The sequence below is a fragment of the Sphingopyxis soli genome (assembly GCF_018682675.1).
Lineage (GTDB): Bacteria > Pseudomonadota > Alphaproteobacteria > Sphingomonadales > Sphingomonadaceae > Sphingopyxis > Sphingopyxis soli.
On sequence record NZ_JAFMTR010000063.1, the window covers coordinates 56,052 to 113,722 of the forward strand.

The 57,671-nt window shown below is 63.8% G+C and carries 47 protein-coding genes (1 of these 47 only partly in view); 22 read left to right on the forward strand and 25 right to left on the reverse strand.

The window, feature by feature from the left end; translation table 11 throughout:
- Nucleotides 1–4: 4 nt before the first annotated feature.
- Together J1N50_RS10235 and J1N50_RS10240 are read right to left on the reverse strand one after the other, a co-directional pair.
- Entirely contained in the window at nt 5–1,057 is a 1,053-nt protein-coding gene (locus J1N50_RS10235) for a DUF2493 domain-containing protein (protein ID WP_058804218.1), read from the reverse strand.
- Between the two features lie 77 nt (nt 1,058–1,134).
- Nucleotides 1,135–1,602, reverse strand: a complete 468-nt coding sequence (locus J1N50_RS10240) for a DUF736 domain-containing protein (RefSeq protein WP_058804217.1) — start codon at nt 1,600–1,602, stop codon at nt 1,135–1,137.
- Nucleotides 1,603–2,633: 1,031 nt separating this feature from the next.
- On the opposite strand from J1N50_RS10240, the gene J1N50_RS10245 reads away from it, so the two are divergent.
- From J1N50_RS10245 to J1N50_RS10290, 10 genes are all read left to right on the forward strand, one after another.
- The gene (locus J1N50_RS10245) at nt 2,634–2,825 is read left to right on the forward strand and encodes a DUF6771 family protein (protein ID WP_058804216.1); all 192 of its coding nucleotides are present in this window, start codon (nt 2,634–2,636) and stop codon (nt 2,823–2,825) included.
- 1 nt (nt 2,826) lies between these two features.
- A complete protein-coding gene (locus tag J1N50_RS10250) occupies nt 2,827–3,156 on the forward strand; it encodes a hypothetical protein (RefSeq protein WP_058804215.1) in 330 nt (109 codons plus the stop codon).
- A gap of 10 nt (nt 3,157–3,166) precedes the next feature.
- On the forward strand, nt 3,167–3,682 hold the full coding sequence (locus J1N50_RS10255; protein WP_215353391.1) for an SOS response-associated peptidase family protein: 516 nt from the start codon (nt 3,167–3,169) through the stop codon (nt 3,680–3,682).
- A gap of 13 nt (nt 3,683–3,695) precedes the next feature.
- On the forward strand, nt 3,696–4,370 hold the full coding sequence (locus tag J1N50_RS10260; RefSeq protein ID WP_062769464.1) for an SOS response-associated peptidase: 675 nt from the start codon (nt 3,696–3,698) through the stop codon (nt 4,368–4,370).
- Complete coding sequence (locus J1N50_RS10265) at nt 4,367–5,077, forward strand: thermonuclease family protein (protein ID WP_255265978.1); 711 nt, start codon at nt 4,367–4,369, stop codon at nt 5,075–5,077. The genes J1N50_RS10260 and J1N50_RS10265 overlap by 4 nt, the downstream gene beginning before the upstream one ends.
- A 271-nt stretch (nt 5,078–5,348) precedes the next feature.
- Nucleotides 5,349–6,194 (forward strand): enoyl-CoA hydratase/isomerase family protein, encoded by an 846-nt coding sequence (locus J1N50_RS10270; protein ID WP_215353392.1) that lies wholly within the window; start codon nt 5,349–5,351, stop codon nt 6,192–6,194.
- Complete coding sequence (locus J1N50_RS10275; RefSeq protein WP_215353393.1) at nt 6,191–7,468, forward strand: spinster family MFS transporter; 1,278 nt, start codon at nt 6,191–6,193, stop codon at nt 7,466–7,468. Before J1N50_RS10270 ends, J1N50_RS10275 begins: the two co-directional genes overlap by 4 nt.
- Nucleotides 7,469–7,545: 77 nt before the next feature.
- Complete coding sequence (locus J1N50_RS10280; protein WP_215353394.1) at nt 7,546–8,589, forward strand: phosphotransferase family protein; 1,044 nt, start codon at nt 7,546–7,548, stop codon at nt 8,587–8,589.
- A complete protein-coding gene (locus J1N50_RS10285; RefSeq protein ID WP_246553343.1) occupies nt 8,589–9,902 on the forward strand; it encodes an acyl-CoA dehydrogenase family protein in 1,314 nt (437 codons plus the stop codon). Before J1N50_RS10280 ends, J1N50_RS10285 begins: the two co-directional genes overlap by 1 nt.
- Nucleotides 9,903–9,954: 52 nt before the next feature.
- On the forward strand, nt 9,955–10,863 hold the full coding sequence (locus tag J1N50_RS10290) for a LysR substrate-binding domain-containing protein (RefSeq protein WP_215353396.1): 909 nt from the start codon (nt 9,955–9,957) through the stop codon (nt 10,861–10,863).
- 6 nt (nt 10,864–10,869) lie between these two features.
- On the opposite strand, the gene J1N50_RS10295 is transcribed toward J1N50_RS10290, so the two are convergent.
- Together J1N50_RS10295 and J1N50_RS10300 are read right to left on the reverse strand one after the other, a co-directional pair.
- Nucleotides 10,870–11,793 carry an SMP-30/gluconolactonase/LRE family protein gene (locus tag J1N50_RS10295; RefSeq protein ID WP_215353397.1) on the reverse strand — a complete coding sequence of 308 codons (924 nt, stop codon included), beginning with the start codon at nt 11,791–11,793 and terminating at the stop codon, nt 10,870–10,872.
- 1 nt (nt 11,794) lies between these two features.
- Nucleotides 11,795–13,405 carry an AMP-binding protein gene (locus J1N50_RS10300; RefSeq protein WP_215353398.1) on the reverse strand — a complete coding sequence of 537 codons (1,611 nt, stop codon included), beginning with the start codon at nt 13,403–13,405 and terminating at the stop codon, nt 11,795–11,797.
- 226 nt (nt 13,406–13,631) lie between these two features.
- Here J1N50_RS10300 and J1N50_RS10305 point away from each other — a divergent pair, with 226 nt between their 5' ends.
- Complete coding sequence (locus tag J1N50_RS10305) at nt 13,632–15,968, forward strand: TonB-dependent receptor (protein WP_215353399.1); 2,337 nt, start codon at nt 13,632–13,634, stop codon at nt 15,966–15,968.
- Between the two features lie 53 nt (nt 15,969–16,021).
- On the forward strand, nt 16,022–16,399 hold the full coding sequence (locus J1N50_RS17960) for a PaaI family thioesterase (RefSeq protein ID WP_215353400.1): 378 nt from the start codon (nt 16,022–16,024) through the stop codon (nt 16,397–16,399).
- An 83-nt stretch (nt 16,400–16,482) separates the two neighbouring features.
- Here the strand turns inward: J1N50_RS17960 and J1N50_RS10315 are convergent, their stop codons facing one another.
- From J1N50_RS10315 to J1N50_RS10335, 5 genes are all read right to left on the reverse strand, one after another.
- Nucleotides 16,483–18,864: a TonB-dependent receptor gene (locus J1N50_RS10315; RefSeq protein ID WP_215353401.1), complete on the reverse strand. Its 2,382-nt coding sequence runs from the start codon at nt 18,862–18,864 to the stop codon at nt 16,483–16,485.
- 25 nt (nt 18,865–18,889) lie between these two features.
- The gene (locus J1N50_RS10320; protein WP_215353402.1) at nt 18,890–19,960 is read right to left on the reverse strand and encodes a DUF2855 family protein; all 1,071 of its coding nucleotides are present in this window, start codon (nt 19,958–19,960) and stop codon (nt 18,890–18,892) included.
- Nucleotides 19,961–20,103: 143 nt separating this feature from the next.
- On the reverse strand, nt 20,104–21,612 hold the full coding sequence (locus tag J1N50_RS10325; RefSeq protein WP_215353403.1) for an alkaline phosphatase D family protein: 1,509 nt from the start codon (nt 21,610–21,612) through the stop codon (nt 20,104–20,106).
- Entirely contained in the window at nt 21,612–23,894 is a 2,283-nt protein-coding gene (locus J1N50_RS10330; RefSeq protein WP_215353404.1) for a TonB-dependent receptor plug domain-containing protein, read from the reverse strand. Before J1N50_RS10330 ends, J1N50_RS10325 begins: the two co-directional genes overlap by 1 nt.
- Before the next feature lie 67 nt (nt 23,895–23,961).
- Nucleotides 23,962–24,258 carry a hypothetical protein gene (locus tag J1N50_RS10335; RefSeq protein WP_215353405.1) on the reverse strand — a complete coding sequence of 99 codons (297 nt, stop codon included), beginning with the start codon at nt 24,256–24,258 and terminating at the stop codon, nt 23,962–23,964.
- Between J1N50_RS10335 and J1N50_RS10340 the strand changes: the two genes are divergently transcribed.
- The 5 genes from J1N50_RS10340 to J1N50_RS10360 all read left to right on the forward strand — a co-directional run bounded on the left by J1N50_RS10340 (nt 24,258) and on the right by J1N50_RS10360 (nt 30,060).
- Entirely contained in the window at nt 24,258–25,952 is a 1,695-nt protein-coding gene (locus tag J1N50_RS10340; protein ID WP_215353406.1) for a hypothetical protein, read from the forward strand. The two genes, J1N50_RS10335 and J1N50_RS10340, sit on opposite strands and share 1 nt — an antisense overlap.
- 111 nt (nt 25,953–26,063) lie before the next feature.
- Entirely contained in the window at nt 26,064–27,572 is a 1,509-nt protein-coding gene (locus J1N50_RS10345; protein WP_215353407.1) for a hypothetical protein, read from the forward strand.
- Nucleotides 27,573–27,619: 47 nt separating this feature from the next.
- Nucleotides 27,620–27,976 carry a HigA family addiction module antitoxin gene (locus J1N50_RS10350; RefSeq protein WP_215353408.1) on the forward strand — a complete coding sequence of 119 codons (357 nt, stop codon included), beginning with the start codon at nt 27,620–27,622 and terminating at the stop codon, nt 27,974–27,976.
- A gap of 620 nt (nt 27,977–28,596) precedes the next feature.
- A complete protein-coding gene (locus tag J1N50_RS10355; protein WP_215353409.1) occupies nt 28,597–29,553 on the forward strand; it encodes a toll/interleukin-1 receptor domain-containing protein in 957 nt (318 codons plus the stop codon).
- A 12-nt stretch (nt 29,554–29,565) separates the two neighbouring features.
- Nucleotides 29,566–30,060, forward strand: a complete 495-nt coding sequence (locus J1N50_RS10360) for a hypothetical protein (protein ID WP_215353410.1) — start codon at nt 29,566–29,568, stop codon at nt 30,058–30,060.
- Nucleotides 30,061–30,105: 45 nt separating this feature from the next.
- Here the strand turns inward: J1N50_RS10360 and J1N50_RS10365 are convergent, their stop codons facing one another.
- From J1N50_RS10365 to J1N50_RS10375, 3 genes are read right to left on the reverse strand one after another with little or no spacing between them, the layout of a single operon-like run.
- On the reverse strand, nt 30,106–30,753 hold the full coding sequence (locus J1N50_RS10365; RefSeq protein WP_215353411.1) for a Thoeris type III anti-phage system protein ThcA: 648 nt from the start codon (nt 30,751–30,753) through the stop codon (nt 30,106–30,108).
- A 2-nt stretch (nt 30,754–30,755) separates the two neighbouring features.
- Nucleotides 30,756–31,916: a Thoeris type III anti-phage system protein ThcB4 gene (locus J1N50_RS10370; RefSeq protein ID WP_215353412.1), complete on the reverse strand. Its 1,161-nt coding sequence runs from the start codon at nt 31,914–31,916 to the stop codon at nt 30,756–30,758.
- 43 nt (nt 31,917–31,959) lie between these two features.
- Complete coding sequence (locus J1N50_RS10375; protein ID WP_215353413.1) at nt 31,960–33,057, reverse strand: DUF2235 domain-containing protein; 1,098 nt, start codon at nt 33,055–33,057, stop codon at nt 31,960–31,962.
- 233 nt (nt 33,058–33,290) lie between these two features.
- On the opposite strand from J1N50_RS10375, the gene J1N50_RS10380 reads away from it, so the two are divergent.
- The 3 genes from J1N50_RS10380 to J1N50_RS10390 all read left to right on the forward strand — a co-directional run bounded on the left by J1N50_RS10380 (nt 33,291) and on the right by J1N50_RS10390 (nt 37,550).
- On the forward strand, nt 33,291–35,174 hold the full coding sequence (locus J1N50_RS10380; RefSeq protein WP_215353414.1) for a S8 family serine peptidase: 1,884 nt from the start codon (nt 33,291–33,293) through the stop codon (nt 35,172–35,174).
- A gap of 41 nt (nt 35,175–35,215) precedes the next feature.
- Nucleotides 35,216–36,403 carry a ComEC/Rec2 family competence protein gene (locus tag J1N50_RS10385; RefSeq protein WP_215353415.1) on the forward strand — a complete coding sequence of 396 codons (1,188 nt, stop codon included), beginning with the start codon at nt 35,216–35,218 and terminating at the stop codon, nt 36,401–36,403.
- A gap of 256 nt (nt 36,404–36,659) precedes the next feature.
- Entirely contained in the window at nt 36,660–37,550 is an 891-nt protein-coding gene (locus tag J1N50_RS10390) for a hypothetical protein (protein ID WP_215353416.1), read from the forward strand.
- A gap of 26 nt (nt 37,551–37,576) precedes the next feature.
- Here J1N50_RS10390 and J1N50_RS10395 read toward each other — a convergent pair whose 3' ends face one another.
- The 3 genes from J1N50_RS10395 to J1N50_RS10405 all read right to left on the reverse strand — a co-directional run bounded on the left by J1N50_RS10395 (nt 37,577) and on the right by J1N50_RS10405 (nt 41,330).
- Nucleotides 37,577–38,089, reverse strand: coding sequence for a toll/interleukin-1 receptor domain-containing protein (locus tag J1N50_RS10395; RefSeq protein WP_215353417.1), 513 nt, complete (start codon nt 38,087–38,089; stop codon nt 37,577–37,579).
- A 2-nt stretch (nt 38,090–38,091) separates the two neighbouring features.
- The gene (locus J1N50_RS10400; protein WP_215353418.1) at nt 38,092–38,580 is read right to left on the reverse strand and encodes a TIR domain-containing protein; all 489 of its coding nucleotides are present in this window, start codon (nt 38,578–38,580) and stop codon (nt 38,092–38,094) included.
- Nucleotides 38,581–39,338: 758 nt separating this feature from the next.
- Nucleotides 39,339–41,330: a hypothetical protein gene (locus J1N50_RS10405; protein WP_058804211.1), complete on the reverse strand. Its 1,992-nt coding sequence runs from the start codon at nt 41,328–41,330 to the stop codon at nt 39,339–39,341.
- Between the two features lie 166 nt (nt 41,331–41,496).
- Between J1N50_RS10405 and J1N50_RS10410 the strand changes: the two genes are divergently transcribed.
- Complete coding sequence (locus J1N50_RS10410) at nt 41,497–42,612, forward strand: Fic family protein (RefSeq protein ID WP_054588728.1); 1,116 nt, start codon at nt 41,497–41,499, stop codon at nt 42,610–42,612.
- Between the two features lie 943 nt (nt 42,613–43,555).
- On the forward strand, nt 43,556–44,176 hold the full coding sequence (locus tag J1N50_RS10415) for an SDR family oxidoreductase (protein ID WP_215353419.1): 621 nt from the start codon (nt 43,556–43,558) through the stop codon (nt 44,174–44,176).
- A gap of 64 nt (nt 44,177–44,240) precedes the next feature.
- Here J1N50_RS10415 and acuI read toward each other — a convergent pair whose 3' ends face one another.
- The 10 genes from acuI to J1N50_RS10465 all read right to left on the reverse strand — a co-directional run.
- Entirely contained in the window at nt 44,241–45,227 is a 987-nt protein-coding gene (gene acuI / locus J1N50_RS10420) for an acrylyl-CoA reductase (NADPH) (protein WP_054590310.1), read from the reverse strand.
- Nucleotides 45,228–45,652: 425 nt separating this feature from the next.
- Nucleotides 45,653–47,722, reverse strand: coding sequence for a beta-galactosidase (locus tag J1N50_RS10425; RefSeq protein WP_158500100.1), 2,070 nt, complete (start codon nt 47,720–47,722; stop codon nt 45,653–45,655).
- A 53-nt stretch (nt 47,723–47,775) separates the two neighbouring features.
- Entirely contained in the window at nt 47,776–50,001 is a 2,226-nt protein-coding gene (locus J1N50_RS10430; RefSeq protein WP_215353421.1) for a glycoside hydrolase family 3 N-terminal domain-containing protein, read from the reverse strand.
- Between the two features lie 14 nt (nt 50,002–50,015).
- Nucleotides 50,016–51,386 (reverse strand): alpha/beta hydrolase, encoded by a 1,371-nt coding sequence (locus J1N50_RS10435; RefSeq protein ID WP_054588731.1) that lies wholly within the window; start codon nt 51,384–51,386, stop codon nt 50,016–50,018.
- Nucleotides 51,379–52,917: an alpha,alpha-trehalase TreA gene (gene treA, locus J1N50_RS10440; protein ID WP_054588732.1), complete on the reverse strand. Its 1,539-nt coding sequence runs from the start codon at nt 52,915–52,917 to the stop codon at nt 51,379–51,381. The genes J1N50_RS10435 and treA overlap by 8 nt, the downstream gene beginning before the upstream one ends.
- A complete protein-coding gene (locus J1N50_RS10445) occupies nt 52,914–54,131 on the reverse strand; it encodes an MFS transporter (RefSeq protein ID WP_234715578.1) in 1,218 nt (405 codons plus the stop codon). The genes treA and J1N50_RS10445 overlap by 4 nt, the downstream gene beginning before the upstream one ends.
- Nucleotides 54,131–55,162: an alpha/beta hydrolase gene (locus tag J1N50_RS10450; RefSeq protein WP_054588734.1), complete on the reverse strand. Its 1,032-nt coding sequence runs from the start codon at nt 55,160–55,162 to the stop codon at nt 54,131–54,133. Before J1N50_RS10450 ends, J1N50_RS10445 begins: the two co-directional genes overlap by 1 nt.
- Nucleotides 55,159–56,127, reverse strand: a complete 969-nt coding sequence (locus J1N50_RS10455; RefSeq protein ID WP_054588735.1) for an alpha/beta hydrolase — start codon at nt 56,125–56,127, stop codon at nt 55,159–55,161. Before J1N50_RS10455 ends, J1N50_RS10450 begins: the two co-directional genes overlap by 4 nt.
- Nucleotides 56,124–57,341: a glycoside hydrolase family 1 protein gene (locus J1N50_RS10460; RefSeq protein ID WP_201022964.1), complete on the reverse strand. Its 1,218-nt coding sequence runs from the start codon at nt 57,339–57,341 to the stop codon at nt 56,124–56,126. Before J1N50_RS10460 ends, J1N50_RS10455 begins: the two co-directional genes overlap by 4 nt.
- Nucleotides 57,338–57,671 carry the final stretch of a glycoside hydrolase family 1 protein gene (locus J1N50_RS10465; protein ID WP_234715579.1) on the reverse strand. The gene runs 995 nt beyond the window's last position, so only the last 334 of its 1,329 coding nucleotides appear in the window; the start codon falls outside the window, past its right edge; its stop codon occupies nt 57,338–57,340. The genes J1N50_RS10460 and J1N50_RS10465 overlap by 4 nt, the downstream gene beginning before the upstream one ends.

Here is a 57,671-nt window from a genome sequence, read left to right on the forward strand (position 1 = left end):
GATGTCAGGCGGCGGCGAACATCGGATCGCCGCGCGCCGCTTTCATCGCGCCATGCGCGGTGGGGCGGCGGACGGCGCTCTCCTTCTCAGGCGCCTGGTCCGTCTTGCGGAAGGCGTGGATCGGGACATTGGCCTGTCGCAGCGTCTGGTAGAGATTGGCCTGCAATCCCGACCCCTCGCAAACCACCGCTTCGACGGGACGAAGTTCGGCGAGCTTTCGGTTGCGGGTGAAGGCGGTCTTACGCCCGGTCCCGTAGAGGCCGAAGGCCACGACGGGTACGCGGGTTTCGGATCGCCCCGCCCACGCTGCAGCGATCGCGTCGGCGCCCTTGCGCTGCCCGGTCGTCACCAGCGTCATATGGGGCACGCGGGCGCGGATCTCGTCGAGCCGCCGCCAAAGCATCTCCCAGTCGTGCCATTGCGCGGGGCCGGAGAAGACTACGACCGGCCCCTGCGGCAGGTAGCGCTCGCGCGCATCGAGTGCCCGTTCGCGCAGGAAGTCCTGCGCCGCGATCTGGCTCGCAGTCGAGGCCGAGGATGCACGCGATCCGCGCGCGGGCGACCAGGGCCAGCCCGACTGGGTGCGATACATTTCGGCGGCATAGTCACGCATGCATTCGATCGCCGCGCGCTGTTCGGCAGTCGATTGGCACAGGAGCTGCTTTTCCTCGAGCTCGCTGTTGAACACCTCGCTCATGTCCATGCGCCGGACCATCTCGCCAACCTCGGCCGCGAGAGCATCCTCGCGGCGCTCGAGTTTCCCGGCGACGAAGTGGAAGCTGTTCACGAACCCCCACGCGATCTCGGCGGAAAGCGGCGCGAGCCTCGTGTCGTTGAAAAGGTCGAAGATCGTCGCGATGATCCCGCCGCATTCGGCCTGCGCCGCGAAGGGTTCGGGCATGTCATGCTCGCCCGGCTCGTCACCGGGTTCGATGATCGAAAGCGGGATGGGATCGCCGAACGATGCCTGGAATTCGGGCGTGGCGATCTGTTCGGCGTAGAGGGCACGAAGGTCTGCAAAGCTGTCAACACTTTGCGCGGAAGAATGAGCGACCATGTTCGGTCTCCTTGGATCGGGCAAGAAAAGAGCCGGGAAGCGCAGCTGCGCCTCCCGGCCCGGTTGCGGCGCCTTCGTCAGCCGAAGGGCACCTCGTCGTCGAGGTCGGCGCCGGCGCCCATCAGCGCGCCGTTCGAGCCCGCCGTGCTCTCGCCGAAGCCGCGGTCCTGCGGCTGCTCGTCATAGCTGCGCGTGCTCGCGCCGAAACCGCCGCCGAACTCGGCACGGACGGTCTCGCGGCGCCACGCGATGGTGTAGCCGCCGTCTTCGGACGGAAACAGAGCCACCGGCAGCGGTTCGGGGAGGCTCGGGTCGTCGATATTGCCCGCGAGGAAAACCTCGCCGGTCTTCTTCGACGCCGCTTCCCACAGCGCCCCGACCTGCACCCAGCGCCGGGCGACGTTGAGCGCCAGCACCTCGTAAACGGGTGCCCGCGGGTTCATGCTCTCGACCTTGCGCAGACCGATGCGCGGGAGGTCGATCGTGCGGGTCGCGATCGAGCCAGTCAGACGATCATTCACATTCCTGATTTCACCGATATTCATGACACTTACTTTCGAATGTCGCGCGCGAACCATTTCCCGGCGACACTCTTCCCGATCCTTCTCTCCTCTGTGGCGCCGCGCCCTCGGCCCACGCCGCTGCCCGCATGCGCGCGCTCACCTCGCCGCCCGCGCCGTGGCGTGCGGAGGCCGAAAGCCGATCACTGCGTCACTGAGAGGACTGGCTGGGTCAGCGGAAAGAAGGGGAGCGATATAGGGGAGGTGGCCTCCCGAACTGACGGGCAGCAATGTCATGAGATAGCAGTGGCGACGTCAGCTCTGCGTGCACCACGCCGCATGGATGCGCGGCGCCCTCACCCCGTCACCCGCCTCGCGTGACCAATGCGGCTCGCGGGCTCTCCGCGCTGCCACGTCGGGTTAATGCGTGGCTTCTGACCGTTGGATATGGCGGTCAGGTAGTTTGTAGGCGCGCACTCGCCGAAGCGAATATTCCGAGCGCAGCCCCGGGTGGCCTTAGCCCCTGAAAATGACGGCACCCCGCGCCCGGAAAACCGGGGTCTGGACGCGGAGCGCCGCCCAGATACGGCCGGGCGGGTCGCGTGCCCGGCCGACTGTTATCGGAATGATGAGACCGGTCCCTTTATCGGCACCAGAGGCCCCTCCACCGACGCGGCCGCCGTTAGGGAAACCTCGCCATTCTCAAAAACAAAACTTTCCTGCAGCCGGGATAGTTTGTCTTTTCCGTACAAGGTTTGCCAATCTGGAGTAATCTTTCCTCTCTATAATTCGGCGTCACTGACCCGGCGCAAAGCACGATCGACCAGCGTGCGCCCCGCACAGCCAAGCTTAACACAGGGTATCCCTGGGCTCCAAAGATACCCGCTTTGGCGTTTCGGGCCGATTGCTATTGGGCGGCTTCTTGGAAAATGCCGAAATGGGCGGACGCCCGGACGGCCGAGCCCGTCCGTTCGGCTTGCGCCGGGGCCGCTTGCGTGGCGGCGGCATCGCGAAGACGGGCCCACGCGCGCGTACCGCAGCTTGCTCATTTGTTCTTTTTATGTTCTCATTGATCCATGATGAGAATCGACCCTGACCGAGTCGCACGCGCACTCCTGGACGCCCCAGGATGGGCGCGCGTCGGCCTCACCGCGCCAACGGAAATCATACGCGAAGCGGCCGCGCAGGAACTGGCGCTGACGATCGCGCGCATCCACGGTGAGACCACGGCCGCCGCCGACGCCGATCAGCTGGTGCTGGCGCTGTGACGTGCAGCATACGAAATCGGGCATTCCGCGGGCCACGCACATTTTCGAGGCGGCCATCTGGCATTATGCGGTGCAGCCCGTTTGCCGCTGCGGTCATCACGCCAAGTTCGATGCGGGACTGCTTTGGTACCGCTTTCACCGCAAAGGCTGGGACGATAATCTTCGCAAGGCGTGCCGCCATTTCTGGTGCCGGCAATGCGCCTGGAGTTCCGGCCGCCGCGTCGAACCGCTCCGCCTCGAAGTGGTCAATTGGGACAAGGACGCGATCTGCATCAAGGAGCGGGTCGACGAACGCGAATGGAAGCGCGCGATCCGCCGCTACCGGAGCTAGGAGCTAGACGATGGAGAGAGATTTCGACGACGTCCTGCAGGGTGTCGGCAAAGGCGGGCACCGGATCATGATCTGGGATGGCCAGGAAGAACGCCAGATCGAGGCGCATTGGGGCCTCCGGTCGCGCGACCCCGAGATCGGACAGATCCCGCTGCTCAAGTCCGAAACCGCGCGGATCGAAAGCCCCTGCCTCATCCTCGCCAACGAGTTCGGCATCAAGCGCGACGGCAAGACGCTCTATGCGGCAAGCCTCGTCACCGACATCCCCTTCTTCTGCATTGCCGGGGTCTGGCAGCGAGGGACGCGCGACTATCTCGATGCCTTCGCGGCGTTGACCGTCCCCGCCTATCCGGACCTTGCGCCGCACAAGGACCGCCATGTGGCGGTCGTCGATCCCGACGATTGGTTCGACTGGATGCAACAGGAGCGCCCGCCGCTGGACATCTTGCGCCCCTTCCCCGAAGGTAGCTTCACGATCACGCCGCCGATCCAGCCCAGTTTCGAGGGGCTGCTCGGCGCCGCCTGAACGGGAGCCGCCGATGTGCAACCAGATCACGCTCAAGGCCTCGGTCGACGAGGTCGCCTCGCATTTCAAGGCGCAGCGCAAGAAGCAGACCAATGCGAGCACCGGTGATGTCTGGAAGGGCGGCACGGGCTTCGTCGTTCGCGAGGTCGCCGGCGAACGCCAGCTCGACGCAATGGTGTGGGGCTTTCCGCGGCATTCCACCAACAAGAAGACCGGCAAGCCCAACAAGCCGACCCACGTCAACAACGCCCGCGACGACAAGCTGATGTCGCCTTACGGCATGTGGCGCGAATGGTTCGTCCAGCCCGGGCATCGCTGCCTCATCCCGATCACCGCCTTCGCCGAAGCCGTTGGGCCCGAAGGGCAAATGACACGCACATGGATCAGCATTGCCGACCAGCCGCTGGCCGCCTGCGCGGGCTTCTGGCGTCCGACCGACGAATGGGGCGACAGCTACACCATGGTGATGGTCGATGCCGTCCCCGAGATGCTCGAGGTCCACGACCGCATGCCCGTTATCCTACATCCCGAAGACCATGAGGCATGGCTGCACGCACCGGCCGAGGAGGCGATGAAGCTCGTCACCCAATATCCCGCCGATCGTCTCGTCATCGATCACACGCCCGAGCTCTGGTACGCGGGTCGTACCAGGAAAAATGCGGCACGCACGGCCGCAACCCTGCTGTGACATCGAAAAACCCGAACCGCGCGACACGCCGGCCCACGCGCACCGCGATCGCCGCTATCATCTTCTCGCTCGCCCTGCCCCCTACCCCGTCGGTCGCACAGGACGTGAGCGGCCCCGCGCGGGTCTCCGACGGCGATACGCTCAACCTCACAGGTATCGTCGTCCGGCTTTACGGGATCGACGCGCCCGAACTGAAGCAGACCTGCACGCGCGGCGACGGTCCCTGGGCCTGCGGCCAGGAAGCGGCCGACAAGCTCGCCGCGATCGTGGAAGGCCAGTCCGTGCGCTGCGAACAGCGCGACATCGACGACTATGGCCGCACCGTCGCGATGTGCCAGGTCGGAATAATCGACCTCTCCGCCGCCGTCGTCGATGCGGGCCTCGCTGTGGCCCTGCCAAAATTCACGGCCGCCTATGTTCCCAATGAAGCAAGAGCGCGTGAGCGCAGACTCGGTCTCTGGAGCGGCGAGTTCCAGATGCCCGCCGACTATCGGGCCGCCAACCCCGCCCCGCGCCAGCCGACCGCGCGCGTGTCAGACGGCCCCCGACCGGCGACGCCGCCTCCAGCATCCAACGCATATTTCCGCAACTGCAAGGAAGCCTGGGCTGCTGGTGCCGCGCCGATATATCGAGGGCAGCCCGGCTATCGCCCCGAGATGGATGGCGATGGCGACGGAATCGCCTGCGAACCTTATCGCCCTCGATAGAAACTCGTGGCCGATTGCGGACAGGCGGCTTTGGATCGTAGCCCCGCCAAAACGGACATATGGTCGCCGACTATCGCGGCGTAAACCACATGCTCTACAGCGATAGCAGAGGCTGGCCGGTTAGAAGTGGTCGGCCTTGCGCCGTCCCTCATAAAAGACAGGCATCGAATTAGGTTCGGCGTTTCGAAGAACGCCCCGCTCTTGCGCCAAACACAACGAGCGTTGCGAATTGCCGACTCGCCCTGCGGACAGGGGTCGATAGGCTGCCGGCATGACCGACAAGACACGCGCGCAACCCGTCCGCCAGAATGAAGGGTTACAGATACACCGCTCGGGCACGCTCGATATACTGACGCTCAACCGTCCCGACAGGCTCAACGCCATCGATCCGCGCATGGCCGATGCGCTGACCTCCTATTTCAGGCAAAAGCGCGACGACGATGATTGCCGCGTGATTGTGCTGCGCGGAGCCGGACGCGCTTTCTGCGCGGGCGTGGATCTGAAGGCAACGAAGGACGCGCCCCCCGACCTTCAATTCGGCAATGCCGGCGTCCGGACCGAACTTGCGATCCAGCGCGCCAATCGCGAATTCATCGTAGAAATGCGCCGCTGTCCTCAGCCGGTCATCGCGCTGCTCCACGGCGCGGTGTGCGGTGCGGGCTTCGCCCTTGCGCTCGCTGCCGACATCCGGATCGCGACCCGCGACGCGCGCATGAACTGCGCCTTCGTTAATGTCGGCCTCGGGGGCTGCGATATCGGCGTCAGTTATCTGCTGCCGCGCCTAGCCGGCGCGTCGATCGCTTCCGAACTGATCCTGACGGGTGACTTCATCGATGCGGAGCGGGCCCATTCGCTGGGCCTCGTGTCGCGGCTGGTCGACGACGCAAGCGCGCTGGAAGACGAAGGGCGCACGATGGCCGACCGGTTGCTCAAGGTTGCACCGACCGCGCTTCGTCTGTCGAAGGAAGCGCTCCGCCATGCGATCGACGCCCCGTCGATCGAGTCCGCCATCGCGATGGAGGATCGCAACCAGGTTCTCTGCGCCCGGACCGAGGATTTTCACGAGGCGATGGCTGCCTTCTTCGAGCGGCGACCCGCCGAATGGCGCGACGCATGATCCGCCCCCGCCGCGCGAGCGATCCGCGTGTCGCGCTCGGCCTTCTTCTCACGGTCTATTGCTTCAACTTCATCGATCGCACGATCATTTCCGTCCTCCAGGAGCCCCTGAAACAGGAGCTGGGGCTGAGCGATACCCAGCTCGGGCTCGTATCCGGCACGGCCTTCGCACTCTTTTACTCGGTACTCGGCGTGCCGATCGCCCGCCTCGCCGAACGCGTCGACCGGCCACGCATCATCGCGGCGGCGCTGGCGATCTGGTCGCTGATGACGATGGTGTGCGGCCTCGCGACGAGCTTCATCCAGCTGTTCCTGTACCGCGTCGGAGTCGGCATCGGCGAAGCCGGCGGCACGCCGCCCGCGCACGCGCTGCTTTCCGATCTCTTTCCGCCCGAGCGGCGCGCGACCGCCATCTCGATCTATTCACTCGGCGTTCCCCTCGGAATATTGTTCGGCGCCGTTGCCGGGGGTGCGCTCGGCGAAGCGCTGGGCTGGCGCGCGACATTCATGCTCGTGGGTGCGCCCGGCCTGATCCTCGCGCTTGTCGTGCTGCTCGTAATCAGGGATCCGCGCACGGCGGGCGCGACGCGGACCGCACCCGCCGCGCCGCCTTCGCTCGGCCGAACGCTGGCGCATCTGGCGGCGCGCCGCGCTTTCGTCCATCTGACGATCGGCATCACCGTCGCCTCGACCGCCGGATACGGCATTCTCGCTTTCACCGCTCCCTTCTTCATGCGGCAGTTCGAGATGGGACTCGCCGCCGCCGGATATACGACCGGTCTGATCTCGGGCCTGGCGGCCGGGGTAGGAACACTTCTCGGCGGCCTCGCCGTCGACCGGGCGATGCGGCGCGATACGCGCTTCGGCGCATGGATTCCGGCGACGGGGCTCGCGCTGGCGGCGCCGCTCTCGATCGTCGCCTATTTGCAGGAGGAACAGACGGTGGCGATAGCATTGCTGCTGGCTTCCGGAATCGCCCAGTTTCTCTATCTCGGCCCGACATATGCCCTTGTTCAATCGCTCGCAAAACCGACGATGCGCGCCACCGCCAGCGCGCTCGTGCTGTTGACCGTCAACCTCGTCGGGCTCGGCATGGGACCCCCGCTCACCGGCTGGCTCAGCGACCATTTCGCGGCGGCGGCCGATAACGCGGATAACGCGGCCTATGGGCTGCGTATCGCACTGGTCCTGACCGCGTCGCTCTTCGTCTGGGGGGCGCTGCACTACCGGCTCGCGGCGCGCTATCTCGCGGCCGATCTGGAACGGGCGGGCTGACCGTTGCCGGTTGCGCAACGCGCGTTGGGAAGTTCGCGATACCTGGTCGTCCGGCAATCCGCCTACCGATTATCGCGATGAGCCAAAGAACGGAAAAGAAGACGGATTCGTTGCCGCAACCGCTGGGCGGGACGATGACCGCGCTGCTCGAAAATGGCGTCCCGGGACTATGCGGGCCGGTGTCGATCAGCCCGCTGGCGGGCGGAAGGTCGAACCCCACGTTCCTGCTCGATGCCGCGAACGGCCGCTATGTGCTGCGCAGCCGTCCGGTGGGAGTCACGTTCCCCTGGGCGCACAGGATCGACCGCGAAGTGCGGATACTGACCGCGCTTGAGGGATCGGATATTCCGGTGCCGCCGGTTCTGCTGCATGTCGACGATCCTTCGCATTTCGGTGCCCCCTTCTATCTGATGCCATTGATCGACGGCGCCGCCGAGGAGGATCCAGCGCTGCCGGCACTTTCGCCCGGGCAGCGCGCATCCGCCTATGAGCAGGCTATCGACATATTGGCACGCCTGCACCGGCTCTCGCCCGGCGCGATTGGCCTTGCCGGGTTCGGATCGTCGGGAGACTATAATCACCGCCAGCTAATGCGATGGTCGGAGCAGGTCGCCGCCGACGGAATAGTCCCGCCAGCGCTGCTCGAACTCGGCAGCCTGCTTTCGCGGATCCTGCCTTCGCAGTCGCGAACGAGCATCGTCCACGGCGACTATCGCTTCGGTAACCTGCTGCTCGCGGACGGCCGGGTAACCGCCGTGCTGGACTGGGAGCTTTCGACACTCGGTGACCCCTTCGCCGACCTCGCCTATTTCCTGCTCGCTTTCGAATTGCCGCACGATAATCCGATTCTGCCGGGTCTAGCGGGACGTTCGCGATCCGGTTCCGGTATTCCCGCGCCAACCGCGCTTGTAGAGCGCTATTGCCGCGCCACGGGCTTCGCGCTGCCCGCCGCCTGGCAAGCCTATCGCGCATTCGCGCTCTATCGCACCGCTGCGATCGCGCACGGCGTGCTGCACCGCAATGCGACCGGTGCCATCGCTCCCGCCATGCTCCGCCAACTCGACGTCATCGCCGAAGCCGGACTCGCCTGCCTCGGCCTCGCCCCGCCCGCAAAAGGATAATGCCTGTGAATTTTGAGTATTCCGACCGCTGCAAGGCGCTTATCGAGCATCTCCAGTCGTTCATGGAGCGCCATGTCTACCCGGCCGAGCGCACCATTTACGATCAGGTCTTTGCACAGCCGGACGATTTTCGCCAATGGCAGCCATTGGAAATCCTCGAAGATCTGAAGGAGAAAGCCCGTGCGGCCGGGCTTTGGAATCTCTTCCTCCCCGAAAGCGAATTCGGCGCGAACCTCGGCAATCTGGACTATGCGCCGCTCGCCGAGATCATGGGCCGATCCTATTGGGCCCCCGAGATATTCAACTGCGACGCACCGAACACCGGCAACATGGAAGTTCTTGTCCGCTACGGCACGGCTGAACAGCAGAAGCAATGGCTGCAGCCGCTGCTCGACGGGACGATCCGGTCGGCCTTCGCGATGACCGAACCCGCCGTCGCCTCATCGGACGCAACCAATATCGGCACGCGTATTCGCCGCGACGGAGACGAATATGTGATTACCGGGCGCAAATGGTGGACCTCGGGCGCCGGCGACCCGCGGTGCAAGATAATGATCGTGATGGGGCAGAATGACCCCGAGAATCCGAACCGCCACGCCCGCCAGTCGATGATCCTCGTGCCGACCGATACACCCGGGGTCCATATCCGGCGCTACCTGCCGATCTTCGGGGTAAGCGACGCCCCGCACGGCCATATGGAAACGATCTTCGACAATGTTCGCGTCCCCGCCGAAAACATGCTGCTCGGCGAAGGCCGCGGGTTCGAAATCGCGCAGGGCCGGCTGGGCCCGGGGCGCATCCATCATTGCATGCGGTTGATCGGGGTCGCCGACCGCGCGCTGGAACGCGCATGCCGCCGCTTGTCGGAGCGCACGACATTCGGCACCCTTATCGCCGACCAGTCGCTCTGGCGCTTCCGCATCGCCGAGGCGCGCTGTCGCATCGAACAGGCGCGACTGATGACGCTGAAGGCGGCGTGGATGATGGACGTCGCGGGCAACAAGGCGGCGAAAGCGGAAATCGCGATGATCAAGATCATCGTCCCGCGCATGGCAGCGGAGATCGTCGACATGGCAATCCAGGCCTTCGGCGGCGGCGGCTTCGCCGATATCCCGCTGACGATGGCTTATGTCTATGCGCGCACGACGCAGGTTGCCGACGGCCCCGACGAGGTCCATTCGAACCAGCTGGCAAGATTCGAGCTTGCCCGCCACGCCGCCGCCGATCCCGCAGCGACCGCCGGCGAAGGCGAGGTGATGGTGGCGCAAGGCCGCGATTATGAACGGCTCGAAAATTGGGCGTTCGGCTGGTGACGCGCCGCCTTCACGGCGCCACCGCCCTCGTGTAGACGGCAGGGAGGGAGGCTTGAGCAGAACCATCCGACGACAGGCACCTCCACTCGAGGCGATCGAAGCCTTCATCCTCGCGACGCGCTCGTCAAGCTTCCGCGACGCGGCTGACCGGCTTGCGCTCAGTCCATCAGCCTTTTCGCGTCGGATTCAGGCGCTCGAAGCCTTTGTCGGCGTGGCGCTGTTTGTGCGCGACAAGGGTTCGGTCACGCTGTCGAAGACCGGCGAACGCTATTTGCGGACGGTCGAGCCCGCGATCGATTCGATCCGCCGCGCGACCGTCGACCTGCAGGCGGAGCGCGGCGGCATGGCGCTCCGCATCGTCGTCCCGCAATCCTTCGCGATCGGCTGGCTCATCCCCAACCTGCCCGATTTCCAGCGCGCGCATCCGGAGGTCAATGTCGAACTGCGCATCGGGCGCGACATCGACGATCTCAGACGGGGGCACGCCGATGCCGCGATCTATGTCGGGCCCGGCGACATCGGATCGATGCCCGCAATCCGCATCGCCCCAATCAACGGCATATTGGTTTCGGCCCCGGAGCTGGCTTCCGGACGGTCGCCGCCGACCCGCCTCGCCGAGCTGCCCGATGTCGACAGGCTCGCCGTTTACCGTCCCGAAGGCCTTTGGGAGCGATGGCTGCGCAATATGAAGTATGACGGCGCGCCGCTGTCGCCGCCGACCTATTTCGAGGCGCAGTTCCTGATGTTCGAAGCGGCGGCGGCCGGACTCGGCGTCGCGATCGTTGCGCCGATCCTCGCGCACCGGCTGCTCGACCAGGGCCGACTCGTTCGGATCGGCGGCTATCAGGCGCCGCTGGGCATCGACTATTATCTGGTCTTCGCCGACGAAGCGGTGCAACGCCGCCCCGACGCCATCAAGTTCCGGAACTGGATCAAGAGCGGACTCGATCGCTTTGTCTGAGCGCCGTCAAACGTTGTTCAGCCGCAGTCCGGGCCGCGGCCACCGTGTGGAAACCACCCGGCCGGTGCCCGAAAGGGTAATATAGGCGGTCCGCATGTCGGGACCGCCGAAGCAGATGTTGGTGGTGAAGACGTCCGGCGTCGGCACGAACTCAACGAATTCCCCGGCGGGCGAGACAACCGAAATGCCCGGCTCGCCGATCGTGGCGACACAAATATTGCCATCTGCCTCGACCGCAAGACTGTCGAAATAGCGAAAGCCCGCGGGACGATGGAGGAAGCGCCCGCCATGACCGAAGAGATTGGGGTACGGCACAATCTCTCCGGGCCCCGATATGTCGAAGGCCCAGAGCTGGCAGGTATAGGTTTCGGCGACATAGAGCGTGCAGCCATCGGGCGAGAGGCCGATTCCGTTCGGGTTTTCGAGCGGAAAGATTACCTCACGGATGAAACTGCCGTCGGCGGCGGCATAGAACACGCCCACCCGATCGCGCTCGCGGTGTCCCGATTTGCCATGATCGGTGAACCAGAAGCCACCATGGCGGTCGAAAACCAGGTCGTTCGGCCCGCGCAGCGGCACGCCCCCCGCCGCGGTGTAAAGCGTCCGGACCTCGCCCGTTTCGGGATCGACGCGCTGGATCGACCCGCCAGCATAATCCGGTGCCGGTCCGACCGGGATGTTGATCGCATAAAGCTCCACGTCGCCGAACGCGAACCCGCCATTGTTGCAGATATAGATGGCGCCGTCGGGCCCGACCGCGGCCCCATTGGGACCGCCCGGCAGCGCGGCGACGATCCGCCGGTCGCCGTCAGGAGCGATGCGCGTCAGGCATTGGCCGCGGATTTCGACTACAAGCAGGCTTCCGTCGGGGAGCACGACAGGCCCTTCGGGGAAGGCGAGACCGTTGGCGACGCATTGAAAGTCATCCATGTCAGTTGTCCTTTTTTGTCGCTGCGTCGCGAAGATCCTTGCGCGACAGCTTGCCCGCCGCCGTGCGCGGGAGCGCTTCGTGGATCTCCAGCCGGGCGGGCAGTTCATGCCGGCCGAGCTTGTCGGCGAGAAACTCGCGCAGTTCGCCAATGTCCAGCGTCTGGCCGGTTCGCAGCGAGACCGCGGCGACCGCCACCTCGCCGCGATAGGCATCGCGCTCACCGTACACCAGCGCCTCGGCCACCGCGGGGTGCTCGTAGATCGCCTCCTCGACGACACGCGGATACACGTTGAAACCCGACGCGATGATCAGATCCTTGCGGCGATCGACGAGATGGACCTGTCCCCCGGCGTCGATAAACCCCATGTCACCCGTCAGCAGGCGCCCCGCTGCGAAGGCCTCTGCGCTTTCTTCGGGGCGGTTCCAATAGCCGGTGATCACATTGGGGCCACAAATCGCTATCTCCCCGACCTCCCCGATCCCCATCGGTTTCCGGTCGGCGTCGAGCGTCAAAATCTCGATCGACGCGCCCGGCAGCGGATGACCGATCGCGCCCGCCTCGCCCGCCGCGCCCTGCCGTCCGAGCGTTCCTGCGCCGCAGGTTTCGGTCATCCCCCAGCCGACGACCGGCGGTTGTCCGACGAGCTCGGCCATGCGCGCGGCAACCTCGCCGGGCAGCGGAGCGCCGCCCGAGACGCAATAGCTGATCGACGCAAGGTCGCCCGCGGCGATGCCCGGTAATTCGAGCAACGCGACGAACATGGTCGGAACCCCGAAAAAGAAGCTCGCTCCGCCATGACGAATGTCGTCGAGCGTCTGCGCCGCGTCGAAGCGGTCGCGCAGCAGGATCGTTTCACCGTTCGCGATCGCGCGCAACAGGACGCCGGCAAGGGCATAGATGTGAAAGAGCGGTAGAACGCCGAGATGACGCTCCTCGCCGCGGCGCCAATTCGAGGTCGCGGCGATCGCCGCATCGAACATCGCGACGGCACTCACGAGATTTCCGTGGGTGATCAGGGCGCCCTTCGGCACGCCCGTCGTCCCTCCAGTATATTGGATAAGCGCAAGGTCGCCGGGCGCGACAACCGCGGCCGGACAGGCGGCCGCCTCCGCGACCATCGCATCGATCGACAGGAACGCTTTCCCGGCAGGTGCAAGCGGATTGCCGCCAGTCCAGTAAGCATCGCTTCCGAGCAGAAGGAGATCGATGAGACCGTCATCAAGCAGCGTCGCCGCCTGGCTGCGAAACGGCTCCTCGTCGAGCGTCGCCAGGATTCTGGCCCCCGTATCGGCCAGCTTGAACCGCAACTCGCGCGCCGCATCGAGCGGGGTCAGGTTGACCACCACCGCGCCGAGGCGCATCGCCGCGAAGAACAGCACAGGATAGTGGGGCGTGTTACGGAAATAGAGCGCGATGACATCGCCCTTCGCGACCCCGCGCGCCGCCAATCCCGCCGCGACGCTGGCGGCCGCCGAGGCGATTTCCCCGAAGCGAATGGCACGGCCGCAAAACTCGATCAGCGCCCGCTCCGCAAAACGATCGCACGCGCCGGAAAACATCGCGCCTACGCTCTGGGCGCCTTCGCAAGCCACAGCGTCCATCAGCTTCATTGCAGTTCCTCCTCACTCTGCCAAACCGGCGACAGGCCCCTCCTATATCGCCGCTCCGCGACTTGACCGTTGCCGAGGCTGCAACGGGATTTGCGTGTCGCGCGCCGCGCCCGCATTGCGATCGGCGCAACGCGGGTCGCGAACCCGTCAATGGCCGCGCCTGCCATTCTCCCCCATCCTTGCGACAGGGCGGATCTCGACGAATCCGCCGCCAAGGGAGACGGATATGAAAAACAGGCTTCTCGCCGGCGCCAGCCTGCTTTTGATGGCCGCACCGGTGCCGGTGCTGGCCCAGAACCCGACCGCGACAACCGAACCCGCAACGCAGGCCGACGATCAACTGAGCGAGATCGTCGTTACGGCGCAAAAGCGTGACCAGAATCTTCAGGATGTCGGCGTCTCGATCGCTGCCTTTACGGGCGATCAGCTAAAGGATCTGGGCGTGACGTCCGCCCAGCAGATTTCGGAATCGGTCTCGGGCGTCCAAGTCTACAGCTATCTCGGCCGCCAGCCGACCTTCGTCATCCGCGGTGTCGGGGTTCAGGATTTTGCGCCGAATGTCGCACCCGCCGCCGCCGTCTATCTCGACGAAGTCTATCTCGGCTCCAACATCCTCACCGGCTTTCAGATTTTCGACACCGACCGCGTCGAGATTTTAAAGGGGCCGCAAGGCACCTTGTTCGGCCGGAATACCACCGGCGGCGCGGTAAGCTATTCTACCCGGCGGCCGACCGATGCCGCGGAGGGCTATGCGGAACTCTCCTATGGGAACTACCGGACGATCACGCTCGACGCGGCGGTCGGCGGCCCCCTGTCGTCCACGCTCAAGGCCCGGATCGCCGGCCGCTACGCCAATCAGGCGAGCGGCTATTATATCAACGACTGGACACCCGCCGACACGGCGTTGCCGCTCAGCCCGCTGTTCTTCAACCCGAAACGCAGGCCGGGCGAGCAGGAAAGCTGGGCGCTCCGCGGGCTGCTCGAATTTGACGACGGCGACGGCGTCGACCTGCTGCTCAATGTCCATGGCGGCGAAACAACCGGCGACGTTCTGCCGCTGACCTCGATTGGCTTCTCTTCGATCCCGGGGGCTGCCCAGCCTTGCGCGGCGACGCCGCTCACCGGCATCCGCGATCCGCGATTCTGCGGCGATGCCTTCGGCTATACCGATCTCGACGGCGATCCCTATCGTGTCCGGGTCGATTTTGTTGGGCGCAACCGCGAGCATAATTACGGCGGTTCGCTGCGCGGCGAGTTCGACCTGGGTGGCGCGATGCTGACCTCGATCACCTCCTATGACGAGGCAGGCAAGCGGGCATTCACCGATACCGACGGCGCGCCGCATCACGAGCTCAACCAGCTCCGCGACACGCAGCTCGAGCAATATTCTCAGGAGTTACGACTGGCTTCCGATGATAGCGGACGAGTCTATTGGATCGCTGGCCTTTATGGCGCGCGCGAAAAGATCGACCTGCGCTTCTTCGGCACGCTGTCGCCGCTGCTCGGCCTCACCAATTTCACCGACCCGGCGCTTGCCAGGCGCGTCGCCGACCAGCTCGAACTCAACTTCGCGCAGGACACATGGAGCGCAGCTGCTTACGCTCACGCCGAATGGAAGGCGACCGACCAGCTCACCCTGATCAGCGGCGTGCGCTACTCCTATGAAAGCAAGGATTTCCGGAGCCGGTCGGAGTGGATTTACAATGACGGGCTGACGCCGGTGCGCGCGCGGGTCAATTTCGGCTCAACCTCCGCCGATGCCGCGGTGGTCGATGACGAAGCTGTCTACAAGAGTTTTTCGGGCAAGATCGGAGTCAATTACAAGCCCTCGGACGCGGTGCTGATCTATGGCAGCGTCAGCCGCGGCTTCAAGAGCGGCGGCTTCGACGGCGACTTCGCCTTCACGCGCCAGCAGCTTCAGCCTTTCGAGGAGGAGACGCTGACGGCTTACGAGGCTGGGATCAAGTCGACCTTGCTCGACCGCCGCCTGTTCCTGAACGGGTCCTTCTATCACTATGATTTCCGCAAACCGCAGGTCCGCGTCGCGCAGGTCGACACCGTTACCGGACTGCCGTTTAACCAGCTACGAAATCTCGCAAAGGCCCGCGTCAACGGACTGGAAATCGACGCCACATTCCGTCCCGTCCGCGGTTTTGACCTGCGCGGAGGCCTCGCATGGATCGACACGCGGATCGACGATCCGGCGCAGCCGGTCTTCGACGGCAACGACCTGCCGCTGGCGTCCAAATTTTCGGCGAACCTCCTTGCCCGCTATCAGTTCGGCGTCGGCGACGGGTGGGATATGGCGATCCAGGTCGACGGCAAATATAATGGCGCCTTCTTCCTCAATGCCGAGAATACGCCCTATCTGAAGGAGCGGTCCTACACGCTGGTCAATGCGCGCATCAGCCTGACGAGCGAACGCGGGTGGGACATCGCGCTCTGGGCACGCAACATCACGAAGGAGAGCTTCGCCGTGCAGAGTTTCGCCCTCTTTGGCGCCTACTCCGTCGCCTATAACGCGCCGCGTACCTATGGCGCGACGCTTCGGCTCGACTGGTGAGCGCCCCCACCGACCCGCCTGCGGGGTTCGCGCGGCACTTTCGCCGCAGCCCCGTGACCGACGCGTGGGAGCCGCTATATTCAAAACGCGACGCCCGTCGCTTTGTAATCGGCTTGCGTGTCGCTGAGGCACATTGCAATGCGCGCGCTATGCTGCACGGCGGTGTGCTGTCGACGCTTTGCGACAATGCCATGGGCATCGCCTGCGCACTCGCGGTCGGCGAAGGGACCAGTCTGGTCACCATCCATCTGTCGGTCGATTTCCTCGGCGCGGCGCGTGCGGGGCAATGGGTCGAGATTGCGGCCGAGTCGACGCAACCGGGCCGGACCATCGCCTTCGCATCGGCCGAAGTAACCGCGGACGGGGCGCTTGCGGGCCGCGCCACCGCCCTGTTCAGGGTGATCACCCGGGACGCGGCATCATCCAGCTAAGAAAAAAGGGAGCCGCCGTTGTGGCGCTCCCCCATTTTCAAACCGGCTTCCCGACTGGGCGAGCCGGCCCCTTCCCTTTGCGGCTATCGTATCTTCGTCCGCAATGTCAGGCCATAGGTGCGCGGTTCGCCCTGCGCTCCAACCAGCGTTGCGCCCTGGAAGGTCGCGGGAATCATCGATCCGATGTAGCGCTGGTCGGCAAGGTTGCGCGCCCATAGCTCGAACGTCCAGCGCTCGTCCGCCGCCCCCAAACCCAAACGGGCGTTGAACAAGGCATAGCCCTTCTGCCCCGACGTCGGCCGGAGCAGGCGTTCGGTCAGCACATCGGACTGATAACGTCCGTCGACCTGCGCGAACGCCCGCAGTTTGCCCGCCGCAACCAGATCATCCCACCCGATCGAGCCGGTGACGACCCATTTCGGCGCGTTGGCGAGTTGCTGCCCGGCGATCGCGACGACATTGGCGGGAGGGCCCGGCGGGATCGCGCCATAGCGTGAGCTCGCATAGGTCACGCCCGCCGCCAGTTGCCAGGCCGGCGCCGGCCGCACGCTGGCTTCGAGTTCGAAACCCTTGGCGGTAACGCGCGGGATGTTGGTCGTGATCAGCGCGGCCCCCGTATTGTAGCTGAGCTGATAGTCGGTGAAGCGGGTGTAGAAGAGCGCGCCGTTGACCGTGACCGCGCCGCCCGGCGAGCGGAGTTTCAACCCGGCTTCGTAGTTCGTGGCAAGTTCCGGATCGAAGGCGAGGTCGTCGGCGTCCGGCGCCTTGACCGTGATCGGACGAAAGCCGGCGCGGTCGAGCACGAAGCCGCCCGCCTTGTAGCCGCGGCTGTACGTCGCATAGCCATGGAGCGCGTCGCTGAAATCATAGCTGATCGTCGCGATCCCGGACCATTCCTTCTCGACCTTTCGCGCTGTGTATGATCCGTCGTAGCGCGCGTCGAACAGTTGCAGGCACTGGATGCCCGAGATCGGCGTTGCGCCGGGGGCCGACAGGCCCGCGGCGATCAGCGCCTGGCAGCCGGGATTCAGCGTGTCGACGATATCGACGTCGACGCGTTTGGTCTCGCGCGTGAAGCGAAGGCCGCCAATCAGATCGAGCCGGTCGGTGACGTGCCAGACATTGTGCGTGAATACCGAAATGCTGCGCGACGTCTGGCGGAAATCGTCACGCCCCACGCCCGATCCCTCGGGATAGCTCGCCCCGACCGGCAGACCGGTGTAGAAGGAAATCGGATTAGCCAGCCCTGTCGTCCGCCCGAAGAGCCGGTCGAGGAAGGGTTCGAGGTCGCGGCCGACACGATAGCCATAGCGGCCGAAAGCCTTTTCATGACTGTAGAAGCCGCCGACCATCCAGTCGACCGGCCCCGCTGTCCCGTCGAGGCGAAGTTCCTGCGTGAACGTGTCGAATGCCTGCGCCGCGGCCTTGAAAGGGATGTAGACGAGGTCGGCCTCGGCATAGTCGACCTCGCGCGCCTGATCGTTACGCCAGCGCCGATAGCCGGTGATCGCGGTCAGCTTCGCACCGCCGAGCTCCCAGTTGAGTTCGCCCGACAGGCCCCATTGATCGGTTTCTTCGAGCGAAGCGCGATCTTCTGTCGTCGTTATGGTCAGGTCCCTGCGGCCGATATGGCTGTCGAAACCCATCGCCGCGAAAATGCCGACATAGAGAGGGTCGTTAACGGTGGGCGAATAGGTATCGGGACCCGTCTCGCGCCGATGTCCATAGTCGGCGATGAGCCGGATATCGAGGTCGTCCGCGGGCGTGAGCAGAAGCTGGCCACGCAGCGTCACGCGATTGCGGTTGCGATAGCGCTGGCCGCTGTCGAAATCGCGCAGGAAGCCGTCACGGCGCTGCCAGGCGGCATCGATCCGGAAAGCCGCGGTGTCGGCGATCAGCGTCCCGCCCCCTCCGGCATTCAGCCGGACCATGTCGTAATTGCCATAGGATGCGGCCGCATCAAAGCTCGGCTCGAATTTCGGCGCGAAGGTGATGACGTTGATGAGGCCCGCCGACGTATTTTTTCCGAACAGCGTCCCCTGCGGACCGCGCAGCACCTCGATCCGCTCGATGCCCGGGATGTCGGTCAGGCTGAGATTGGAACGGCTGCGATAGACGCCGTCGACGAAGGTGGCGACCGAGGATTCGAGTCCGGGGTTGATCGCCTCGCTGCCGACGCCGCGAAGACGGATAACGACACCGGCAGAATCGGATGTGGTGCTGGTCAGGTTCAGGCTGGGGGCGAGCGTCATCAGTTCGCGCGTATCGTTGATTCCCGACTTCTGGAGCTGTTCGGACGAAAAGGCCGAAACCGCGATCGGTACGTCCTGCAGATTCTGCGACCTCTTGGTCGCGTTGACGACGATGTCGCCCGATCCGTCGACATTCCCCTCTCCCTGCGCCCATGCCGACGGAGCGAACGCAAGCGTGACGAGCGACAGCCCGCAGCGAAAATTCATTCTCATAAACCCTCCCGATTTTCTTTTGTGGTCAAAAGGATGCAACGACCGCCCTGGTGGGATCGCCATTGCCGAAGCGAATCCGCGCCCAGACGTCGCGAATGGCCTCCGCGCCGCGCACCGCGTCGATCGCGAGCCATTCGCGTGACGCGTCGATGAAATCGCGGGTCGCGCTGGCGAGCGCGGCATCGAAGCCGGCCGGCCCCAGTTCGGCCGCCACGGCGATGATCGCGTCGGGCGCGAAGAAAAAATGCTCGTCGGGGCGGGGCACGGCGGGTTCATCGCGCCCGTGCGTCAGGCCGACGCGGCAGAGATGGACCGGCGGCGACCGCTCGCGCAGGCTGGCGAGCACGGCATCATTCCCGGAAAAATCGATGATCGCGGCCCCCGTGATCGCGGGCAGCGCGCCGTAGGTCGCCACGTCGTCGAAGAAACCAAGATCCGCAACCGCCGCGCGATGGCGTTCGGACGTGAGGCCGATGACCCGCAACCCCGGTCTGTTTCGGCGCAACAGCCAGCCGAGCCCCAGCGCCGTCTTGCTCGACGCGCTGGTGACGATCACCGTGTCGCTCCCCCAAGCTCCGGTCCGCCCGATCAGCCGGTCGAGCAAGAAGGAGGTGATGAACAGCGGACGGATGACCGCCTGCCGTTCTTCGGTACCGGGCGCATGGATCGGGTCGGCATCAACCCGGAAATAGCTGTTATAGGCTGGCGGCAGCGGGCGCCGAGACGGCGCGTTCTCGACGATCAGCCGGGTGTTGACCCGCCCCGGCTCCAGTACCGCCGACGACGCCATCGGCCACAGGCCGTACAGGCGCTCGCCAACCTCGACCGCGGCATGGCGGCTCTCGACGACGGTCGAAAAGCCCCAGGCCGGCACCATGCCCCACGGGTCCGGCCTGGGGAAGAGCGACCAATAGCCCAATCGGTCGCCGAGGAGCGCATAGGTCAGATTATTGGCGCTGAGACTGAAACAATCGATCGCGAGCCGCACAGCCCTGTCTTGCAGCACCGCGGCAGGAGCATCGCGAACCATGACGAGGTCACCGGGAAGCGGCCCGCTGCGATCGACAACGAGGTTGACGGCTTCGGCACTGTGCAATGTCTTTCCCCTGCCCGTTGCCCGTCGTCGCACGACATGGCTTGGCGGGCAGGTTCGCCGCAGACGGGCTGGCAATCAAACGGCCAGAATCGAACGACAATTGCACCGGATGCAATGACCGGCCCGTCGTTCTCCGGCCGGTGTCAGGCGAAGCCGGGTCGACCCGCCTCGATCGATCGCCGCTCAAGCGAGACGCATTGCGCCGCCGGATCGGTGAGCGACGATACGGCGCGCAGATCGACATCGAGCCGCTGCGGAACAAGGTCGAGCAGCGCATATCCGGCATGCGCATTGTCATGGAAGCGGACGTGCGAATTCCTCGCCGCCGCACCATCGAACAGCGCGGCCGGACCACTTCGCGAGGCGAGACAACTTGTCACCACCTCGCTCGCCACGACCTTCGATTGTGGATCGTCGAAGTCGGCGAGGATATTGTTCAGCCAGAAGGAATGGACGTCGCCGCCCAGCACCACGGCGTTGCGAACCGCCGGACGCGACAGGCTCGCAAGCGCGCGCATCCGGGCCGCCTCGTAGCCGTCCCACATGTCGGACCAGCGGGCGTCGGGTCCCTGCGGCAGCGCAAGGCGCGCGAAAAGCGTCTGCTGAGCGATCAGACTCCACCCGGCCGTCTCGCGCATCAGTCCGGCGTCGAGCCAAGCCTCCTGCTGCGCGCCCAGCACCGTCGCAGCGGCGTCATCGACGGCGGCGCAATCCCGCACGACCTGTCCGCCGCGCTTTGTATCCGAACAGGGCTGGATACTGCGATGCTGCCGGGTATCGAGCATATGGACCGTCGCAAGCCGGCCCCAGCGGAACCGACGATAGAGCTGGAGTCCGCCGTTACTGAGCAGGGCCGACGGACGCAGCGGCATATGTTCGAAATAGGCCTGCCAAGCCGCAGCCCGGCGGCGCAGAAAGGCGGTGCGTTCGGCGGTCACACCGCCATGCTCGCCGACATAATCATTTTCGACCTCATGATCGTCGAAGGCGACGATGAAGGGCATCGCGGCGTGCGCTGCGGCGAGATCCGCATCGGTGCGATAGAGAGCGTGGCGAGCGCGATAATCGCCCAGCGTCTGCGGATCGGGCACACCGAACGAACGAACGTCGGGACCGCTTCCGAAGGATTTCTCATAGATATAATCGCCAACCTGCAGCACCGCTTCGACGCCTTGCTCGATCATGTCGCGATAGGCGCTGAACCAGCCATGTTCCCAATGCTGGCACGAAGTGAGCGCAAGGCGAAGCTGCTGCGGATCAGCCGCCATCGTCGCGGTCCGGCCGATGCGGCTGACAGCATCGCCGAGATGGAAGCGATAGAAGAAAGGTCGACCCGGCGGCAACCCCCGCACCTCCAGATGCGCCGCGCCGCCGCGCGCCGCCGGCGCATCGACCCGGCCCGAACGGACGATGCTACGAAAGCCCTCGTCGCTGGCGATTTCATAGCCGAGGCGGGTATCGCCGATTAGCCCCAACGCCCGCGTCCACAGAACGAAACCGTCGGTCGCCGGCTCGCCCGACGCGACGCCAAGGGCAAAGGGGTCGGCAGACAGGTGCGGAACATGATCCGCCGGCGCCGCGCGTGCTGCCGCGAGGAACCGGGTTGCGGCGAGCGATGCCGCCCCGGCGAGAAGCTGGCGCCGCCCGAACATCAGAAGCGCGCCGTCAGCCGGGCATACCAGGTGCGCCCGTTGAGTCCGATCGGCGTTTCCTCGCCGGTCGGAAAGCTCCCGCCGGTCGCGGCGATCGCCAGCACCTGATCGTCGATCGTGTCGGGCCGTGCGTCGAACAGATTCTGGACCCCCAGGCCCACGCGCACGCCATCGAATATCTTGTAGCCCATCGACACATCGACTGTCTCCTTGCCGCCGAAGGTCTGCACTGCGGTCAGCGGCTGCGAGGTGTAGGTACCAAAGGCGGCTACATTGACCCCGACGTCGAAAGCACCGTGCGTCAGACTGCCCTGAAAGGTGAATTTCGACTTCGGCTGCGCCTCGGTCACGAACAGGATCGACTTCATGTTGAGCAGCGGCAGCGCGGGCAGGACCGGGTTGGGCCGCAGCGTGTCGAGCCGGCTCTTGAACCAGCCATAGCCCGCGGTCAGCGACAGTTGCGTGTCGGGGGCCAAGTCCCCCTGCCACCGTGCTGTCAGCTCGACGCCGCGCGTCGTGGTGTCGATCGCGTTGGTGAAGAAGCGGACCTGCTGGAAATTGGTGATACCCGCCGCGGTCAGAATATTCACAACCGCCGCGCCGCCGAGCTGTTCACTGAGCGCGATACGGTCCTTGATCCGGATCCGGAAATAATCAGCGGTAAAGGAAAAACCGTCGATCGGACCGACGACAAGGCCTGCAGTGAAATTGCGCGACCGTTCGGGCTTCAGGTCGCTCGCGCCAAGCGCGCGCGCGACGGGGTCCCCGACCGGCAGCGTCCCGACGGTGACGAGCCGCCCGGCACTGAGCGCGCCCTGCACCGCGCTGAAATACTGCTGCTGCAGCGATGGCGCCTTGAAACCCGTTCCATAAGTCGCGCGGATCGCCGCGCCTTCCATCAGTTCGAGGCGGGAGGTTGCGCGCCAGGTCGTCTTGCCGCCGAAATCGCCATAATCATCGTAGCGGATCGCGCCGCCGAGCAGCAACTGTTCCACCGGCCGCAGTTCGAGATCGAGGAAAGCGGCCCAGGCGTTGCGGCTCTCGTTCGTCGGGTTACGGGGGTTGAACCCCGCAAAACCATCGGCGCCGGTACCGAAATAGGCATTGGGATCGCCGCTTCTGATCTTGTATGATTCATGCCGATACTGTCCCCCTGCCGCGATATTCCCGCCTGCGAGCACGCCGTCGAGCGGCAGCGAGAGCGTGAAGTCGGTGACATATTGGCGATAGGTCACCCCGCCCGAATTAAAGCGGGTCGGGCTGGCGAGGCCCAGCGAGACGTTGGCAGTATCGAAGACGCTGAAATCGGCCTCGTTCGAACCGAAGCTCTGACTGAGATCGGCCTTCAGAGCGCCGATGTCGCCGCGAACACCGACGGTGCCCCCGACGTCCCATATCCGCGGTTCGATGATGGGGAGGAAGCCGTCCGGATAGATCGGTGAAAAGCCCGGGACCCGGAAGCCCGCGCCATTGTTCGAAATCTTGCGCGTCAATGTCCCGAAACCATAGATTTCGGCCGCGTTGCCAAGGGGCAGCGCGGTATCCAATGCGAGGCTCGCAACCGACGCCTTGGGGTCGCCGATGCGATAGGTGACACGGTTGAACCGCTGATCGACGAAGGCACGATTGGTGGGACGTTGCGCACGCGCCGATACGCTGACAGTGAGATGCCCGCCGTCGCCGAGCGCGAGGCCGGCGCTCGCGCTCGCAAGGCCCGTTTCGCCATCTCCTTCCTCGGTGACGCTGCCGAACAACTCGGCGCTCGCGCCGCTGGCGTTGGACTTGAGGATGATATTGACGACCCCGGCGATCGCATCGGACCCATATTGCGCAGCAGCGCCATCGCGCAGGATCTCGATCCGCTCAATCGCGCTTTCGGGGATGGTGTCGAGGTCAACTGCCGCCGACCCGCGTCCGATGCTGTTATTGACGTTCAGAACCGCGTTGGCATGGCGCCGCTTGCCGTTGACGAGCACCAGCGTCTGGTCGGGCGACAGGCCGCGCAACGTGACCGGCTTCGTATTGGCCGCGGTAGCGGTCGTTGCCGCGCGCGCAAAATTGACCGATGGCTGCAGAAAGTTCAACGCACGGCCCAGATCGGGGAAGCCCGTGTCGGCGATCGTGTCACCGCTGACAACATCGACCGGCGCCGACGATTCGAGCGCCGCACGGCCCGACGCGCGCGTTCCGGTAACGATGATCTCGTTGTCGGGGTCCGGACGCGTTTCGGTCTGCGCCTGCGCCGTGCCGCTCGCCAGAATCGCCACCCCCACCGCTGACATCGCATATCTCATCAAAGCTGCCCTCCTGAATTTCGGGCCCAATCTATGAGCGCAGCGGAGCGCAGCGTTATTGCTCAAGCGGAGAGCGGCGTTGCGAGATGCGCAACGCGGCGGCACTTAAACTGTCACGGTGGACGAGTAGCGTTGAGAGTTTCCAGCGCCAGTTTTGAGCCGTTTGGAACAGTGTTTGACGGGCTGTGGTCCTGCTGCCCTCAGGGTAGTAGGGCAAGAAGCCAACGTTCGTGTCGACAAATAATAATGAGGTGATGGCCGATTTCGGACTGACAAGTTTTAGTTCGAAATCGGCGAAAGCTGACGTCGCGATTGCAGCGGCGGTGCGGATCGTGTGAATAAACAGGAACAATGTCTGCTACGCTCGTCATCAAGGAGATTCGGCGCTTTCTCGAGAGCGAGAAGGCCGAGGTGCTCTGCATCAAAGGCCGCTGGGGCGTCGGGAAGACCTATGCCTGGCTTCAGATTCTCGGCGAGACGCAAACCGGCGGCAAACTCCACGCCAAGAAATATTCCTATGTCTCACTCTTCGGACTGAACTCGCTCGACGAGGTCCGGCACGCGATTTTCGAAGGCCGGGTTTCACCGGATAAGGCGATAAGCGGTCCGGATAGCGAAAGCCTCGCCGACCTGTTCGAAGCGGGGAAATCCCTTGTCCGCAAATCGCGAGGCTGGCTCGGCGCCGCGCTCGGCCCCGTCGGTTTTGGCGAGATCGGCAACATGCTCGCGCGTTCGGCCTTTTTTCTCGTGCGCGATCAACTCATCTGCATTGACGATCTCGAACGTGCCGGCGCCGGATTGTCTCCGCGCGACCTGCTGGGACTGATCTCCTTCCTAAAGGAACAGCGCAATTGCCAGATCGTGCTGCTCCTCAACGATGGGGCAATGGGAGATTTGGATCTCGATCAGTTCCAGCGCCTGCTCGAAAAGGTGGTCGACACCGCCGTCATATTCGCGCCCTCGCCGGCCGAGGCCGCGGCAATTGCGATCCCGGGCGATGGCGCGATCAGCGACGAACTCCGCCGGGGCGTGATTACGCTCGGAATCACCAATATCCGGGTGATCAAGAAGATCGAGCGGATCGCGTTGCAACTCGTCGACCTGCTTCCCGGCGCGCCCGAGCGCATAATCTCGCAGGGCATCGTCGCCTGTCTCCTCGGCGGCTGGTCCGTCTATGAGCCGGGCCAGGCACCATCGCTGGAGTTTCTGCTGGGTTATAATTCGCTCCATGCTGCCATGATGGAGCGCGAGAACGGCCCCGACGAGGCGTTCATACGCTGGCGCGACCAACTCTCGAACCTGCCCTACAATGCGAGCGACGATTTCGATGTGGCCATCTTCGATGCCGCCGCGGCGGGCTATTTCGATGCCGAGCGGCTGCGGACGGAAGCGGCGAAGCTACACGAGGAGTTGCAGCGCAACAGCCGCATCAACCCTCTGTCGAAGGCATGGGAACGCTATAGGGAGTCGCTCGTCGAGGATGACGCTTTCGTTATCGACGCCATCGAAAAGGCGGCGCACGAAAGTCTCGCGATTACAGACTCGATCAACATCAATGGCACGATCGCCTTCCTCCGCGAGCAGGGACGCGGACAGCAGGCCGACGCGATTGCCAAGGCCTATGTCGATGCGCAGCCCGAGAATCCCGATTTCTTCAACATTCTCAATCATCATTTCCCGGCCGACCAACCCGCCGATCCGGCGCTCGCCGCGGCGCTCGCGCAGCGGCTCGCGACGTTCCGGGACGAACGCGATCCGAAGGCCGTCATTCTTGACATCGCGCACGGCCGCGCCTGGCAGGATGATGATCTCGCCCTGCTCGCCGGCATTGACGTGGATGCCTATCAGGCGATGTTCGAGGGAACCGAAGGATCCGACCTCTCTCTCCTTGTCCGAACGGCGCTTCAGATGGCGCGTGGCCACGAACATGACCGTCCTGAGATCCGGGCCACGGTAGAACAGGCGCTCGGCCGTATCGCCGCCAAGTCTCCGCTCCGGGCGAGGCGGCTGCGCCAATGGGGGTTCGCGCCGCCAGCGGAAAATTGAGGCAATCCCGACCTTCGTTCAGGCCTGGTTCCATTTGAGCATGGTAAGCCATGACTGGCAGCGAAGCGATTCCGCTTGACAAACGTAATCCTATACATTACAAGCATACAAATGACGTCACCCACCGCCTTTCCCGACTCTGCAACAGAGGACGCCGCCTTGGCGAAGGCGAAGGAAATCGCGGCGTCGCGGCCCAGAGGCGATTCCTCTCGCGAGCCGGTGGCGCACGACCCATCGCATACGGCGGGGTTCGCCAAAGACGTCGCGCGACAATCCGAACCGGCGGAAAGCGCCAAGACAGCGCGCAGCATTCTTCGCGAGATGCTGGGACGGCGCGAGCCGTTGACAGAATCGCAGATGGCGGCGGCGGAAGCTGCCAACTTCGGGTCGCGTCTCCTCATGCCGATGTTCAAGGACCCGCTGGAACGGGCGCGCTCCAGCGCATTCGCCTATACCAAAGCGACCGAACGGATTCACCATATCTGCGATGGTCATAACAGGATGCTGGGGACGTCCGAGGCGCTTCGCCATGTTTGCGACGGACAGCACTCGGCATCGTCGGCGCTGCTTGAGAGGGCGCGCGAGGTTGCCGAAGCCTGCTCGGCTGCAACAAGCATCAAGGGAATGACCCTTTGGTCGACGTCGCTGCAAGCGCCGCCAGAAATGGTCTCATTGTTGGCGCGGTGCAATGCGTCGAACCCGCGTTTACCACTACTGCGTCAAGCCGAGACCCACGGTGTCAGCGGATATCGCTACCTTTGCAAACCGCCGCTTCCAAGCGACGAGACCGCCGCACCGGTCGGTTCGGATGTAGACAATTCCTCCCCCGCAAGTGACGGCAGCAAACCGGCGGAGCTACGCAAGTCGGTTTTTGCCGAACGCGAACAATCCTGGAATGACTTTCGCGAGACCGCGCTGAACGCGGTCGATCCGGCGGCGATCGGCGTGCAGGCGAGGATGGGCGCCCCGCGGGTTTGGTCCATCTATTATCTGAGCAACTTCCTCAATCGCCAGGTCGCCGTCAATCAGACGACCCGCTCGGCGCTGCGCAAGCCGGCGCCGCCGCTTAAGTCGTTCGGCATGATCCAGCGGATGGGTCTAGATCTCCGCCTGACCGAGCGGCTGTTTGACAATGTCCTCGCGCGCATCAGCAAGATGGGCGATCGCTCGGCCGAAACGATCGAAGCATTCGTTCGCGACATTTTCGAACAGGTCGCGCTCGTCATTGGACAGCATCGTCTTGTACGCGCCGTTGCCCGACCGGACGGGCGAAACACATTCGAACGTATCCGAATCTTCGACATCCATACCGGCGTCTCGCCACCTCTAGCCCTGGATCGCCAAGCGCTTTGCCGCGCATCGATCAATCAGGTCCCTGGAGTGAATGAATATGGATATCCCCGACCCGCGCCTTGCGCGCATCTTTACCACCGCCGCGTGTCCCGAACTGCCTTTGCCGGTCGTCCGGAACGCGCACCGCCTTATGCGCCTGCTGACGGCCGCCGCCAGTTGGTCCGACATCGGCGTCTTCACCAAGGTCGCCCTTTTGAAGGACGGCCGGTTCGCCGCGCCGGTTCATGGCCGGTGGGCGATCAGTTTCGAATGGGACGACGAGCTTGACCGCATCGTCAACCCCAGCCTCGAGCGTTTCTAGACCAGGAGTTTTCATGTCGAGCGAAGCCGAAGTTGAGTCCGTCGGCACTGTCTTGCGCAAGCACATTCTCGAAATGGGCGGCGTCAAGCAGGATGAACTCGCTTCGGCGCTCGGCGTTTCGCGCCTGAGCGTCAATGAACTCCTCAATGACAAGCGCGCCGTCACCGCGCCGATGGCGCTCCGCTTGGGTCATGTACTTGGGACGACGCCCGACCTCTGGCTGAACCTGCAGCGCGACGTCGATCTTGCTGCGGCGCGCAAGCGCTTCGGTGCTGAGATCGCAGCACTTGCCATTCTCCGGCAGCCACAAACACAAGAGCAAGTCATCGCGCCCTTCGAGGAGTTGTTTGCGGAAGCCGACGAAACGTAGGCCAAGCGACTCCTCTCGATCAGCATTCCAATTTGGTGCTCAAACAAAACGCTGCACTCTTCACTCTGCAGCCTGCCGCCCTAAGGTACGCCCATGGCCGATTTTGGACTGGCGGGTGGCAGCGGTCGCGTAAAGCGGACGGCTGCGCTCGTAGACGCTTGGCCAGCGACAGGTGACAACGATCCGCCCGGAGCCACATCAACATCGACGCTCTGACTATTCACTATAGCGAGTAAACACCCAGTCCCGGTCGGACACCTTAACTTCGTGATAGGCGGAGCAGGCTTGGTACTGGGCCTCATCGGTAGGCTAGCAGCTGAGAAATCGTCCGAACCCCCAGCCTCAGGATTTGGTAAAGCGTTTGCTGTCCCTGACCATGATTAGCACCGTCGTCGCGGGGCCGGCCACTGTGGCGGACGCTAATTCGGCCGAGGGCGTGCGATTCCACCCCAGCTTCACAAGCGTCGATCCGTCGACGATAATTCCGAACGCGGTTTTGTCGTGTCCCTGACTGCCAGTTTCCAGCGCAGGCACTTCTCGTGAACTGGAATGGGGGTTTTTATATCCTGCTTGTTGGAACAGATACGGAACGCTAAAGGCCGGGGAAAGGAGTTTTGCACGTGGCGACGCTGTTCTTTTCCTATTCCCATCGCGACGAGGCGTTGCGCGACGAGTTGCAGACGCAACTGGCGATGCTCCAACGTCAGGGCATCATCGAGACATGGCATGATCGGAAGATCGAGCCGGGAACCGCGTTCGACAAGGTCATCGGCGCGCATGTCGAAGAGGATGATATCCTTCTCCTTCTCGTGAGCCCTGATTTTCTCGCCTCGGATTATTGCTACGAAGTCGAGATGATGCGCGCCATGGAGCGCCACGAAGCAGGCGAAGCCGTGGTGCTTCCCGTCATTCTACGGGCCTGCGATTGGAAACATGCGCCGTTCGGCAAGCTCCTTGCCGTTCCCACCGATGGCAAGCCGGTGACGCTCTGGCCTGACCGTGACCAGGCATTTCTCGAGGTTGCCAACGCCATTCGCACCGCGGCGGCGTCGCTTGCGCCGCAAATGGCTACACGTGAAAGCCCGGCGATGCGGTCGGTTTTGCCGTCGGGGAGAAGCGCCGTCGTGCCCGAGGCGCCGCGGTCGAGTAATCTGGCACTCGCCAAGACATTTTCCGACCGCGACAAGGATGAGTTCCTGCACCGTGCCTTCGATTATATGGTGCGGTTTTTCGAAACATCGCTCGACGAACTAGGACGGCGCAATCAGGGAATCGAGGGAAGTGTCCGCCGTATCGATGCCGATCGGTTTTTTGCGACGATTTATCGCGATGGCGCGGCGGCGGCGCGCTGCACGATTTTCATGGGCGGCATGCTGGGCCGGGCAATTCATTTCCTCGAAGGCCAGACGAGCGATACCAACAGCTTTAGCGAATGCCTCCATGTCGAGGCCGACGATCAAAGCTGCTTTCTTCGCGCGATGAGTATGAACGTCGGCCGTGACCCCGCCGCGAAGCTCACTTTCGAGGGGGCGTCGGAGATGTTTTGGGCGGCCTTCATCCGGCCGCTGCAGCGCTAGGGAGATCGAGCGATGCTGCGAGGAATTGTCGGCGTCGTTTATCCCGCCGCGCTAAAACCGGGACAATTTTATGTTCGGTCCGATTATGCTGGCGGGCGCTGGCTCGCGCTCTGCGTCGGAGCGGCGGCAGGCGATGGCCGGGCGCCGGATCGCTGGGAACCCGTTTTCGACCGTCCCGATCAGAGCGGGCCGTTTCTTCAGCTTCCAAGTGACAGCGAACCCGTCGCATTGCTGCCCCCTGTGGCCGTGCGCGTGGATCCCGTCGCCGCAGCGGCCAGCCCCTATATCGGGCAGTCTTTCAAGGGGCAACTCCTCGTGGCGGGCCATTCTTGCTTCGTCATCGCTCCGTTCGAGCGCGGGATTGGCCGAGCCACGATCGACCTCGCCAGCGGCATGCAGGCCGCCACATCGCTGCCCGATGGATGGCTCGGCTTTTCGGACTGGTCGTTGGTGGTTGGCGACGGCGACGAGGAAAAAATCCTGATGCGATATGGCGGTTCGGACTGACCCGTGCCCGGTCGTCAGCCGTAGAAAGCGGGGACGGCTCGCGGTTCATTCCGGCGGCCGCCAATAGCGCGCTTCGATAGCGCGCGGTTGCGCATCCGGGGTGTCGAAACGCCGCTCCCTGGCCGAAATGCCCAGGTGGCGGTGAAAGAGCGCGACATAGTCGGGATCGTCGGCGAGATCGGGTGCGAACGCATCGAGCCGCTTGCCGACTTCGATCGTGGCGCCGCCGGTCGAGACCACCGGGATAATCGCGGCCTCTGGCTGAAGCTCCCGGAACAGGTCATATTCGTCGATGATCCCGCTCATGCCGCCGATGAAGACGGCGGCGGCGAAGCGATGCTCGCTGAACATCCGTCGACGCATATGCAGCAAGCTTTGCGCGCGATCGCCGGCGATATCGTCGGTGAGCGTGACATTGCCGAACCGTGCGTTGTCTTGCGGAAACTGGTCTTTGAAATGGCGTGACTGATAGAGCCCGACCCAACGTCCGTAATCGAGGTCCAAGTCTTCGGCGATGACCCAGATCATCGGCGTGATCGCAGGATGGCCGCCCCAGATCAGCGGACGGCGTCCGAGCGTGACATAGACTAGCGCCGAGACCGCGGCGGTAATCGCCACCGTGTCGGCGGTCGCGGCATATTCGGGACCGCGCCGCGGATCGGGGACGCCGGCGGACAGGAAAATTGCGTCCATTTTCAAGCCTCCCATCCTGCCAGTTCCCAACCGGCGTCGGACACCTTGATCGCGCGCACGGCCGCAATCTGTTCGTCGAGCCACTTCAGATGCGCCGTCCAGGCCTGCCGGATTCCAATATGGTCGTAAACGAGCACCGGTATGCCCTGCTGCTCGGCGCGCCGCGCCTTTTCTACCACATCGTTCAAAATTTCAGCGGTCGGGATTCCGACGATCGGATAGGCCCAGACCTTGCGTTGATCGAGCAGGCGCACCGCGATTGCCCGATGCGCGCCGATTCCCTCCACCTCGGCCCCAATCTTCACAATGTCGGCCCTGAGCTTGCCAGTGATCGACATGAAGCGCGCGGCAATGCTCCGGCTGCGCAAATCCTCGACCCGCAGCAAGATCGCATCGGCGGCGGTATCGACGATCGGACCGTCGGAACCCGTCAGTTCGTCAGCATCGAGGTAGACCGTCTCGGCAAGGTCCGTCATGCGGTTCGGCTCGAGCCCTGGCCATATGACACGGAGGACATGGATTTCCTTGGCACGGGCACGGCCAATTTCCTGCCGGGTCCAGCGGCTCTCGAAATAGGTCGGTGTGTCGAGCATGACCATGACATCCGAGTCGACAAGGCGGTGCCACAACACTTCCTGGAAGGGATCGCCGGGTCGAATGTCGTGCGTGTCGAGAAAGACGTCGAACCCGCGTGCCGACAACAGGTCATGGAGTTGCAGCGCTGCGGCGCGCGCCTCGGTACGGCGGTAGCTCACGAAGACACGCCGCTGCTGACGAAGCAGGCCGATGCATTCGAGGAGCGCTGCTGCGAGCTCGCGCATCGGTTCGTCGTCACCCCGCCGGCGAAGCCCGTTCGCCGACTGGAGGAAATCGGGAATGCAGGTGCCAAATTCCTGGGTTGGCCCCACGGTCGGGATCACGGGCGCGCTTTGCGCAACGAGCATCCGCGCCGCTTCGACATCGCTTGCGGGGACGCCCCCGAAATAGGCAGCAACGAAGGCGGCGCGGGGGTTGCGCCCGGCCACGCTAGCGCCGTCGTGAAGGATCAGCTCGCGACCGATTTCTATCCCGAAATCGCCGACGAGCGTGGCAATCGCGCGGACAAGCGCAGCTCGCTCGGCCTCGGTGGGCGAACCGAGAATGGCGAGTTCGTAATGGCTCATTGCGGTCTCTCCTCGCGTCAAAAGGGAACGCATGCCAACCGCATCATTGCGGCGCCTCTGGACGACGGAAGTCCTTTAGATGGCGTTCGGCATAGCCGTCGATATCCCACGCGACGGGATGGATCAGCGCGTTTTTCGGTGGGCGCCGGCGACGGAAAAGATTGAGGCGGCGTGTCGTTCGCTGGGTCTTGTTGTCCCAGCGCTTCTTGGGAAGAAATTCTGCCGGCCACCAATAGAAGGGCATGCGGTGAATTTCAGCCTTCGGCGAGGCGGGCGTGAAATGGCTCCCCTCGCTCTCGCCGAGTATGTCGGCAAGGCGGTCTTTATCGATGCCAAGCCCTTTCGCCGCGGCTTCGTCGGCCATCCAGCGGAGCGAATATTTGCTGAGGCCGGATGCCGATTCGGCATGACCCCCGCCGACGTCGCAATGATCGCCCGGAAACCACATTTCCGCACAATCCTGCCGGGCGTGCGGGCGGAAGCGGTTTGTCCTGAAAAAGGCCCGCTTCTCGTCGAGCGCAATCGCATGCCGGATATGCGCGATATCCGGATTGGCGCCCGTATAGGGTAGCGCCACGGGTGTTCCGATCCAGCCGACCGAACTCACCGTATCCCAAACGCCAACAAAATGGGGCTTGCATTCGGCCATCGAGAGATTGGCCTTGAAACGCCTAGCGAGCGTCATGACCGTGTCGAACGCTGCGCCTTCGGCCCCATTGGCGCGCCAGAACATCTTGATCGCATAGGGTAGAAGCGCCTCGTTGCCGGGCATCGGAACGCCGTAAGTGGAGAGCAGGGCAGCGAGGATACGGACGGTATAGGCGCCGCGGCTGAATCCGAACAGGAAGAGCTGGTCGCCTGGCCGCCAATGGTTCATGATGAACACATAGGCGTCGCGCAGGTCGTCTTTGATCCCATAGCCGAACGCCATGCCCCCAACCCGCGCCAGAAAATTGCCGACGGGAAGCGGGAAACCGGGCGACGCGCGCGTTCCAAGGCCCGGCTGATAATAGACATGCTGCGTCTCGAAGTCCTTTTCGAGTGCGTAGACCAGGCGTGCGACATTGGTTTGGTGTTTTGCCGGCTGGTTCGACGTGCCGTCGCAGCAGACAATGACGTTACGCGGCCGCTTGCCCTCCACAGGCCCTCTCCCTGATTTTCGAGACCGGCACGATAGCTCATGGCCGCGCGCTGCAAAGCGCAATCTTCCCCGATATGCTATTTATCGGTAGCGTGCGCCCGCCCCGGCAATCCTTACCAAAGCCGATGCGATAATGTTTGACAGCCGGGTACGGCCCTCGCACCTTCGAGCATGTTCGGCGTGTCGCGTGTTCGCGCCGCATCGATGCTCGCGCGGCCGTGACGGGAGGGGACATGATCATTCTGGGTCGCGAGGTGGTCAACAGCCTCGTTCTTGGTCCCGACGCTGATGGGCGTCTCGTGCAGGATTCGCCGGTCCGCAGCGACGTCTGGGCGGGCTATGCCGGGGCGCCAGGCGAAGCGCTCGATCTCCTGGTCGAGGCCTATCGCGACACGCCCACCGGGCTTGTCGCGGCGCGCATCGCCGCGCGACTTTACGATACGCCCGAGCGCCCCGGCTTCGGCGACGCCGGCCATCGGCTCGGCTACGGCCTGTCCTTCGTCGAAGGTCTTGTGGCGGCCCGCCTGCGCATCAAGGAACTTGCCTATTCGCTGCTGCCTTTCACCCGCTGGGCACGGTCGCTTGGTCTCGCTGCCGACGATGGTGTCGCAGCGCGCGTGGAGGAGCGCGTCGCGCGGCAACTGCACGAGCTGCGCCGCAGACGCGGTTGGGCAAGCGCGACCATCGAGACGCCTCCCGGGATCGAACGTCTCGCCGCGACGCTGCGCGTGCTGGCATCGCTGCTATGGGCCGAAGGCGCCGAGGCCGCCGACGCTGCCGAAATCGGGACGCCCGCCGACTTTTATCGCCGCGCCGACATTGAGGCGATCGCGGCGCTTGCCGGCGAGATTGGCGAGCATCTGGTGCGGCTGCGCCCCATCGGCCTAGGCAGCGATTATGATATATTCGCGGTATCGCTGAACCGCCCGGTCGAGCTCGCGATCGACCGCTCGGTGCCGGCGATCAAGGGCGACGCGGCCGCGACGCTTTTTTCTGTGAACTGCGAGCGGCTTGCCTGGGCGGTCCTCGACACGGGGATCGATGCGAGCCATCCCGCCTTCAAGGATTTGCGCGATCCGCCAAACAGCCGGGTCGTTGCCACCTATGATTTTACGCAGCTTCGCCGCGCCGTGCTCGTCGATCATCTTTATAATGGCGACATCCTCCGCGACAATGCGCAGTTCCTCGCCGAAAGCAGCGGCCTGCCGCTCGGCTTGGTCATAAAAGATCTGTTATCGCTCGCGCAGGACGCACGCGAGCGTAGGCCCATCGACTGGATGCGCGCCGAGAAATATGTTCTCGAGGCCTCGCCCGGCGTGCCGGCGCACCCGCACGGTACGCATGTCGCGGGGATCATCGGCGGCGGCTGGGATGCGGCCGACTTCGCAGGCGGGGCACCGACTGCGCAGCGCGGGGTGTGTCCCGATATCCGTCTCTATGATTTCCGTGTCGTGACCGGAGGCGGCGGCGATAGCGAATTTGCGCTCGTCGGCGCCTTGCAGTTCATCCGTTATCTCAACGCAAGATCCTATCACACCGAAATTCATGGCGCCAATATCAGCCTCTCGATTCGCCACGATGTGCGTAATTATGCATGCGGCCGAACCCCTGTTTGCGAAGAGGCGAGCAAGCTCGTTGCTTCGGGTGTGGTCGTCGTTGCGGCCGCCGGCAATCACGGCTTTCAAAGTTACCATCTTAGCGATGGCGGCGCGTTCGAATCCTACGCACCGTCGAGTATCACCGACCCGGGCAACGCCGAGGCGGTGATCACCGTCGGTGCAACGCATCGCACCTCGCCCCACAGCTATGGCGTCAGCTTCTTCTCGAGCCGCGGGCCCACGGGCGACGGTCGCCAGAAACCTGATCTGGTCGCGCCCGGGGAGAAAATATGGAGCATGATCCCCGGCCCGAGCGAGGACGCTCTCAGCGGCACGAGCATGGCCGCGCCGCACGTCAGCGGCGCGGCGGCGATGCTGATGGCGCGCAACCCCGAGTTCCTCGGCCGCGCCGCCGAGATCAAGGCGATCCTGTGCGAAAGCTGCACCGATCTCGGACGCGAGCGCAGTTTCCAGGGGGCGGGCATGCTCGATATCTTGCGCGCAATGCAGCGGGTCTAGGGTGGTGAGGTTGCGGTTGCGAAAAGGGAGAGGGGGAAAATATGGAACTCGAGGTCCTGCCTGCCGCCAAGGGCGATTGCCTGCTCCTCCACCATGAGGAGAATGGACATAAGCGCCTGATCCTGATCGACGGCGGTCCCGCTGGCGTTTACAAACAGTCGCTCAAGCCGCGCTTGCTCGAACTACGCAAGGAGCGGATCGCCGAAGGCGCGATCGGCAAGTCCGATCCGCTCGTCATCGACCTCATAATCGTTAGCCACATCGATGATGACCATATCAACGGCATCGAGGCGCTCTTCGACGATATCGCGGCGCAGGGGGGCACGCATAAGCCCGATTTTCGGGTCGATCGCCTGTGGCACAACAGCTTTCTGAGTCTCGTCGACACCAAAAGCGGTGACGTTGCCGCGCTCGCCGGGGCGGGCGATGCCATCATCGCCAGCCTCGGCGCCATAGCGCCCGAGGCCACGAAGGAGGGCGCCGAGGACCTCGGAATGGTGCTTGCGAGCATTGCCCAAGGCTATAATTTGCTTACCCAGGCCAAGGCGCTCGGCATCGCGATTAACCCCGAATTTAAGGGTAAAGCGATCGAGGCGCATAGCGCCGCGCCGCTCGACATCGACGGGCTGTCGATCCGGCTTCTCGGCCCGCGAAAGACCGAACTCGACGCTTTGCGAAAGGATTTCGCAGCCTGGCTCAAGGCGCGGAACAAGGGCCAAGCGACCCCTGCATCGCTGCTCGCGAGCTTCACCGACACGTCGGTCGCCAATTTGTCGAGCATTGTCCTCCTCGTCGAAAAGGAGAAAAAGCGATTCCTTCTCACCGGCGACGCACGCGGCGACAAGATGATGGAAGCGGCCGCAGCCTTCGGTCTCGCCAGCAAGTCGCAACCCTTGTCGGTCAACATTTTCAAGGTGCCGCATCACGGCAGCGACCGAAACAACAGCGCCGAATGCTTTGCGATGTTCCCGGCCGAGCACTACGTCTTTTCGGGCGACGGCAAGCATGAAAATCCCGACCGCGAAACATTCGAATATCTGGCGGTGGCGCGCGCCGGCGCAAAGACGATCGTCGAGCTGACATATCCGCCCGCCGACATCGACAAGGTGCGCGCGCAGGAATGGGAGAAGAAGCACAAGCCCCGCCTGTTCGATCCCGCGACGCAAGGCGTCGCGCCCTATTTGTCGAAACAGAAGAATTTCGTTGTCCGCCATCCGCCGCCCCGCTGATCCTAACATGGAGTCGTAGATGCCCGACAAAAAGCTTCGCGTGATGATATCGAGCCGCTGCAACGACCCGTTTCCCGAGGGCGGGTCGCCGCTCAGCGATTTGCGCCGCGCAGCGAAGCGCGAACTCGAAGCCGTGCGCCTCTTCGGGAAACCGATGTTCGAGGTTTGGATCAACGAGGATGCCCCGCCCGGCGACGCCGCGGGCGATTCGATCGACATTTGCCTCGGTCAGGTCGACGAAGCCGACATCGTCGTTGTGCTGAGCAATGGGAACGCCGGCTGGGCGGCGGGAGCATCGGATATCGGCATCTGCCATGCCGAATTGATGCGCGGCGTGGCAACGACGGCGGGCAAGGTTCGCCTCGTTGCGCTCCCCGACATCGCCGACAATCCTAAAGATCCTTCGCAGATCGCGCGCAATGCGCGGTTCCGAGAGTATCTCCAGACCCAGAACTTCTTTCGTGGCGGTTCGGTACGAACCCGCGACGACGCCCTCGAGCGGATTCGCGAAGCCGTCTTCGACGCAGTTCAATCACTCGCGCGCTTGGGCGTGCGCGAGGCGCGCAAGGGCAAGTTCCACACCGGCGAGGCGCTGCAGTGGAGCAGTCTCAACTTTCGCGATCGCCAGGCGCTAATGGTCGACACGCTCGCCGACTGTTTTGCCGCGCGGCCTGGTGGCAAGCGCGCGGGAAACCGCGTCGAATTACCGGTCGCGGGAAAAGCCGTGCTGTTCGCGGTCCACGCGATCCCGGCGGCTTTAACAATTGCCGCGGCGCGCGAGCTCGTCGGCCAACCGTTTTTACGCGACTTCGAATATGAGGCGGCGCTCGCAGCCGCGGCGGGCCCCGTTCATGTGATCGGTTGCCAGAAAGGTGCCACCGAAAGCCAAGCGATCGCGATGCTTGGCTTTCCCGACGCGACGGTGGTGGCGGCGCCCTTCGGTGTCTATGCCGCCGACCCCCTGCAAAAAGTGCAGTTTCTCTTTCTGCAGAATTGCCGCGACCGAACAACGACCCGCTTTAGCGCCCAACGCTTTTTCGATTGGATCGACCAGTCTGGCGAAGCGGCGGCGCTGCTTGCCTGCGCCCAATCGCGGCGGCGGATCGTCAAAGCCATCGCAGGCGAGCAACCATCAGGCTCTCGTTGATCGCGAGGGGCAAAACGATTGTTCCCCTAAAGCGATGCGATTTCGACGCCATGCTCAGTGTCGCCTGGTTGCCAAGCTTTGAGCCTTCTTCCTTCGGAAAAATTCACCCTTCGATAGAGATCGAGATATTCGTTGCCATGGATTCCCCCTCCGTCCCTAGTCGCGGCGACGAAGATTCGGTCCGATTGCTTGACGCCATCGGCGTAGCCGATTTCCCAAGGGCACCAGCGTGACTTCATGGCATTGGGCGTCGCCAGAAACATGAAATAGGTCGATTGCTTGATCCGTCGCTGGATATTCTCGGCGGTTTTGCGGTTTGGACGCGGCGGCATGTCATGGTCCATCCAGTCGACATAGGCGTCCCAGCCGGCATCATTCAGCAGCTGGACGAAGCCTTTGACATATTGCTCGTCCTTGTGGCTGTGGCAGAGAAAGACAGTCTTGGCGTTTCGGGTCCGCGCTTCCTCGACCATGGCCTTGGTGACATGGACCCGAAAGCGCGTGGAGGCTTCGGTAAGCGTCGACAGATCAATCGCCATTGCTAGCGGCCCGCTGCCTTGGCGGCCGCCTCGATCCATGCGGGCATATTGTGATACCCGTCGTCGCCCACCCAGCTGTAGGTCGGATAGATTTTCGAAAAAGCGGTTTTGATGCCGCCGCGGTCGATGCTCCAGTGGTCGAGCGGATTGCGCCCCGGCACATCGATACCCGTCTGCGGGTCTTTCACGCCGAACAGGTCGATCGCGAGCAGTCCCTTGCCCAGCTCGTAGCTGCGCTTGATCTCGTGCTTGACCCAAGGGCGATCATAGGTCTGGGCACCAAACAGCACAACCGTCACCGACGTGCCCTTGAGCTGCTGCTCGATCCAGTTTTCGATACCGCCCGCGCGCCGCTTCGCTTCCTCGAACTCGGCCTTGTCGTAGAAGGGCTGCGCTTCGCCCTCGGGCCTGACGACCCAGCTCTGCCGAACTTGCTGAATGCGGCGCACATCGCGCGCATAGTGAAAACTGAAAAATACCCGACGTGCCATGTCGCCCCCACTATTTTTACGCGCCACCGAATGACCAGATAGCGATCCGCGTCAGCCTTCAAGGGGCCGATGATAGCGATATGGACCGCTCGCCGACAGCATCAATGGAGCCTTTAAGTCAAATTATATCCGATTGGGAGATAGTTCGGGCGCCGACAATTTCCAGGGATGTCGCTGCGCCCATCCGCGCCAATGCGAAAAAGGGGATGGCGAGACGTTCGACCAGGTCGCCATCATCACATCGATGGATGGAGCCGCCGGCTGCAACATTCAGGCGTCTCGCGCCAAGGACGCGACCAGGGCTCTAGGCCGGTGGCGGCGGCGCCGTCCCCGGGCCGCGTTGCGGCGTCCTGGCCATTCGGTGACGATCTCCTGGCGGGTGGGCCGTCGGCCCCACGCGGCCCGCGCGCAACCGCGCGGCGCTCTTGTCGGCCCTTCCCTCCGTCGTGGCGCTGGGGTAGCGCACAGCCTTGGGCGTGGCCCGGCGCGTCGCAAGCCAGCCTTAGCCGCGCTACGGCCCTTGCCACCCCATCGCGGCTCCGACGGGGCCCCGGCGGCGCGTCCATCGCGCCTCGCTGGCCGCGCCCCTCGGTACATTTGGTCGCGCTGCTAAGCGCTGAAGTGGGACACAAGCATCGAAACCAAAGCTTCGTGTCTCCTCCAGTGAATGGCCGCTTTTGGGAACAGCGTAATCAGGATCTAAACGACCAATATCAGGCGCAAATCGGACGCCGCCGCCATCGCCTCCCCTGCTGTTCTCAAGCCACAGCCCAGACTTGGTTGATCACTTTCGCTGCCAGCGCAATTTTGTTCTCCGGCAGAAACCGCCCGTAATGCTGGGCGACCACATCTGCGGTATCTTGAATTGCATAGCCCGCCTGCTCGTACGATCCGGTTTCTTTGAGGATATGCGTGGCAAGAACATCGCGCACATTATGAGGCCCATGCGGCAACAATCCCTCAATCGCTCCACGCTTGGTATAGGGGTTGAAAATCCCATAGCGCTGAATGGTCAGCCGCCATGCTTCATAGAATGCAGACTGGCTGTATGCGGCTTCTCGGCTGGTGGATTTTACCGTCTTCACAAAGAAGTTGCCGGGATCCGGAGCACCGTTGAGCAGAACCGGGCGATGTATCCGGATATATCTATCAATAAAGCGATAGAGATCTCCAACGTCCGGCAGCAGCAGCCGATACGGCCGCTTCGCGAAGAAAGAGGAATTCGCGTTCTTGAAGGCCGCAGCGGGGATGAGCACCTCCCACCCCTTCTCCTTGGTGCTCCAGCGCAGTTCGCCGCACCTCTGCGCTTCAAGCTGGCGCTCCGACCTCGGAGTCCCGCCACGCGGACAAAGGAGCAGTTCCCGCATGTTTCGTTGTCGGATGCCCAAATGCAGCCCGAGCCGGATCAAGAGCAACGAACGCATGGCTTCGGCTGCCGGACGAGGATAGCGCCCCGCAGACGGCATCAACCGTACAATCTCCTCCGCGATCCGCCGATACTCGCCGATGGGGCTATCCGCCTCCAGCTCGACCATAATCGGTTCGAACGTATCGCGATGGACCTTTGCGACACGCTGAATCTCTTTCGCTCGGACCATGCCGTGAGAGTAGAAGGCCTCGCAAACCCCGTCCCAATCCGATTGCGCAGCTTGGATGTCCGCTTCCGACACCAACCCGGGGATCTGGCGCAGCCTATGCGCCAGATCCGGTCGCTGCCGGAGCCAGCCGGTGTCCGCGCGGGTCATCGCCAACCCAAGCTGCACCATGTTGACTTCCCAGATAGTAAAGAAGCCGCGCCGCCGCTCTCGCCATCTTACGTACCAGTCCCAGACGGCAGGAAAAACCAGCAGAGCGACGCTGAGCTTGGCGAGTGGCACGCCCAAACCAGCGACTGCCCCGTCGGGCGACGCGGCGAGCGCGCCGAATAGCAGTCCAAGATGATCGACTTTTTGAAGCGCGGTCTGCTCATTCCAGACGCCGTTGCGCTGATAACCGATCTCGGTAAGCGTCGCCGTCTTGAATTGAATGAGATGTGCGACTTCCTCCGCCAACGCTCGCGGGGCATCGCGCGATGTCGACACGAGTTCGAGTTCGATGTCATCCAGTTCGCCGAGGTCGAACTCTTCGGCAGGCTCAACCGGGACCTGCGGCCGAATGTTGTTCAGATCCGGGAAGCGAAGCGCATAACGTTGCCGCATGGCCATGGCCTGATAGCGACGATAGTCGGTGGCGCCGGAAATAATGACCTTCCGTACCCAGTCCAAAATCTCGCGGCGCTCGCGAAGGGGGCGCCTGTCAAAATCATTGGGCAGATGCCAGGCCATCCGGCGGCGTTCCGCCACACTCATCTCGCCGAGTTTGGTATGCCCGCTCCCCGCTCGCCCGGTATGCGGAAGCTTGGCGGCGAAGTAACCGGCCGGAAGGCGATAGCGCGTCTCGATGCGGCTCAGAATTTCCAGGCTTGTAACGGATCGCGGTACCTTTGTGCCAGCGACCCAATGCACGATGGTCTTCCGGTCGATACGGTCCTTTGGTCCAATAATCGCTTTATGCAGATGCCACGCGGTGTCGCCGTGCCGCTCCATATGCAGCGCCAGCGCCTCGTGGAATATGTCCCGATCGCCCCACATGGTCGAGTTCGGCTCGGGAAACTCCACGATAGCGCGCGGCTTGGGACCGCGTTTCTTATTTGGTTGGGCCGGGAGCACTGGTGCTTTGGAAATTCGCTTGCGACGGCTCTTGGGAATCATGAAATGGATGCGATCCTGTAATCAGTTACGGCGTGGGGTTGGGCTCCTTACAGGAACAAAATGATTTCGGAAGCTCAATGGGCCGAGTGCGGATGATCGATAGAAGGTGCTTCTATCGATCATAAAATACCGCTATCGTGATCGATAGAAGGGCTCGGTATCGATCATGCAGTGGAATTGGCAACAAGCAGACTGGCCGTCATTCCGTTATTCCCCTTCCCTCCTCCAGGATGTGGAGGCCAGTTTCCTAAAGGGAGCCGGCGTTGTCATCGGCGCACTACATCACGTCGATCAGGAAGCGCGGCAGGGTTTAACGCTGGACCTCATCTCTCAGGAAACGATCGAGAGCTCAGCGATCGAGGGTGAGATTCTGGATCGCGCAAGCGTGCAGTCGTCCCTCGCCCGCCACTTGGGCCTGACTGCTGAAAAACGGCGCGTCGGCAATGCCGAGGCGGGCGCCGCCGAGCTCATGGCGGACCTGTTTCAACGCTACGCAATGCCCTTGAACGACGAGCTTCTGTTCAACTGGCACGCAATGCTGATGAACGGCAGGCGCGATATCGTCGACGTCGGGCGTTATCGAACGCATGAGGATGCGATGCAGATCGTTTCGGGCCCTCTCCATGCGCCGCGCGTCCACTTCGAAGCACCGCCCTCATCTGAGGTCGCGGGGGAGATGAAAGCCTTCATTGCCTGGTTCAACGATAGCGCACCGGACGGGAGGAAGCCGCTCGGCCCCGTCTTGCGCGCTGGCATTGCTCATCTCTGGTTCGAAAGCATCCACCCCTTTGAGGACGGCAATGGACGTATCGGGAGAGCGATCGCGGAAAAGGCTCTCGCGCAAGCCCTGAACGCGCCCACACTGACCGCTCTGGCCAAAACCATCCATCGGCATCGCAAAGACTATTACGCCGCTCTTCATAGAGGGAGCCGCGATCTCGGGATCGACGACTGGTTGAACTGGTTCGGAGCGATCGTGCTGGAAGCGCAGGAACGCACCCTGCTCGAGGTTCGCTTTTTGATCGGAAAGACACGCCTGTTCGACAGCATCCAAGGGCAAATCAACGAACGACAGGAGAAAGCTATCCTACGCATATTCGCGGAAGGCCCTGATGGCTTCACAGGTGGATTGAGTGCTCGCAACTATCAAACGATCACCGGCGCCGCTCCTGCGACGGCTACGCGCGATCTAACAAAGCTGGTCGAGCTCGGAGCGCTTTACCGAACGGGTGAGCATCGCCATGCTCGCTATCACCTCAAGTTCTTGGCTGAGGTCATCTGAAGAACGATTTACCGCACAGGCATTTGGCCATATGTGGCCAATAAATCTGCGACATACGGACAATCTATCCCTATCATTTCAGGCCCTGACCGTGTGAGAAATAACGGGGCCGACGACCTAAAAACCTTTGGCCTGTTTGCCGTTTACGTGTGGGAGGCCCCAACGAAAACGGAAAGAATAAAAAGACACAAGATCAATATTTTAGAAGAACCAATGACTCTTAATCAGCGGGTCCTAGGTTCGAGCCCTAAAAAAAGTGCGTCCACCATTTTTCCTTTGGAAATCGACGGCACCCTCATCGATCGAACCGTGAGCCCGGCTACGAAGTGGGCCAGCCATCCTATAGTGTCCGTCATTGGCCGTATAGCGGACCGGTAACTTTCGGAAGCAAGCTCGAAATAGCGGCTATAACTGCCGAGCCCTACCCGATGCCCGAATTGGCGGCATAGACCGTCCGCATTTAGGGCCATGGCTCATGCATCAGAGCCGGAAGTTCGAGGTTTGCAGCGAGCGCGAAGGGTGAGCAGAAAGCCGATCCACGAGCCGCAATAAAGGGACAAATCGACAGGATAGTCGAGCATGCCGGCGGAGCTGGCTGATGACGTGGGCACTGGACCGGAGCAAATGATCGCCGGCGCCGCTGACGGGTTCGGTGACTTCTTGAGTTTGCGACTGTCTGCGCGTGTGAAAGTTCCCACGCGCGCCATTGCAGTTCCATTCATGTCCCGATCTTCACCGCTACTCTGCGGCGCAGGGGGCCTGCCCAGCCCTTCTGCGGAGACGGCCCGAATCGGGCCCGTCCAATGCTGGCGGGAGGCTGCGGCATTTTTACCGGTTCTTGCGCCCCTCGATCAGTCCGTCAACGAGGCTGGGGTCGGCGAGGGTCGAGGTGTCGCCGAGCGATCCGAAATCATTTTCGGCGATCTTGCGCAGGATGCGGCGCATGATCTTGCCCGAGCGGGTCAGCGAAGCGGATTGGGCAAGCGCCATGTCCCTTGCACAGGACCGCTTCGGCGGCCTGGACATATTGGTCAACAACGCCGGCCTCTTCCTGATGAAATCGCTCGCGGATACCACCCTCGACGATTGGCGGCGCATCCATACCGTCAATGTCGAAGGGGTATTCCTCGGCTGTCGCTATGCGGCCCCTCTTCTCGCGGAACGGGCCAGCCTTTGGGCCGCCGGTGGTTCGATCATAAACCTGTCTTCGGTCGCCGGGCTGATCGGTTCGCCGAACACCAGCTGCTACAATGCGTCCAAGGGCGCCGTTCGCCTGTTCACCAAGGGGGTCGCCATTGAACTCGCCAGCCAAGGCATCCGCGTCAATTCGGTCCACCCCGGCGTCATTGACACGGTGATGGGCAGCGAACTGGTGGCGGGATTCTCCGATCGGCTCGGTGTCGTCGAGAGCGACGCCCGCGTCGCGGTAGGCGGACTGCACCCGCTCGGCCGCTTCGGACGCGATGCCGATGTCGCCGCCGCGGTTGCCTTTCTCGCTTCGGACGACGCCGCTTTCATGACCGGCTCGGAAATGGTCGTCGATGGCGGCATGACGGCCCAATAAGATTCGGCGGCCGGCTCCGCATTGCGGGACCGGCCGTCGACCATCATCATCAGCCAGTCGGTCTTCAGTCGCGATTGACGTCGACAACAGTTCGGCCGCGAATTTCCCCGGCCAGGATACGCGGCGCGCGCTCGATCACATCGGACAGCCCGATCTCCTCGACCATCGCCTCCAGCTTCGCTACGTCGAGATCGGTCGCGAGGCGCGCCCACGCCTCTTCGCGCGCCGCCATCGGCTGCATGACGCTGTCGACGCCCGACAAGGTGATGTCGCGCAGAATGAATGGAAACATCGTCGCGGGAAAGTCGATCCCATGCGCAAGCCCCGTGGCAGCGACCACGCCGCCATAACGAATGCCTGCGATGACATTGACCAGCGTATGACTGCCCGCCGTATCGATGGCGCCCGCCCAGCGCTGCCGCTGCATGGGTTCGCCGGGTGCCGCCAGTTCGGCCCGGTCGAGGATTTCCGCGGCGCCGAGCGATTTCAGATAATCCGCCTCGCTCATCCGGCCCGTTGCGGCGACGACCCGATAGCCGAGCTTGCTGAGCAGCGCGACCGCCACGCCGCCGACGCCGCCGCTCGCCCCGGTGACCAGAATATCGCCATCGTCGGGAAGAACCCCCAGCCTTTCCAGGCGGAGCACGCAAAGCATTGCCGTATATCCCGCTGTGCCGATGGCGGCGGCTTGGAACGGCGAAACATTGTCGGGCAGACGAACCAGCCAGTCGCCTTCCACCCGTACCCGCTGAGCAAGCCCGCCAAGATGGCGCTCGCCAAGACCGAACCCGTTGGCGACAACCCGGTCACCCTGCTGCCATCGCGGGTCCTCGCTATCAGCGACAACTCCCGCAAAATCGATGCCGGGGATCATCGGGAATTTGGTCACGAGCGACCGCTCGCCGGTGATCAACAGTCCGTCCTTATAGTTCATCGTCGAATATTCCACATCGACGACGACGTTGCCAACGGACAAAAGCCCGTCGTCGATCTCACGCAACGCGGCGACATGCTTATCATTTTCGCGCTCGATCAATATCGCTTTGGTCACGAACATTCCTTCTCGTAAGGGTGACGCCGGTCACCCCGGCCGTGGAATTCAAGGTTCGAACCCGATCGCACGCTCGTTCATCGCCATCTGAGCAACGAATGGAATGCCCTCCCCGGCCACACACTTATCCCTTTTCGCCATGGCAGCGATATTCGCGCCGGCGCCAGGCTACCAGTTTTGCCGCAGCCAAACGTCGGACGCGTCGGGGTGAGACCGGAAGAGTAAGAGAAGATCCCAACCGGCAGCTTTTGGGCCGCGTTCGGAAGGCCTGTTACGAGCAAGTTCCAGGCGCCTTGTCGCCGCAGATCCGTCCGACGCCCGCTTTCCGAGATCCGCTTAGGCCATCATCTGAACCGCGAACGCAGCGGCCGGCGACATACAATGAGGGGATGGGCCCCACAGCGTGACACCGACACCATTACGACCTATCTTGTGCCATGCTTAACATGGGCCAGTGCGACACCATGGGGCCGCAGCATATCACCCTGCACATCATCGGAATGTAGCCAACCAGCTCCAGCGGGCAGAGATATTCGCTTTGCCGTTTCACCGTGGTTGACGGCGATGATGAAGCGTTCGGCACCGCGCGCGCGCGTCATGAACTCGACACCGTCGACCGGCGTCATCAAGGGACGCGGCACGGCGGCCTCCGTGATCATCCAACGGGTAAAGCGGCCCTGCCCCTGCTGATCGAGAATGGCGCCAAGGTAGGCGATGCTGCCTCGTCCAACCTTTCGTCGCAGGAGGGCGGGCTGCCCCGAAAGCCAACCCTGATCGCTGCCGAAACGCCCCAGCACCTTAGTGTCGTCGGCGACGGGTTCGAGCACCTCGCCCCATATATGCGCAGTGGTGTCGCCAAATATCGCCGACATTGCAACTGGGCCGTCCAGCGGATAATAATAACCGACACGTCCGCCAAGCGAGGTCCCCAGCGGTCCGGGCTGGCGCATCGGCCACAGTGCGTTGTCGCCGTCCTTCATTCCCGATCGGGGACCGAGGACCAGATGGCCTCCCCGCTCGACATAAGCCTTCAGCCGTTCCGCGGTGTCGCCCGACAAGATATTGAGATTCGGCGCCACGACCAGGCGATAGCCTGCAAGATCCGCGTCGGGCGGAAGTACGTCCACTCGATAGCCATCGTCGGCGAACGGGCGATACCAGTCCGTGATCGTTGCGACGGGATCATAGTCGCGACTGTGCCGCTCCGCCTCGATCGCCCAACGGCTTTCCTGCGAGTAGAGCAGAGCGACCTCGGCTTTCTCGGGCTGCGTATCTTTCAACCACCGTGACATCGCCGCCATTTCGCGTGCCGTCCGCGCAATTTCATCGAAGACCGGCATCGGCTGCCCGTCGGGACCGACAAGCGTACCATGATATTGCTCCTGCCCGTTCAATGCGCTGCGCCACTGCCAGTAGAGGATCGCATCGGCGCCACGGCCGACCGCCTGCCACGCCAGTTCGCGCGTCTGGCCGGGGTCGAGCGATCGATTGAGCGCCCCCCAGTCAACGCGGCCGGGCTGGGTTTCCATGATCCAGAAATTGCGCTGCCTGTACCCACGAACGACGTCATGATGCAGGGCATTCGCGGTCCAGTCAGGACGGCCGTTCGGAACATAATCATCCCATGCGGCGAGATCGAGGCCGCGATGAACAAGATACTGGTCGAAATTATTGTTCCATGCGGTCGAGTTGGTGGTAACGAACTGCCGCCTGTCCGCGTGGGTGCGGATCGCGGCCGCCTGCTCGTCGACATATTCCGCCCAGAGGAAACTGGCGAACCGTTTGAAGTCGAGCAGCAGTGCCGGGTTCTGCGGTCCTTTCGACTTCAGCGGCACTTGATCGAAGCGCTGGTATCGCTGGCTCCAGTAATCGGTCGTCCAGCGCCGATTGAGTTCCTCGACCGTACCATAGCGCGCAGTGAGCCACCTCGCCCACCGTGCCTTCGCCTCGCGATCGAACGAAGGTACGCCAATCTCATTGTCGATCTGCCAACCCACCACGTCAGGGTTGCGCCCGTAACGCCGCGCCATCTCTCCCGCTATGCGCACCGTATAACGGCGATAGGTCGCGCTGGCGAAAGAGAACTGGCGGCGTTCGCCGTGCCCCTCGACGCTACCGTCCTCGTTGACCCGAAGCACGTCGGGATGCGCCTCGGTCAGCCAGACCGGCGGCGCGGCGGTCGGTGTGCCGAGCACGACGCGAATGCCATGGCGCCCGGCAAGCGCCACCGCGCGATCGATCCAGCCGAAATCGAATTCGCCATCGCGCGGTTCGAGCCGCGCCCAGGCGAACTCGCCGAGCCGCACGACCGAAACGCCCGCCCGCCGCATCAATGCGAGGTCCGCTTCCCATTGGCTTTCCGGCCATTGTTCGGGGTACCAGGAAACGCCGATCGAGAGCGGCGCGGCTTCGAAGGGTGCCAGCGTGGGGGCCGTCGTGGACAGTGTCTTCGCATGAAGAGGCTGCGTGGCCGGAAAGGTCAGAAGCACAATCATAACCAGCGCAAGAAATCCGCCCGCGCGCGGCGGAAATGGCTTCGACAATAGCCTCATATTGCCCGATTCCCTTCGCCTTCGATCGTAAAATGTGCTTCGAGTTCGGTTGCCGAACTGCCACCGACGTAAAGCGTGAAACTTCCCGGTTCGACTACCGGCCGGAGATCGTGGTCGAGCAACGCGAAATCGCGCGCGCCGAGCGTGAAACGGACCGGCTTTGTTTCGCCGGGCGCGAGCGCGACGCGAGCGAAACGCTTGAGCGCCTTCAATGGTCGCGTCGTGCTGGCGACATCGTCGCGCAGATAGAGCTGGACGACCTCCTCGACCGCATGCGCGCCCGCATTATGAACGGAAAAGCCTACCTGCAGCACGCCATCCGAAGCCAACCGCTCGCTCGACAACTCCAACCCCGCATAGCGCACCGGCGAATAGCCGAGACCATGTCCGAACGGATAAAGCGGAGTCCACGGCGCATCCACATATTTGGCGCTGTTCCGTTCGCTTTCGCTAGCCGGTCGCCCCGTGCTGCGTCGGTCATAATGGATGGGGATCTGACCCACGGCCCGCGGGAAGCTCATCGGTAGACGACCCGAGGGACTGACGTCGCCGAACAGGATGTCGGCGAGCGCGTGCCCCGCTTCGACGCCCGGATACCAGGCCCATAATATCGCGGGTGCGCGGTGTGCGAGGGTGTTGATGGTGAGCGGTCGGCCGGCGAAGATCACGACCGCGACAGGCTTTTCCAGCGCAAGGATCGTGTCGGCCATCGCCTGTTGGTCGGGCGCGAGGTCGAGCGCGACCCGGCTGCGCGCTTCGCCGCTCTCGTCCCAATGCTCGCCGATGCACAGGACGACGGCGTCGGCGCCGCGCGCGGCGTCCAGCGCCGCATCGCCGCCCGCAGCGCCGAAGATTTTCACCCTCGGGCCGAGCGCCGCCTTCACGCCTTCGAGCGGCGTGATCGCATCGCCGGCGACGCCCGTGGGGGCCCAGCTTCCGAGCATCGAGCGACGATCGTCGGCGAGCGGTCCGATGACCGCCACCGACCGCAGCGCTTTCGATAGAGGCAGGATATTGCCCTCGTTCTGCAACAGCACCATGCTCTTGCGCGCCAGATCGCGCGCGGCAGCACGATGCGCGGGGCGAAGCGTCTGGCGTTTGGCCCGCGCCGGGTTGCAGTTGCGATAGGGGTCGTCGAACAATCCCAGCACCGCCTTGGCCGACAGGATGCGGCGCACCGCCGCGTCGATACGTGCGACATCGACCTTCCCGCGCCGCGCCGCGCCCGGCAACGTATTGACATAGATGCCGCTCACCATGTCGACATCGATGCCCGCCTCCAGCGCGAGGATTCCGGCCGCCTCGTCGTTCGCTGCGACGCCGTGCGCCACGAGTTCGCGGACGCCCGAGTAATCGCTGACGATCAGGCCGTCGAAATGCCAGTCGCCGCGCAGTACGCCCGTCAGGAGATCGCGATTGGCGTGCATCGGTACGCCGTTGACCTCGTTGAACGCGACCATGACACTCGCGGCGCCGGCCGCGATCGCATCCCGGAAGGGAGGATAATAATATTCGGCGAGCCTTCGGTCGGATACATCGGCGACATCATAGTCGCGCCCGCCTTCGGCATCGCCATATGCGACGAAATGCTTGGCCGTCGCCAGCATCGCATCGGGGTCCGACAGACTCCGTCCCTGGAATCCCCGCACACGCGCCTCGGCAAAGCGGCAAGCGAGCTCGACATCCTCGCCCGCGCCTTCGACGACGCGGCCCCATCGCGGATCGCGCGCCATGTCGACCATGGGAGCATAGGTCCAGTGGAGGCCGTTGGCGGTCGCCTCGATCGCCGCGATCCGCGCCGCCGCTTCGGCCGCCGCCAGGTCGAAGCTCGCCGCTTCGCCGATCGGCACTGGAAAGATGGTGCGGAATCCGTGGATCACATCGTCGGCAAAGAGCAGCGGAATGCCGAGACGGGTTTCTTCGACCGCGATCCGCTGGAGGCGCCGGGTCGTTTCGGCGCCATAGACGCTCAGAAACGAGCCGACCCGGCCGGCACGGACATCGGCTTCGCTTCCAGCTGGCACGAAGGGGCCCGTGTCGTTCCGCTCGCCGCGCGCCTGAGCGAGCTGGCCAAGCTTTTCGTCGAGGGTCATGCGGGCCAGCAGCGCGTCCACGTCGGCCGCTGCGATGCGCGGTGCGGCGCGCGCACCGGCGCTCGACAGGATGGCTCCCGCGATCGCGCTCGCCTGCAGGAAATCGCGGCGGCTGACGCAGCCCTGCATATTACGCCCCCGAGCTATTTTACGGCATCTACGGCAGGACGCGTGCCGGTCTCGACCCAGCCTCGCAGCGCTTCCCAAGCCGCGGCCGACTGCTCGGGACTGAAGCCGCAATGTGTGTAGCCTTCGACTCCGCCGACCGGCAGCGGCGCCTTCGTGCCCGGCACCGTATATTGGACGAGCCGCTTTTCATTGCCCGCGGCCTTGACGATACGGCCCAGTGCTTCCGATTGTGCATAAGGGACGAGCGAGTCGATGCGATTGTGGATCGTCACCAACGGGACGCGAAAGCGCCCTGTTGCCTGATGCCAGTGGCGCGCATTGGCGACCGCGCGCGGGTCCGCGACAATGCGCTGGACCTTTGCGTTGAAGGCCGAGGCTTCCTCCGGCGTCATTTCGGGGCTCGCATAGACCTTGCCCATATTGCCATAGATATTGCCGCCGAGCGTCTGGTTGAGGTCATCCATGCCGAGCGTCGCGGTGACCAGCGGAAAGGCGATCGACGCCGGTTCAGGCTCGAACCCGCCGATCGAGGCCACCTGCTTCATGATGCGCGCCTCGCGCCCCGCCGGATTGGCCTGCGCTGCCTGCGCGAGCGCCAGCACGGGCATCGCGATCTGGCCGATCCGGCCCCAGCGAAACGCCTCGCTGGTTGCCGCCTCACCCGCAGGCGGGTCCATCGGCAAGGCCGAACGGGTCAGGTCCTGCTCACCGGGCAGCGCATAGGGCGTGCCTTCGGTGAGCAGATTATAGGCGGCGCGCATGTCGATGAGCTGGCCGAACAGGCTTTCCCATCCGTCGGTGACCCCGCAGGACGACAGTGCACCGGCAAAGGCTTTCGGATATTGTTCGATCAGCGACAGGGTGATGTTGCCGCCCATCGACGTGCCCGCGACCAGAAATCGTTTCGCGCCGAGTTTCGCGAGAAAGTCCCGCAGGCGCAGCGTGTTTTCGGTGGCGGTCTGAACCCCCATTCCGGGCTTGTCATAGGCGCTGTGGCCGGCAGCATATCCGTCGCGATAGGCTTCGAGCAGCACGCCGCTCGCGCCCGTTCCCTTGGCGAGCGGGTCGACCGCGACCGCGACGGGCGTTCCCGGAGTGGAATAGCCGTGGACATAGAGAAGCGCCTCGCGATTCCACTTCGCGGGAATAGCCACCGAGAACTGGTCGCCCGCCAGCTTGCCCGCAAGGATGAAGCCGCCATCGGGTGCAGCAAAGGTAGCGATATCCGTTGCGCCAAGCTTGCGAGCGTCCGCCGCCAGGACCGATTGCGCGGTGGTGAGAGCCGCGGGCTGAAGCTCCTCGGCGGATAGCGCGGCCGGAGTGGCCAGCACGAGAAGCACCGGAATCAGCCGGGCAAAATATCCGCCTCTACTCTTGCTATCCATTCACGCCTCCTGTCGTTATCGCCTCTATATCGGATGCGCCACCTCGGCGCGTTGCAAGCAGTTCGATCGTCACGCCGTTGGTCCATCCAAAACCCGTCTCGGTCGCATATTCGCCGCCCGATCCTGCAGCGCAGGCGACGACGTCATATTTTTCGAGAAGCTGGCCGCTCGCCTCATAATGGGCTCGGACCATCGCGAGCCAGCGCTCTGCGATCTCGTCGGCGAGCGTCATTTCGTCATAGCGGCGCAGACCGATAATCGCGATCCATTGCAGCGGGGCCCAGCCATTGGGAGCATCCCATTGCTGTCCGTTTTCACTTAACGTCGTCATCAATCCGCCCGGGCGGAGCAATCGTTCGAGCGCGACGGCCGTGCTGCGTCCCTGCGCGGCGGATGCAATACCGGCAAAGAGCGGAAAGGCGGCGGCAGCGGTCAATCGATCCGACACGCGGCCGCTGTCGAGATCGAAGTCCGCATAATGACCGCCTAGTGGATTCCATAAATGCGCCGCGACCGCCCGTCCGCGACGCTCGGCGCGCGCAGCAAAATCATACGACAGGTCATTCTCGCCAAGACCGGATGCGGCTTTCGAAATAGCCTGCTCAAGACCGAAAAGCAGGGCGTTGAGATCGACTGGAACTAGCCGGGTGGTGCGAATGCTCGTGAGCGCGCGCGGGTCGGCAAACCAGCGCGAACTGAAGTCCCATCCACTCTCCGCCGCGGCGCGAATGTCGCGCCAAAGCTCACCCCGATTGCGCGCAGGAGCTTCGTCCGCAAGCGCAACATCCTCGCGCCAGCTTTCGTCGCGTGGCCTGTCGCTGTCATCCCAATATCGATTGAGCAGCGCCCCGTCGTCCAGCCTCACGACACGTCGCCCTTCGCCTCCCGGCGCGAGATCCTCGGCGCCCGCCATCCAGAAGCGATGTTCCTTGCGCATCCAGTCCAATCGACGACGGCGGCCTTCGACGCTATCATCGCGCGATAGTGCAGCCATGAGGTGAAAAAAGGGCGGGTGCGACCGGGTCGTGTAATAGCTGCGCGTACCGTTCGGAATATGGCCGATCCGGTCGAGCAGGCTGCCGAAATCGCCGATCATATTCTCGATAAGATCGTAACGGCCCGATCGTGCCAAGCCGAGCATCGTGAAATAGCTGTCCCAGTAATACAGCTCGCGAAAACGGCCGCCGGGAACGACGTAGCTGTGAGGCAGCCATAGTTCCGAAGATCCGGGCGCGGGATTGGCGGACTCGCGGGTCAGGAGCGGCCAAAGCGCCGAGATATGCGCTGCAAGCTCAAGACCATCGGGTGAAGGCGTCGGCAAATCTTGCGGAATATCGAAGTTGGCGAACACGAAGTGCCGGAGGCCTTCGCTCGTTCCCGGTCGCTGTCTTTGCCAGTCGGCAAGGATCGCCGCGGGCGCGCGCAGCGGACGCGCATCGGCGAATGTCTTGGAATCTGGAAAAAGCCCCGTCTCCTGCACCGCAGCGAACAGCGGACCGAACAATTGGGCGGGTGTGTCTGTAACCATCATGCCGTAACCCCCGCGATCCGGCGACGCACAAGCGATAGCGCAAGCGCCACGAGCGCTATGGGTACCAGCAGAAAATAGAAGGCCGCCGCACCCGGGAGCGACTGGAACAGCAATCCGACGACGAACGAGCCAATCGTGCCGCCGAGGGCCGAGAAGATGACAATCAGCCCGATCATTGCGGCGTGCCTGTGTTGCGGCAGCGCACTGAGCGCGACCGAACAGACCGTCGGATAGATAGGCGCGAGAAACAGGCCGATCAGCGGGAAAAGATAGGCGGCGAATGGTGCATTCGCCCATCCCGTATCGGCGCGCGGTCGCACGCCTTCAGCCAATGGCAGCGCAGCGACGACCAGCAGCGCGAGCGCGGCGAGGCAGGCGAGAAGCACCGGCAGCCATGCGACGCGGCGCAGTACGAGCCCCGAAAGCAAGCGCCCGAGCGCGAGCGCTGCGACGAAGATGCTCGACATCTGGACGCTGGTCGTCGCGGGCAGATGAAGGATTTCGCGGTTGAAGGTTGGAAGCCAGGTTCCCACACCCTGTTCGATCAGGACATAAAGAAACAGCGTAGCGAGCACGGCGACGGTGGCGGGCAAGACCGCGAGGGCAAGCATGTCTTTCCATCCCGCTGCAACAGAGGCACTCCGCTTCGCGACCGGCACAGGAGCTTCATCGAGCCGGATGCCGAGCCAGGCGCACGACGTCACGACGCACAGCGCGGCAAGCAGCCAATAGACGCGCAGCCAATCGCCCGCGTCGATGAACCAGCCGAAAATCCACGCGCCAGCGAGGACGCCACCCATGAACACCCCTTCGACGAGTCCGGTGATGCTTGCATGGTCGGCGGGATTGCGCGCTATCAGCCCGATGGTTGAATAGGTTGCAATCTTGGTAATCCCGAACGACAGGCCAGTGAGCACGAATAGCGCCTGCATCGCAATGAAATTCGTCGCGAACGACGCCAGCAGGCAGGCGGTCGCCATCAGCACGAGCACAGCGACCAGCGACCAGCGATAACCGAATGCCGGCACCGCAGCGACAAGAAGGAGAGAGGCGGCGACGACTGACAGGTCCTTGCACGCCTCGAGCGTCGACCCCATCAGCTTGGTCGCGCCGAAATGGGCGATCGACTGGAGAATGACGATGCCGACGCTGTTCATCATCAAGCCGAGCAGCGCATAGGTCAGAGCGAGGGTTATGATTGTGCGTGTTCGCATCAGCGCGCGCGCCGTCCCAGATGCCGATCGAAGAAGGAGGCGATGAGCCCGTAGGCCTCGGTGGACTCAGGCATATCCGGCCAGACGAAGAAGGCGTGCGGTAGCCCGTCGAACAGATGGAGCTCGCTTTCCACGCCCGCCGCCGCAAGACGACGATGCGCGAGCGTCAGCGCGCTCGCGGCGAAATCGCGACCGCCCGCGAGCAGCAGCGTCGGCGGCATCGCCTTCACCTCCGCGTCGGACACCAGCGGATAGGCGGTGGCATCGCCGGGCGCCGCGTCCTGCATATAGGGGAGCGGCAGGACGTCGGGGAGCGCCGGCGCCGCGAGCACCGCGCCGCCGGTGATCGGACCCGCCAGGTAAGGACTGTCGCCCGAATAGGGCGCGCCGGTCCCGCAGAAGGTGCCTATGGCCCCCGGGCGCGACAGTTTTTCACGGCGAATCCACGCCGTCGCCTGCGCCGTGATGACCCCGCCCGCCGAACAGCCGTAGATGCCGATGTTGGCGGCCGGATATTGCCCCAGCAACGCCTTGTAGACGGCGGTCACGTCTTCGGAAGCGGCGGGGTAACGATGTTCGGGCGACAGACGATAATCAACCGTCACCACCCTGATCCCCATCGTCGCGGCGATCGGGATCGCCTCGACCAGCGCCCCGCTGCCCGATCCCCACATGAACGCTCCGCCGTGAACATTGATGAGAACGCGGCCTTTTTGGCTCCCCGCCACGCCGCTCGCCGGCTCGACGACATCGACTGTGACGCCGTTCATTGTCGTACGCCATTCGCGGGTACGGAAATGGCGACGCATCTCGGCGAGCCTGTCATCATTGTAGCGACCATAGAAGGCGCGCTGCCGAGCGACGTCGCCGACGATCTCGGCGGGCGCCGTAGCCTGCTTCATGCGTTCGAGGACCTGCCGCGCCTCCTCGCTGAGCTGGTTCGACGCCGGGAGATTGAACGCCGGAACCGAAGTCTGCGACGCAGCGGGTGAAGCCGCCAGAAGCGCGGCGAGGATCAGTATCTTTCTCATTTTTCCGCTCCCAGACTTGCGATGAAAAACCGCGCCATCACGGCGAAGGCCGCATCGGTTTCGGGCGCGTCGATATAAGCCCAGAAGGCGTGCGGTAGTCCGTCGAACACGATGAGCTTCGCGGGCGAGCCCGCCCCGTCGAGCGCGCGGCAGAAGTCGGCGGTGCCGCTGAGGAGGAAATCGCGCGTGCTCGCGAGGCAGAGCGTCGCCGGCCAGCCGGCGAGGTCCCCGCGTTGCGGCGAGACGAGCGGATCATGCGTCGTCCGCTCTCCTGCATAGAGGCGCGCGAGCGCATCGACGCCGGACGCGTCGGCGAATAGCCCCGCGCTGTCGCCGACCGCCGACAGATCGGCAGCGCCCGAGAAAAAGCCGAGCGCGGCGGGCTGCGGCAGCTTGTCGGCGCGCAATCGCGCGACGAGTTCGGCCGACAGGATCGCGCCCGCCGATGTGCCGTAAACGCCTATCGCTTTCGGATCATGCTCCTTCAATAACGCGCGATAAACGGCGACCGCATCCTCGACCCCGGCGGGAAAGCCGTTTTCGGGCGCGAGACGATAGCGCACCGCGACCACGCGATAGCCGGTGAGCGCCGCCACCGCTGCATTCTCGCTGATGGACCCCGCATCGACGAGGAATCCGCCGCCGTGCAAGTTGAGGAGAACCGGATCCTTGGCAGCGCCCTTCGCCGGCGTGAAAAAACGCACGGGGACACCCGCGATCACGTCGTCCTTCATGGTCACGCCGTAGCGCGCGAGCCGCGGCGCGCCGATCTCCTGCTGGATCGCATCGGCGCGGGCGCGGCGCCCCTCGATCGTCGCGGGTTCTGGCGGTCGTGCGTCGTTCGCCTCCAGCCCCGCGCGCGCCTCGGCGGACAGGAAGGATGGCCACGGCGCCTTGACGAGTTGCGCCGACGCGGCGGGCGCCAGCGCCAGACCCAGAAGAAGCGTCAGCCAGGGTCGTATCATGATCTTGCCCTCACCAGATCGGCATAGAGACGCGCGCTCGGTTTCGGCGTGCGGCGAAAATTTCCGCGATCGACGGCGACCAGCCCGAAATGCTGGGCGTACCCGCGCCGCCATTCGAAATTGTCAAGCAGCGACCAGTGGATATAGCCGAGCACGGGCACGCCTTCCTTTCGCGCCGCATCGAGCGCGTCGATGGCAGCGGGCAGATAGCGGCAGCGCTGCGCGTCATCGGCGGCGGCGATCCCGTTTTCGGTCACGAACACGGGCCGCCCGGTCCGGGCGTGCGCATGACGGACGCTGGCACCGAGGGCCTGCGGATAAAATTCGTCTCCGCTCTGGGTAAGCTCTGCACCGGCGGGCGGCGACAGGACCGCATCGCGTCCGAAGCGCAGCCGCCCATAGGTCTGGACGCCGATGAAATCATCCTCGCGCGCCGCAGCGAGGAAAGGGTCCTCGGCATGGCGGCGATAGGCAGCAATCGCGTTATCGTCACCCTGCGCGTCGGGCAGCGCGAGGCTCAATCCGACAAGCGCGGCGGGATCGTTCGCTTTCCATGCCGCGCGGGCGTTACGGTGTCCGGCAAGCAGCCGTTCGAGGTCGGCGTCGTCGCCGCGCGAGTAGACCCAGACGTCGAACCGTTCCGACCCGGTCGTGCGCGCCGCCGCCGCGAGCATAGCGTCCAGTCCTTCGCGCACCGGATCGGCAAGCGGCGTCGGCGCCCAGCGCCCCATCAACGGCAGATTGGGTTCGTTGAACGTCACCACGTGCCGAGCCAGTCCCGCGAGCCGGCGCCCGACCATGTCGGCGAAATGTGCGAACCGTGAAGGCGCCTCCGCGTCGCTCCAGCCCCCCGCCGCCGCGAACCAGCGCGGCGACGTGAAATGGCTGAGCGTCACGACGGGGGCAAGTCCGGCATCGCAGCAAGCCGCGGCGACGCGCGCATAATGGTCGAGCCAGGCGCGGCTGAACTGACCACGCGCGGGCTCGATCCGCGACCATTCGACCGAAAAGCGATAGGCGTTGAGCCCCAGCGCCTTCACGATCGCAATGTCCTCCTGCCAGCGGTTCAAGCTGTCGCACGCATCCCCCGACGGCACGGCGAAGCGGGTTTCGCGCACTTGCTCGAGCAGCCAAATGTCAGCGGCGACATTGCTGCCCTCGACCTGATGCCCTGCCGTCGCGGTGCCCCACAGAAAAGACGCAGCGGCTCTCAACGGGCGCCGGTTCCGCCAGCGCGCGCGATCGCGCCGAGCCGCTTCGCACTGGGCTTGACCGTGCGTTTGAAGGTCTGACGATCGACGGCCACGAGACCGAATTTCGGGCCGTATCCCGAGAACCACTCGAAATTGTCGAGTAGCGACCAGTGAATATAGCCAAGCACCGGCACCCCATCCTTGCGCGCCGCCTCGACCGAGGCGATCGCTTCCGGGATGAAGCGCTCGCGCTCCGCGTCGTCGGCGGCGTCGATGCCGTTTTCGGTCACCATTACCGGCAAGCCGGTCGCCTCATGCGCGTAGCGCACGACATTGCCGACCGCTGCAGGA

What these genes read in the sequence shown, in the direction of transcription:
- J1N50_RS10270 (WP_215353392.1), top strand. Translation starts at nt 5,349, where the DNA reads ATGACCGACAAGACACGCGCGCAACCCGTCCGCCAGAATGAAGGGTTA.
- J1N50_RS10275 (WP_215353393.1), top strand. Translation starts at nt 6,191, where the DNA reads ATGATCCGCCCCCGCCGCGCGAGCGATCCGCGTGTCGCGCTCGGCCTT.
- J1N50_RS10240 (WP_058804217.1), bottom strand. Translation starts at nt 1,602, where the DNA reads ATGAATATCGGTGAAATCAGGAATGTGAATGATCGTCTGACTGGCTCG.
- J1N50_RS10400 (WP_215353418.1), bottom strand. Translation starts at nt 38,580, where the DNA reads ATGGCACGTCGGGTATTTTTCAGTTTTCACTATGCGCGCGATGTGCGC.
- J1N50_RS10380 (WP_215353414.1), top strand. Translation starts at nt 33,291, where the DNA reads ATGATCATTCTGGGTCGCGAGGTGGTCAACAGCCTCGTTCTTGGTCCC.
- J1N50_RS10445 (WP_234715578.1), bottom strand. Translation starts at nt 54,131, where the DNA reads ATGCGAACACGCACAATCATAACCCTCGCTCTGACCTATGCGCTGCTC.
- J1N50_RS10295 (WP_215353397.1), bottom strand. Translation starts at nt 11,793, where the DNA reads ATGGATGACTTTCAATGCGTCGCCAACGGTCTCGCCTTCCCCGAAGGG.
- J1N50_RS10415 (WP_215353419.1), top strand. Translation starts at nt 43,556, where the DNA reads ATGATCTTGCCCGAGCGGGTCAGCGAAGCGGATTGGGCAAGCGCCATG.
- J1N50_RS10365 (WP_215353411.1), bottom strand. Translation starts at nt 30,753, where the DNA reads ATGGACGCAATTTTCCTGTCCGCCGGCGTCCCCGATCCGCGGCGCGGT.
- J1N50_RS10350 (WP_215353408.1), top strand. Translation starts at nt 27,620, where the DNA reads ATGTCGAGCGAAGCCGAAGTTGAGTCCGTCGGCACTGTCTTGCGCAAG.
- J1N50_RS10385 (WP_215353415.1), top strand. Translation starts at nt 35,216, where the DNA reads ATGGAACTCGAGGTCCTGCCTGCCGCCAAGGGCGATTGCCTGCTCCTC.
- J1N50_RS10430 (WP_215353421.1), bottom strand. Translation starts at nt 50,001, where the DNA reads ATGCAGGGCTGCGTCAGCCGCCGCGATTTCCTGCAGGCGAGCGCGATC.
- J1N50_RS10455 (WP_054588735.1), bottom strand. Translation starts at nt 56,127, where the DNA reads ATGATACGACCCTGGCTGACGCTTCTTCTGGGTCTGGCGCTGGCGCCC.
- J1N50_RS10395 (WP_215353417.1), bottom strand. Translation starts at nt 38,089, where the DNA reads ATGGCGATTGATCTGTCGACGCTTACCGAAGCCTCCACGCGCTTTCGG.
- J1N50_RS10245 (WP_058804216.1), top strand. Translation starts at nt 2,634, where the DNA reads ATGATGAGAATCGACCCTGACCGAGTCGCACGCGCACTCCTGGACGCC.
- J1N50_RS10315 (WP_215353401.1), bottom strand. Translation starts at nt 18,864, where the DNA reads ATGAGAATGAATTTTCGCTGCGGGCTGTCGCTCGTCACGCTTGCGTTC.
- J1N50_RS10360 (WP_215353410.1), top strand. Translation starts at nt 29,566, where the DNA reads ATGCTGCGAGGAATTGTCGGCGTCGTTTATCCCGCCGCGCTAAAACCG.
- J1N50_RS10450 (WP_054588734.1), bottom strand. Translation starts at nt 55,162, where the DNA reads ATGAGAAAGATACTGATCCTCGCCGCGCTTCTGGCGGCTTCACCCGCT.
- J1N50_RS10345 (WP_215353407.1), top strand. Translation starts at nt 26,064, where the DNA reads ATGACGTCACCCACCGCCTTTCCCGACTCTGCAACAGAGGACGCCGCC.
- J1N50_RS10300 (WP_215353398.1), bottom strand. Translation starts at nt 13,405, where the DNA reads ATGAAGCTGATGGACGCTGTGGCTTGCGAAGGCGCCCAGAGCGTAGGC.
- J1N50_RS10285 (WP_246553343.1), top strand. Translation starts at nt 8,589, where the DNA reads ATGCCTGTGAATTTTGAGTATTCCGACCGCTGCAAGGCGCTTATCGAG.
- J1N50_RS10260 (WP_062769464.1), top strand. Translation starts at nt 3,696, where the DNA reads ATGTGCAACCAGATCACGCTCAAGGCCTCGGTCGACGAGGTCGCCTCG.
- J1N50_RS10370 (WP_215353412.1), bottom strand. Translation starts at nt 31,916, where the DNA reads ATGAGCCATTACGAACTCGCCATTCTCGGTTCGCCCACCGAGGCCGAG.
- J1N50_RS10325 (WP_215353403.1), bottom strand. Translation starts at nt 21,612, where the DNA reads ATGTTCGGGCGGCGCCAGCTTCTCGCCGGGGCGGCATCGCTCGCCGCA.
- J1N50_RS10280 (WP_215353394.1), top strand. Translation starts at nt 7,546, where the DNA reads ATGAGCCAAAGAACGGAAAAGAAGACGGATTCGTTGCCGCAACCGCTG.
- J1N50_RS10405 (WP_058804211.1), bottom strand. Translation starts at nt 41,330, where the DNA reads ATGATTCCCAAGAGCCGTCGCAAGCGAATTTCCAAAGCACCAGTGCTC.
- treA (WP_054588732.1), bottom strand. Translation starts at nt 52,917, where the DNA reads ATGATGGTTACAGACACACCCGCCCAATTGTTCGGTCCGCTGTTCGCT.
- J1N50_RS10255 (WP_215353391.1), top strand. Translation starts at nt 3,167, where the DNA reads ATGGAGAGAGATTTCGACGACGTCCTGCAGGGTGTCGGCAAAGGCGGG.
- J1N50_RS10435 (WP_054588731.1), bottom strand. Translation starts at nt 51,386, where the DNA reads ATGGATAGCAAGAGTAGAGGCGGATATTTTGCCCGGCTGATTCCGGTG.
- J1N50_RS10340 (WP_215353406.1), top strand. Translation starts at nt 24,258, where the DNA reads ATGTCTGCTACGCTCGTCATCAAGGAGATTCGGCGCTTTCTCGAGAGC.
- J1N50_RS10235 (WP_058804218.1), bottom strand. Translation starts at nt 1,057, where the DNA reads ATGGTCGCTCATTCTTCCGCGCAAAGTGTTGACAGCTTTGCAGACCTT.
- J1N50_RS10425 (WP_158500100.1), bottom strand. Translation starts at nt 47,722, where the DNA reads ATGATTGTGCTTCTGACCTTTCCGGCCACGCAGCCTCTTCATGCGAAG.
- J1N50_RS10330 (WP_215353404.1), bottom strand. Translation starts at nt 23,894, where the DNA reads ATGTCAGCGGTGGGGGTGGCGATTCTGGCGAGCGGCACGGCGCAGGCG.
- J1N50_RS10305 (WP_215353399.1), top strand. Translation starts at nt 13,632, where the DNA reads ATGAAAAACAGGCTTCTCGCCGGCGCCAGCCTGCTTTTGATGGCCGCA.
- J1N50_RS10410 (WP_054588728.1), top strand. Translation starts at nt 41,497, where the DNA reads ATGCAGTGGAATTGGCAACAAGCAGACTGGCCGTCATTCCGTTATTCC.